The following is a 56,053-nucleotide window of genomic DNA, read 5'->3' on the forward strand; positions in this document are numbered from 1 at the left end:
CGGGCGCCGTCGCGCACCGCCGCCAGCGGGGAGACGAGACCCTCGCCGAGGTCGCGGCCCCGGGCGGCGGCGAGGAGGTCATCCCCGGCGCGATCCCCGGAACGACGCCGACGAGTACACCGCGTTCGCACTGGAGCACGCCGCCACGTCACTCGCCCCGGAACTGTCGCACCTGCGCCATCTCGCGGAGGTGGGGTTGCGACTGCGTCGCGAACCGGTCGACGACCAGTACGTGGTCGTCGTGCGGTGGAGGAGCCGGGCCGCGGACGACGCCTTCGCGCGGACCGCGGGCCGGGCGGCTTCGGCCGCGGGCATGCCGTCGCCGGTGACTCGGCATTCCGACCACGTGGTCCTGGTCGCCGAGGGCAGGCCCCACGACCACGCCTTGTACGAGACGCTCGCCCGGGAGACCGGCACACCTGACGGGACGACTGTGGCAACTAGAAAGGCCCGTCACAGCGGGTCAGCGGCGCACCCGCGGCATGCCCAGGCCGATCCAGGAGATGATCTCCCGCTGGATCTCGTTGTTGCCGCCGCCGAAGGTGAAGACGACGCTGCTGCGGTAGCCGCGCTCCAGTTCGCCGTGGAGGACCGCGCCCGCCGAGCCCTCCTTGAGCGGGCCCGCGGCGCCGACGACCTCCATGAGCCAGGCATAGGCGTCGCGGCGCGCCTCGGAGCCGTAGACCTTGACGGCGGAGGCGTCCTGCGGGGTCAGGGTGTCGCGCTGGAGGGCGTCCACCATCTGCCAGTTGAGCAGCTTCATGGCGTCCAGCCGGGCGTGGGTACGGGCCAGCCGGGCGCGCACCCAGGCCAGGTCGATGACCCGGCGGCCGTCCGGGAGCTTGGTGTCGGCGGCCCACTGCCGGACGCCGCGCAGGGCCCGGATGGCCATGGTGCCGTGGGCGGCGAGGGTGACGCGTTCGTAGTTGAGCTGGGTGGTGATCATCCGCCAGCCCTCGTTCTCGGCGCCGACGCGGCGGGCGGCCGGGACGCGGATGTTCTCGTAGTAGCTGGCGGTGGTGTCGTGGGAGGCGAGGGTGGTGATGACGGTGCAGGAGTAGCCGGGGTCGGTGGTCGGTACGAGCAGGATGCTGATGCCGTGGTGGGGCTTGGCGCCGGGGTCGGTGCGGACGGCGAGCCAGACCCAGTCGGCGGTGTCGCCGTTGGTGGTCCAGGTCTTCTGGCCGTTCACCACGTAGTCGTCGCCGTCGCGCACGGCGCGGGTCCTGAGGGCGGCGAGGTCGGTTCCGGCGTCGGGTTCGCTGTAGCCGATCGCGAAGTCGATCTCGCCGGAGAGGATGCGCGGCAGGAAGTACCGCTTCTGCTCGTCGGTGCCGTAGCGCATGAGCGTGGGCCCGACCGTGTTGAGGGCCATGAGCGGCAGCGGTACGCCCGCCTGGGCGGCCTCGTCGAAGAAGATGAACTGTTCGACCGGGCCCAGCCCCCGCCCGCCGTACTCCCGGGGCCAGCCCACGCCCAGCCAGCCGTCGGCGCCGAGGCGGCGGATGGTCTCGCGGTAGAACCGCTTCTGCCCGGCGGGGTCGGCGTAGCGGGCGTACGCGTCGTCGGGGACCAGCTCGGCGAAGTAGGTGCGCAGCTCGGCTCGTAACTGCCGCTGCTCAGGGGTGTATTCGAGGTCCACGGCCCCTCCTGGAGTCTCGCGCGCGCCACGACGGCGCCTGGGAGCGTCCTGGGATCGAGGGGCACGGTAGAACGCGTTCCAAAAATTCGGAAGGGCCGTGGACCACCCGGCGGCTCAGCCCACCTCGTCCACCCGGGGCGCGCTGTCGTCGCTGCCGCGCCGTACGACCTGAACCGGCCGACCCGGGTGCCAGGTCCGCAGCACCAGATCGGGCCCCTCCACCGAGGTCCGCACGACCTCGGTCACCTCGGCGCGGAAGAGGTGGAAGGGCTCGGGCGGATGGACCTCTGCGGCGAAGCGGGCGAGCGAGTCCGGGTCGGTGACCTCGACGGCCCGGCCGCTGACCCGGACGTCGCCACCGGGGGTGCCGGTGTCGGGGCCCGGGTTGGCCTGGATCGAGAAGCGCTGGTCGCGGCGCAGGTCGACGGCCTTGCGCGAGTCGGGCATCATGCCGAGCCACAGTTCCCCGAAGCGGAAGTTGACCTCCAGGGGTGTCAGCCGCGGGGAGCCGTCCTGGCGCACGGTGGCGAGGACATGGGTGCGGTAGCGCGCGAAGCGCTCCTGCGTGGCCGTGGCGAAGGCGGGCTCCGCCGTCTGGAATCCGGCCCAGCTGGTGATCGGATGCGTCGTCATGGCGCCCATGCTCGCGGGATTACCCGACGCCTTCTGTCCGGATTTCCGTCCGGGCTCCCGGGATTGCAGGGACTCCCCCGCGCCGCGCGGGACGACTTGGCGCGCCTGGTGCGGCGGCAGGTAGGCGCTCCACTCCGTCCCCGGCAGCGGAAACCCGATCCAGGTGCGGGCGTACGACGGCGGCCGGGCGCCGCCGTCGCGCCGGACGAGCAGCGCGGTGGGCTCGTGCGCGGCCCGCCGCAGCAGCCCGGACACGGTGGTGGAGCGGTTGTTCCCGCTGGTCTGGGCGGAGCCGCAGCCCGCGTGGTAGGCGACGGGCAGGGCCCGGTCGCCGGCCACCAGACACGGCGGCCGCAGCCCCAGCCGCTTCAGCCCGTCGGCGGCGGTGCGGTAGCGCCCTGTGGTCTTCTCGGACACCGTCGCGGTGTGCGTGAGGACGGCGAGCTGGCTGCCCAGGTGGAGCAGGACGACGATCCCGAGCGCGGTGGCCATGTGGCGGGGCGAGCGCGCGACGCGTACGGCACGGAAGGCCAGCGCGGCGACGGGCAGGGCGAGCAGCCCGTAGGAGGGCATCAGGAAGCGCGGCGCGGAGTAGTCGATGAGCAGCAGGTAGGGGACGGCGAGGGAGGCCGCGCAGACGATGGGCAGCACGGTGACCGGCACACCGGGGTCCCGCTGTACGTACGGCGACCCGAGCCCGACGCGCACCCGGGTCCGCCGCTCGTGACGGTCCCGCAGGACGACGGTGACGGCGGCGAGGGTCAGCAGCGGCAGCGACAGCCACCACAGGGTCAGTTCCGGATGGCGCAGCGGCACCTCGCACGGGCGGCACAGCTGCGGCCCGTTGAGGCTGCGCAGCGCGGCGCCCACGGCGAAGTGGAGGCCCATGCCGCCCTCGACCTCGCTGGAGACGTCCAGCCGCCCGCCGATGCCGCCGAAGCGGTCGTACGCCTCGCCGATCCACTGCGCGGCGCCGAGCAGGAGCCCGCCCACCAGCGGGAGCAGGGCGGGCCGCCAGGCCCGCAGCCGGAGGGCGACGGCCAGCAGCGGAACGGCCAGCCAGCCGCCGTCGGGGGTGCGGACGAGTGTGACACCGGCGACGAGGGCGGCGAGCCACCAGCGGGCGCCCGGCTCGGCGGGCAGCCGCAGGAACCAGCCGACGGCGGCCACCGCGCCGAGCGCGACCCAGAGGTTGGGCATCACGGCGGGGCCGCTGATCGTGGTGATCCACAGCCCGGCGAAGAGCAGCGCGGCGAGCGCCACGGCGCCGCGTGGCAGCAACCTGTTCCACACGCGGAAGGCGGCGAAGAGCGCGCCCGCGGAAAGCACCGTGAGGAGGACCCGGAGCACCGTGATGGAGGACGTGGCGGCCACCACCGGGGAGACCAGCATGCTGATGCCACGGGAGCGCGGCGCGCTGAAGTACGCGGCCGGGGTGCGCGGGTCCACCTGGGAGACGTACACGGACTCGTCCCAGCCCAGCGCGTGTCCGACGTGCGGGACGACCACCGCGAGCTGGACCACCGCGTAGCCGACGGCGACCACCGCGAGCCACGGCGCGCGGCGCCGGTGGCGCGGCGGCCGGGGTGGTTGCGGGCGCGGGTGCGCGGTGGCGGCCGCCGGTGGGGCAGTGTTCTCCATGCGCGCACCATATGATGCCTATGTACCTTTTTCGTCTTATTAGGCCGTTCGGCTCAGCGCCCCAGGGGTGCCATGACCGCGCCGGATCCGTACGCTGTTGCAGCGGTGCACAGCTCCCACCCGGTGGAGGACGAACGCTCCCATGAAGATGCTCATCAATGTGGCCGAAACCGTGGTCGCCGACGCACTGCGCGGACTGGCCGCCTCCCATCCCGAACTGACGGTGGATGTCGAGAACCGGGTGATCGTCCGGCGGGACGCGCCGGTACCCGACAAGGTGGCCCTGGTCTCCGGCGGCGGCTCCGGCCACGAGCCGCTGCACGGCGGGTTCGTCGGTGCCGGCATGCTCGACGCGGCCTGCCCCGGCGAGGTCTTCACCTCCCCCGTGCCCGATCAGATGGTGCGCGCGGCGGCCGCCGTGGACAGCGGCAAGGGCGTGCTGTTCGTCGTCAAGAACTACACCGGCGACGTGCTCAACTTCGACATGGCGGCCGAACTGGCCGAGGACGAGGGCATCCAGGTCGCCAAGGTGCTCGTCGACGACGACGTGGCGGTGACCGACAGCACCCACACGGCGGGCCGGCGCGGCACCGGCGCGACGCTGTTCGTGGAGAAGATCGCCGGTGCCGCGGCCGAGGAGGGCGCGCCGCTGGAGCGGGTGGAGGCGATCGCCCGCCGGGTCAACGCGTCCTCGCGCAGCTTCGGCGTGGCGCTGGACCCCTGCACGACGCCCGCCAAGGGCGGCCCCACCTTCGATCTGCCCGCCGGGGAGCTGGAGTTGGGCGTGGGCATCCACGGCGAGCCGGGGCGGGAGCGGCGGGCCATGATGACCTCGCGCGAGATCGCCGACTACGCGGTGGACGCGGTGCTGGACGACCTGCGCCCGGACAGTCCGGTGCTCGTCCTGGTCAACGGAATGGGGGCGACCCCACAGCTGGAGCTGTACGGTTTCGCCGCCGAGGTGCACCGGGTGCTCGGCGAGCGCCGCGTGGCGGTGGCACGTACGCTCGTCGGCAACTACGTCACATCACTCGACATGGCGGGCGCCTCGGTCACGCTGTGCCAGGTCGACGAGGACCTGCTGCGGCTGTGGGACGCGCCCGTACGGACCGCCGGGCTGCGCTGGGGCTGCTGACCCGGACCGTTCCGCCCACTGGCCCGATACGTACGCTGTCGCCGTCGGTTACCGTCATGAGGAGGCGTCTGTGTCCAGCAGTGAATCCGCAGTCGAACACGCGCTCGACACCTCTTTCTTCCAACGCTGGCTCACCGCCGCGGCCGAGTCCGTGCACCGCGAGGCGACCCGGCTCACCGAGCTGGACTCCGCGATCGGCGATGCCGACCACGGCACCAACATGCAGCGCGGTTTCGCGGCCGTGACGGAGGCGCTGGAGAAGGAGCCGCCGGGGTCGCCCGGTGCCGCGCTCATCCTGGCCGGGCGCCAGCTGATCTCGAAGGTCGGCGGCGCCTCCGGGCCGCTGTACGGGACGCTGCTGCGGCGCGCGGGCAAGGCGCTGGGGGACGCGGCGGAGGTCACGCCCCAGCAGCTGGCGGACGCCCTGCGGGCCGGGGTGGACGCGGTGGCGCAGCTCGGCGGCGCCGCGCCGGGCGACAAGACCATGCTGGACGCGCTGCTCCCCGCGGTGGAGGCGCTGGGCGGCGACACCGTGTCGTTCACCGCGGCGGGCGAGGCCGCCGACAAGGGCGCGCTGGCCACCGTACCGATGCTCGCGCGCAAGGGCCGGGCGAGCTATCTGGGCGAGCGCAGCGTCGGCCACCAGGACCCCGGCGCCACCTCGTCCTCGCTGATCGTCGCGGCGCTGGCGGAGGCCGTCCGATGAGCGAGGAGAGTGGGGAGAAGCTGGTCGGGGTCGTGGTCGTGTCGCACAGCGGGGAGGTCGCCGAGTCGGTCGCCCGGATGGCCACCGCGCTGGCCGGCGGCGGCACCGCGCCCGTGCGCGCCGCGGGCGGCACCCCGGACGGCGGATTCGGCACCAGCGAGGAGCTGATACGCGACGCGGCGTACGCGGTCGACCAGGGCGCCGGGGTGGCCATACTGGTCGACCTCGGCAGCGCCGTACTGACCGTCAAAGCGCTGCTGGCCGAGGAGGACGAGCTGCCGGAGGGCTCCCGGCTGGTGGACGCGCCGCTCGTGGAGGGCGCGGTGGCGGCCGTGGTCACCGCGTCCACGGGCGCGGACGTGGACACGGTCGCCGGAGCCGCCGCGGAGGCGTACGACTACCGCAAGGTCTGAGCCGACGGCGCGAGCGGGCCCGGGCCCCCGGGCCCGTCCGCATGGGTGCGGCGCCCGCAGCGGGCGGCAGAAGTGTGTAGTCCCCGTACATATCCGAGCTGACATGCGCATTTCTACGGTGTGGCACACGAATCCGTCCCCGCACCCGCTCGGAAGTGGTAACCATGGCTCCTCCGACCAGCCCCGGATCGCTGCGCCGCGTCGTCGCGGCGAGCCTCATCGGCACCACCATCGAGTGGTACGACTTCTTCCTCTACGGGTCGGCCGCCGCGCTCGTCTTCAACAAGCTCTTCTTCCCCGACTCCGACCCGCTCGTCGGCACCCTGCTGTCGTTCCTGACGTACGCCGTCGGCTTCGCCGCCCGGCCGATCGGCGCCCTGGTGTTCGGGCACTACGGCGACCGGCTCGGCCGCAAGAAGCTGCTGATCCTGAGCCTGCTGCTGATGGGCGGGGCGACCTGTGCGATCGGCCTGCTGCCGACGCACGCCACCGTCGGCTCGGCCGCGCCCGTCCTGCTCACCGCGCTGCGGCTGGTGCAGGGCTTCGCGCTCGGCGGCGAATGGGGCGGCGCGGTGCTGCTGGTGTCCGAGCACGGGGACGCGCGACGGCGCGGATTCTGGGCGTCCTGGCCGCAGACCGGCGCCCCCGCCGGGCAGTTGCTGGCCACCGGGGTGCTGTCCGCGCTGACCGGGCTGCTCTCCGAGGCCGACTTCGAGTCCTGGGGGTGGCGGGTGCCGTTCCTGCTCTCCGGTGTGCTGGTGCTGGTCGGCTTGTGGATACGTCTCTCTGTCGATGAATCACCCGTCTTCAAGGCCGCGCTGGCCCAGGCCGAGGAGCGGAAGAACGCGGATGTGGCGGAGAAGATGCCGCTGGTGGCCGTCCTGCGCCACCACTGGCGGGACGTCCTGGTGGCGATGGGCGCCCGGATGGCCGAGAACATCAGCTACTACGTGATCACGGCCTTCGTCCTCGTCTACGCCACCTCCGACCATGTGGGCCTCGGCAAGCAGACCGCGCTGAACGCCGTGCTCATCGCCTCCGCCGTGCACTTCGCGACGATCCCGGCCTGGGGCGCGCTCTCGGACCGCATCGGCCGCCGTCCGGTCTATCTGCTGGGTGCCGTGGGCGTCGGCGCGTGGGCGTTCCCCTTCTTCGCCCTCATCGACACCGAGAGCTTCGGGGCGCTGCTCCTCGCGGTCACGGTCGGGCTGGTCTTCCACGGTGCGATGTACGCGCCCCAGGCGGCCTTCTTCTCGGAGATGTTCGCGACGCGGATGCGGTACTCGGGCGCCTCGATCGGCGCCCAGTTCTCCTCCGTCGCGGCCGGGGCGCCCGCCCCGCTGATCGCCACCGCGCTGCTCGCCGACTACGACAGCGCCACCCCGATCGCCCTGTACGTCATCGCGGCGGCGCTGCTCACGGTGGTGGCGGTGGGCGCGGCGAAGGAGACCCGCGAACGCGACCTGGCCGCCATCCGGCCGGGCGCCGACGACGTGCCGCGGGCGGCGGAGGCTTCCCGCTCGGCCTCGGCGTAAGTGTCTTGTCGATGAGGCCGGCTCAGCGCTCCACGGCCCCCGTCAGCCGGTGCAGCCGCAGCGCCAGCTGTATCTCCAGCGCCCGGGCCGGCGACTGCCAGTCGTCGCCGAGCAGCCGCCCCACCCGCTCCAGCCGCTGCGCCACCGTGTTCACATGCACATGCAGTTCGTCCTTGGTGCGCGCCGGGCTCATGCCGCCGGCGAAGTACGCGTCGAGCGTGCGGACCAGCCCGGTGCCGCGCCGCGCGTCGTACTCCACGACCGCCCCGATGGTGCGTGTGACGAAGTCCCGCACCCGGGTGCCGTCCGGGGCGCCGTCCCGGGTACCGGCCAGCAGCAGGCCGAGGAAGCCGAAGTCCTCGGCGGCGGCCCCCTCGCCGGCCCGGCCCAGCACCCGCAGGGCGGCCAGGCAGCGCCGGGCCTCGGCGTACGAGTCGGCGACCTCGGCGGGGCGGGCGGCGGGCGCGGCCACGGGTGCGGAGGCGCCGACGGTGACGGGCGCGTGCACGGCGGTGCCCAGCTGCCGTGCGGTGCGGCGGGCGACGGCGTCGGCGCTGTCGCCCTCGGCGAGCGGCAGCAGCAGCACCGTGCCGCCGTCGCGCGCCGCGGCCAGACCGTGCCGGGTGGCGGCCAGATGGGACGCGGCGGACCACAGGCGCTGCCGGTCGGCGGCGTCCTCGGCGGCGCCGGAACCGGGCGCCGAGCCCGGCGCGACGGCGGGTTCGGCCGCGGGCTCGGGGCCCGCCGCGACGCGGGGCGCGTCGATGCCCGCGGCGAGGACGACATGGGGCGCGTCCAGGTCCGCCCGGAGCCGCGCGGCACGCTCCCGCAGCAGCCGCGGCTCCCGGTCGGGCGCGTCGAGCAGATCGTCCAGCAGCTCGCCGCGCACCCGCTGTTCGGCCTCGCCCGCCGAGCGGCGGGCGAGCTGGAGCAGTGAGGTGACCATGGCGGCGCGCTCCAGGGTGCGCTGGTCCACGGGGTCGAGCCGAGGGTGGCCGTGCAGGACGAGCGCACCGAGGAGTTCGCCGCCCGCGGAGACGGCCGCGATCCAGTCCTCGCCGTGGCGTACGGCGCGGCCGTCGGCCCGCGACCGGTCGAGGGCGCCGGCGGGCACCTCGGCCGCCTCCAGGAACTCCACCGACCCGCTCAGCACCTCGGCCACGGCGGCGGCGACGTCCTGCACCCCGCCACCGCGCAGCACCAGCTCGTTGAGCCGGTCGTGGATCTCGGAGGCGCGCTCGATGACGCCGCTGCGATCCCGGATGATCTCGTTGGCGGCCTCCAGCTCGGCGAGCGCCGTCCGCGTCTCGGCGAGCAGATTGGCCGTGTCGATCGCGACGGCCGCGTGCGCGGCGAAGGAGGCGAGCAGGGCGATCTGTTCGCGTTCGAAGACGCGGACCCGGCGGTCGGCCGCGAACAGCACCCCGATGACACCGCTGCCGAGCAGCAGCGGCACACCGAGGATGGCGACCAGTCCCTCGTCGCTGACGCCCGCGTCGATGGTCCGGGTGTGCTGGAACCGGGGGTCGTCGAAGTAGCTTTCGGTCACATAGGGGCGCGCGGTCTGGGCGACGAGCCCGCCGAGCCCCTCCCCCATGCCGAGCCGCAGTTGCTGGAAGCGCGCCGAGACCGAACCGTCGGTGACCCTCATATAGGTGTCCCCGGCGGTCGGGTCGTTGAGCGTCAGATACGCGACCTCGGTCCCCAGGAGCGAACGGGCGCGCTGCACGATGGCCTGGAGGACCGCGTCCAGATCGCGCAGCCCCGCGAGGTCGTGGGCGGTCTCGAAGAGCGCGGACAGCTCGGCCTCGCGACGCCTGCGGCCCTCCAGTTCGCCGCGTACCCGCAGGGCGAGCAGCTTGGCGCGCTCCAAGGCGGCCAGCCGCTCGGCCGGGGCCCCCTCGGCACGCGCCCGCAGGCCGGGGCGCTCGTACGCCTCGGCGGGCGCGCCGCGCGCGAGCAGTTCCAGGTACGGGGTCTCCGGCTGATCGTCGGGCATGGGGGTACTCCCGCCGGGCGCGGCGGCACCGCCCGCTGCCCGGCCCCCGGCGCGGCCGGGCAGCGGGCCGTCCGGCCGGTCGTCGAGTGGGCCGTTCCGAGGGCCGTTCAGTGGGCCGTCCATCCGCCGTCCATGGTGAGCGAGGCACCGGTGATGAACGAGGCGTGCGGACCGCACAGATACGCCACGGCCTCCGCCACCTCCTCCGGCTCGACGAGCCGTTTGACCGCCGCGTCCGCGAGCAGCACCTCGGAGACGACGCGCTCCTGGGAGATTCCGTGCGCCGTGGCCTGGTCGGCGATCTGACGCTCGACCAGTGGGGTGCGCACATAACCGGGGTTGACACAGTTGGACGTCACGCCGTGGGGCGCGCCCTCCAGGGCGGCGACCTTGGAGAGCCCCTCCAGCCCGTGTTTGGCGGCCACATACGCGGACTTGTACGCGGAGGCGCGCAGCCCGTGCACGGAGGAGATGTTCACGATCCGCCCCCAGCCCCGCTCGTACATCCCCGGCAGCGCGCCGCGCACCAGCCGGAACGGGGCCTCCAGCATCACCGTGAGCACCCGGGAGAAGACCTCCGGCGGAAAGTCCTCGATCGGGCGGACGAGCTGGAGCCCGGCGTTGTTGACCAGGATGTCGGCGCCCTCGGCGGCCCGCTCGGCCGCGTCGAGGTCGGTCAGGTCCAGGGCGTACGGCTCGACGGTGCCGGGCGCGTGGCGGTGAGTGGCGGAGGCGGCCAGCTCGGCCAGGCCCTCGGCGTCCAGATCGACTGCCCGTACCCGCGCCCCGGCGGCCGCCAGCCGCAGGCTGCACGCCCGCCCGATGCCCCCGGCGGCGCCGGTGACGACTGCGGTACGGCCGGCGAGACCGGCGTCGGCGGGCCGGGGGGCGGAGCCCGGAGTGTGGCCGGGCAGGGGGGACGCGCTCATGAGCGGCAGACTAGGCGGCGGCCCGGGCCGCACCGATGGGGGCGCGGCACACTCTTCACTCCCCCGGGATGGGTTCGAACCACGTCGGCCCCTCGGCGAGCGCCTGCTTGATCCGGATGAGCGAGAAATCCTCCAGCTCCGGCAGCGCGTCGAGCGGGAACCAGCCCACGTCCAGCGACTCGTCGTCGTTCACCCGCGCCTCGCCGCCCACCGCGCGGCAGCGGAAGCAGACGTCCATGAACTGGCACTGGTCGTCGTTGGGGTACGTCACCGGCGCCAGGGTCCGTACGAGCACGATGCGCTCCGGAACGCACCGCACCGCGGTCTCCTCGAACACCTCGCGCACCACCGCCGTGGCGGGCTGCTCGCCCGGTTCGGGGATGCCGCAGATGATCACCCAGCGGCCGTTGTCGGCGCGACGGCCCAGCAGCACTCTGTCCTGTTCGTCGAAGACGACGGCGCTCACGCCCGGCAGATAGAGGAGTTGATGGCCGATGGAGGCCCGCAGGCCGCGGATGAAGTCGGGGGTCGCCATGCGCTGAGCGTATCCGCCGGTCCCGCGCCCGCGCCGGTGGCCCGCACCGGACGCCCGTTCTGCGCGCTCGGTGTGCGTTTCACCACGGACACATCGTTTCTGCGCAACATATACACATACCTCATGCCAAGCGCTACCGTTCCGGGTGCATGGCTCGCGACGCGACTTCCGGTCGCCGCGCGATGCCCGTCACGACGGGGGGTCGACGGGATGACGTCATCAGCGCTGGGATCTGTCGTGCAGGATCACGACCAGAACCACGACAGCGAACACCGGAGCCAGGCCCTGGGCAGTGTGCCCGACATCGCGGGCGTGGCGATTCTCGCTTCCTGCGCCCTCTGGGCGCTCATCTGCGCCATGGGGCGCACCGCGCGCCCCGAGGGGGTGCTGCTCGCCGTATTGGCCGTGGCCGCCGGGTACGCCTGCGGCCGCATCGCCGGGTCGCTCCTGCCGGTCGCGTGCGCGGCCGCCGCCGCGGTCGCGGGGCTCGGTCTGGCCGTGGCCACCCGCCCCGGCCCGACCGGCCACCAGGGGCTGGACGCGGCCCAGTTCACCCTGGCCACCGGCGCGGCCTGCTGCGCCGCGTGGGCCGCCGGGCGGACCGCGCTCCGGCCGGCCCTGTGGCTGCTGGCCGTGACGATCACGCTGACCGCCGTGGTGAGCGGCCCACCGGCGGGCTGGGCCGCGAGCGGAGCGGTCCTGCTGTGCTCCCTGGCCGCCGCCCGGCCGCGGCGGCGGCTCGCGGGACTGGCCGCGCTCGGGCTCGTCGCCGCGGTCGCCGTCGGCGGATGCTGGGCGGTCGCGGCGGGCGCGGTGCCGGGTGGGCTGCCGATATCGCTACGGTCCCACCTCACCGAGCACCGGATCCGCATGTGGCAGGACGCGGCCCACCTCGCCCGGGCGAACCCGGTGCTCGGCGCCGGGCCCGACCTCTTCGCCGAGCTGAGCCCGGCGGCCGCGCAGGCCCCCGCCCCGGAGACCACGCCGCACTCCGCCCCGCTGCAGCAGGCCGCCGGACAGGGACTGCCGGGGGTGGCGCTCCTGGGCACCGCCTTCGTCTGGATGCTGTACGCGCTGTGGCGCTCACCCCGGTCCACACCGGTCGTCCTGACAGCGGCGGCCGCGCTGACGGCCCTGGCCGTCGAGGCGTCGCTGGGCAACGCGCTCAGCTTTCCGCAGGTGACGGCCGGAGCGGGACTCCTGGCGGGCCTGGCCACGGCCCGCCCCCTGGAAGACCCCACGGCCCCGGCCCAAACCGTGCCCTGACACCCCGGGGCGAGCCGCCCCCGGCCCACCCGACCCGAGGCCGGACCACCGCATCCCGCCGTGCCGGACCGGCGCCCACCCGCGGGCGCGAGCCCCGGGGCCGCCCGCCCCGGGGCGCCACGGTCCCCCGCGACCGGGCAACGCCGCAGGGCACGCCACCCCGCCGCCCGGCCCGGGCCACCGGGCCCAGCGGGTGCCGGCCGGCGCAGGCCGCGGCTCGCCGTACCGGACCCGGAACCCACCGGCCTCCGCACGACGCGGCCACCTCAGGCCGCCGGGCGAAGCCCGGCGCGAGCCCAGGAGGGGCGCCCGGCCCACCGCTCCGGTGGTGCGGCCGCACCACCGCGCGGAGCCGCAGCCGGGAGGCGGGGTGCCCCCGGTACGGCAACGAGCGGGCCGGGGAAACCGGGCAGCCGCAGGCCGCCGGGCGAAGCCACGGCGAGAGCCCCCAGGGGGCGGCGTGCCGCCGCATCCGCACGACCGACCGGAGCCACGGCGGTCGGGCGAGCCGCAGCGCGAGCCCAGCGGGGCACCCCGCCCACCGACGCGGCACGTGACGGCACCAACCAGCCCACACCACACCGGGGCCCGGGGTGCCCCCGCTTCGGCAAGGAGCGGGGCCGGGGAGAAAACCACCCCCGACGCGGCACGTGGCCCCACCAACCAGCCCGCCCCACCGGAGCCCGGGGTGCCCCCGGTTCGGCAAGGAGCGGGACCGGGGAGAAAACCACCCCCGACACGGCACACGGCCCCACCAACCAGCCCACCCCCCCCCGGGGCCCGGGGTGCCCCCGGTTCGGGAAGGGGCGGGGCGGGGAGAGAACCCCGCTACACCTGGGACGTCCGCGTCGCGATGAGCCGGAGCCGGTCGCGGATGACCCGGACCGCCGCCTCCGCGTCGTCCACCGTCACCGTGAAGATACGGCCGTCTCCCAGCCGCAGCACCAGCCCCTCACCGCGCCGCACCACCACCGCTGTGCCCTTGTCGGGGCGCCACCGGTAGCCCCAGCCACCCCACTGGCAGGGGGTGACGCGGGGGGCGACGTCGGCGTGGACCACGTCGCTGAGGGGGATGCGGCGGCGAGGCAGACCCATGTGGCCGCAGCGGACCTCCAGGCAGTCCTCGTCGACCCGCACCGCCACATGGACGAAGGCGAGGGTGCCGAAAAGCATCAGCAGTCCGGCGGCGAGGCAGCCGATGACCGACATCAGGAGCGGGGCGATTCCGGTGGTCCAGGGGGAGGCGACGGCGAGGTCGATGCCGAGCGCCACGCACGCGGCGCCCACGGCCGCCAGCAACCACTGCACACGGTTGTGGGCATGACCGGTCCAGACCGCGGGCGCGCCCTGCCCCGGGGTCTGCTTGCCGTGGTGGTCGGGGTCCTCGGCATGGGGCCTCATGACTGGCAGGGTACTCACGTTCCGCTACCACGGCAGCCGACGGCGGCGTTTTGCCCGGTGGGAGCGGTTCGGCGTCAGCCGCGCGCCGGGGTGGCGGGGGCCAGCAGACCGCCCTCGGCGTAGGCGAGCGCCCCTTCCGGAAGCGTGGCCTCGCGGCCGCTGAGGATGACCGTGAGCGTGCCGCGGGCGGACGCGACCGCGGCGGGCGGCAGGAAGGGGTCGGCGCCGATCCGCCGCAGCGCCTGCGCGGCGACGGCACCGGCCGATCCGTGGAGGGCGATGGGCGGCGCACCGGCGGGCTGGACGGCGGCCCGGATGCGTTCGGCGACCAGCTCGTAGTGGGTGCAGCCGAGGACGACGGCCCGGACGTCGTCCGGGGTACGGGCCGCCGCGGCGGCCACCGCGGCGTCGATCGCCGCATCGTCGACGTGCTGGACGGCGTCGGCGAGACCGGGGCACGCCACGGCCGTCACGCCCACGCCGTCCGCGAAGTCGCTGATCAGCGCGCGCTGGTACGGACTGCCGGTGGTGGCGGGCGTGGCCCAGATCGCGATGGGCCCGCCGCCGGCCGCCGCGGGCTTGATCGCGGGCACGGTCCCGATGACCGGCAGACCGGGCTCCAGCTCGGCCCGCAGCGCGGGCAGGGCGTGCACGGAGGCGGTGTTGCAGGCGACGATCAGCGCATCGGGCCGGTGTGCGGCGGCGGCGCGGGCGCAAGCCAGGGCGCGCTCGGTGACGTCCTCGGAAGTGCGCGGCCCCCACGGCATGCCGTCGGGGTCGGAGGAGAGGATGAGATCGGCGTCGGGCCGAAGGCGGTGCATCGCGGCCGCGGTGGGCAGCAGGCCGAATCCGGAGTCCATTAGCGCGATCTTCACCCCGTCACTTTAATGGATCGGCCCCGAGTCCCCGGCACTAGGGCGCCGGTTCGGGCAGACTGCGGCGGGTGAGCGCGCTGACGTGGATCGCCGCCGGGTCCCTGGCCGCATGGCTGTGGCTGCTGCTGGGCCAGGGGTTCTTCTGGCGTACGGACGTCCGACTCCCCTCGACCCCGGCCGGTGAGCCCCCGCCTCCGGCCGGTGAGGAGCCCGGCGACTGGCCCTCGGTGGCCATCGTGGTGCCCGCCCGGGACGAGGCCGCCGTCCTTCCGGCGAGCCTGCCGTCGCTGCTCGCCCAGGACTATCCGGGACCGGCCGAGGTCTTCCTGATCGACGACGGCAGCTCCGACGGCACCGGAAAGCTGGCCCGCGAACTCGCCGACACCCACGGCGGGCTGCCGCTGACCGTCGGGGCGCCGGGCGAACCGGACCCCGGCTGGACGGGGAAGCTGTGGGCGGTGCGGCACGGCATCGCGCTCGCAAGGAGCGCCTACGAGGCCGACTTCCTGCTGCTCACGGACGCCGACATCGCCCATGAACCGGACTCGCTGCGGGAGTTGGTACGGGCCGCCCGGGCCCACGGCCTCGACCTGGTGTCGCAGATGGCGCGGCTGCGGGTGGCGACCGGCTGGGAGCGGCTGATCGTCCCGGCGTTCGTGTACTTCTTCGCCCAGCTGTACCCGTTCCGCTGGGTCAACCGGCGCCGGGGCCGCTGGGCGGCCGCCGCGGGCGGCTGCGTCCTGCTGCGCCGGGAGGCGGCCGAGCGGGCCGGGGTCCCGGAGGCCGTCCGGCAGGCGGTCATCGACGATGTGGCGCTCGCCCGGGCGGTCAAGCGCTCCGGCGGGGCGATCTGGCTCGGCCTCGCCGACCGGGTCGACAGCGTACGGCCGTATCCCGGGCTCGGGGAGCTGTGGCGGATGGTCTCGCGCAGCGCGTACGCCCAGCTGCGGCACAATCCGCTGCTGCTGATGGCGACGGTCGCGGGGCTCGCGGTGGTGTATCTCGCGCCGCCCGTCGCGCTGTGCGCCGGCGTGCTCGCCGGGCGCCCGGCGCCGCTCGCGGCGGGCGCCGCCGCGTGGGCGCTGATGGCCGCCACGTACGTCCCGATGCTGCGCTACTACCGCCAGACCCTCTGGCTGGCTCCGCTGCTGCCGCTGACGGCCCTCCTCTATCTGCTGATGACCGTCGACTCGGCGGTGCGGCACTGGAGGGGGCAGGGCGCGGCCTGGAAGGGGCGCACTTACGCCCGCCCCAGCGCCGCGCCCTGACGCGAGCGTGGCCGACATGGCCGAATTCTCACTTGCGGCCGGGAGTCCAGTTCATGCCCCAGCCGTAGGCGTAGTCGAGGGTGCGCTGCGGGCTGACGCCGCGGTCCGGCACCAGATAGCGGGCCTCGCGCTGGACGACCAGATCACCGCCGTTGTTGGTGATGAGCGCGAGCGCGCAGACCGTGGACGGGACGGTGCACTCGTCGAGGGAGAAGTCGACGGGCGCGCCGAACTGTGGCTGAAGTGTGACGGTGGCGTGCAGGTTCGCGAAGCTGCGTGCACCTTCATAGATGGTGACGAAGACGAGGATGCGGCGGAACGCGTCCTTGTGGTCGAGATTGACGGTCAGGTTTTCGCCAGACGACCGGGCACCGGTCCGGTCGTCGGCGTCGAGGTGGATGAACGGCGGCTGGTGCAGCGAGCCGAACGAGTTGCCGAGCGCCTGCACCACGCCCTTGCTGCCGTCGGCGAGTTCGAAGAGGGCGCCCAGGTCGAGGTCGAGGTCGCCGTGCATGGCCAGGGCCCTGCCGAGCTTCTGGCCCCAGCCCTGGAACTGCTTGTGCACCTGCCAGTTGAGGTTGACCCGCAGGGCGCCGGACGTGCCGCCCTGCTTGGTGAGCGAGACGGCGGGCGCGTCCTTGGTCAGCGTGACCTTGCTGAGGCTCACCGGAGCACCCGCACCCGCGGGCGGGGCGGCCGGTGCCGGGGGCGGCGGGAAAGGCGCGGGGGCCGCCGCGGACGGCGGCGGGAAGGCGGCGGCCGGAGGCCCCGACGGCGGGGCCGGGGGCGCGACGGGCGGCGCGGGAGGCGCGGCCGGGGGCGCGGGGACGGAGGCAGGAGCGGGCGCCTGCTGCGGTTCGTCGACGCTGATGCCGAAGTCCGTGGCGAGGCCCGCGAGCCCGCTGTCGTACCCCTGACCGACGGCGCGGAACTTCCACCCGCCCTGCCTGCGGTACAGCTCGCCGAGGACGAACGCGGTCTCCACGGAGGCGTCTTCGCTGTCGAAGCGGGCGATCTCGGCGCCGCCGGAAGCGTCGAGGACCCGGATGTGCAGACCGGGCACCCGGCCAAACGTTCCGCCATCCGCGGAGGCGGCGAGCACCACGGTCTCGACCTCGGGTTCCACCCGGCCCAGATCGACCGTGAGCGTGTCGGTCACGGTGTCACCGGCGGTCCTCTTGCCCTCGTGCCGTACGGCGCCCGAGGCGTGCACGGCCTGGTTGTAGAACACGAAGTCCGCGTCGGAGCGAACCTTTCCGGACATCAGCAGCAGCGCCGAGGCGTCCACGTCCGGCGCTCCGGGACCGGCGCGCCAGCCGAGTTCGACCCGCACCGCCCCTGCCGTGACCTGGATGTTGCTGCCTTTGCGCATCGCCATGCGTCCCCCTGTCTTTCTGTTCGCTTCATCTTTGGACGGGCATGTGACCCTCTGAAAACGCGCCCTTTACAGGATCTCAACGTACCCTGACGACCGTTTTTCCCGGGTTCGATCCGATTGGGGGTCCACCACCGCTCCGAACACTGAAAACAACCGACCTACCGGGCTCCCCAATCAGCACATGGTGGGCTTAACTTATGGTCTATGACCTCCCCCCGCAGCACCTACGGCGGCGGCTACTACTCCTCGCCGTCCTTCCCGGACACCCCCATCTACGACAACCTCGTCGCCGAGCGGGGAACGCCTCAGATCGCACCCATCCGGGTGCCTTCCGCGTACGACAGCGGAAGTCACCTCCCGGCACTGCCCTCGGCGCTTCCCGCGCTCCCGGCCGCCTCGTCCCACCAGACCCCGCCGCCCGGCTATCAGCAGCAGGCGCCGCAGCAGGGCGGAATGCAGCCCGGTGGGATGCAGCAGGGCGGAATGCAGCCGGCGCCCTCCCCGTACATCCCGCCGCAGGCGGGCCCGCGCGGCTACCCGGGGGCGCAGCAGCCGCGTCCGGCGGCGCCGAGCGGGTACGAGGCGATGCGCCCGGCGATGCCGCGTCCCGCGGCGCCCCGCCCGGCGGCTCCGTCGCCGTCCCCGTACGACGACCCGTACGGCCGGCAGCAGCAGTACCCGGGGCGTCCCCAGCAGCCGGGGGGCGGCTACTGACCCCACCGCACACTCCGTGCACCCTTTCGCAGCACGGCCGGGGCCTGGTGTTCCGAGGCTCGGACCTCCGGGCCTCGGCTCGTGTTCACCCTGTGGCCCTCCGGCCTGTCGGACCCTGCTGGCAGGATGTTCGGCATGGTCAACCCAGAGCTGAGCGCCCTCCACGTCTATCCCGTCAAGTCCGTCGCGGGGTTGGCGCCCGGAGCCGCGGCCGTGGAGCCGTGGGGGCTGGTCGGTGACCGCAGATGGATGGTCGTCGAGCCGGACGGGCGCTATGTGACCCAGCGTCAGCAGCCGAGACTGGCGCTCGCCTCGGCCGAGCTGCTGCCGGACGGTGGTGTCCGGCTCAGCGCCGAGGGGCACAGACCGCTGCGTGTGGCGGCACCCGGGCCGGGGGACCCGTCGGTGCCGTCACCCGCCGTCTTCTCCGTGAAGCTGGCGCGGACGGAGGTCGAGGTGGTGTCGGCGGGAGCCGAGGCCGACGCCTGGTTCAGCGACTTCCTGGGCACCGAGGCGCGGCTGGTCCATCTCGACGATCCCGCGCGGCGGCGGCCCCTGACCCCGGAGTACGCGCACGGCGGGGAGACCGTCAGCCTCGCGGACGAGTTTCCGCTGCTGCTCACCACCACCGCGTCGCTGCACGCGCTCAACTCGCTCATCGCACAGGGTGACCACCCCGATGAGGGCCCCTTGCCGATGAATCGCTTCCGGCCGAACGTCGTCGTCGACGGCACCGCGCCGTGGGCCGAGGACGACTGGCGGCGGATAAGGATCGGCGAGGTCGTCTTCCGGGTGCCCAAGCCGTGCTCCCGCTGTGTCGTCACCACGACCGACCAGGGCACCGGCGAGCGCGGCAAGGAGCCGCTGCGAACCCTCGCGCGGCACCGGCGGGTGGGGGACACCCTGCTCTTCGGGCAGAACCTGGTGCCGGAGGGCACGGGCACGCTGCGGCTGGGCGACCCGGTCGAGATCCTGGAGTAGCCCCACGGCGCCACGACGCGGGCTCCACAGGGCGGTGGCGGGGCGCGCGGCGGCCCATACGGCCCCGGGCCAGGGGCCGTTCGGCCCGCCCCCTCACTGTCCGGTCCCGCGCTCCCTGATCCGTTCGGCGATCACCGCGGCCTGGATCCGCCGTCCGACGCCCAGCTTGGACAGGATCGCGGAGATCCGGTTCTTGACGGTCTTCTCGGCGAGGAACAGCCGCTCGGCGATCTGCCGGTTGGTCAGCCCGTCCCCGATCAGCTCCAGGATCTCCCGTTCGCGCGGGGACAGCCGCTCCAGCTCGTCGGGCGCGCTGGGCTGGGGTCCGCGGAGCCGGGCCATGACGCGGGCGGTCGCGCCCGGGTCGAGCATGGACCGGCCGCCCGCCACGGTGCGTACGGCGGACACCAGGTCGGAGCCGTTGATCTGCTTGAGCACATAGCCCGCGGCCCCCGCCATGATGGCGTCGAAGAGCGCCTCGTCGTCGTCGAAGGACGTGAGCATCAGGCAGGCCAGCCCCGGCAGCCGGGTGCGCAACTCCCGGCAGACCGCGATCCCTTCGTGGTCGGCGCTCTCCCCCGTCCCGCCCAGCCGTACGTCGAGCACCGCCACGCGGGGCCGTACGGCGGGGGCGCGGGCGATGGCCTCGCGGGCGCTCGCCGCCTCGCCGACGACCGTGAGATCGGGCTCCGCGTCGAGCAGGTCGCGCAGGCCCCGTCGCACCACCTCGTGGTCGTCGAGCAGGAAGACCCCGATGGGCTCGACGGGCGGGTCGACTCCCCCGGCATCGGCGGTGTCGGCTGTCTCGGGCACTGCCCTCTCCTCCGTAGCGCGCGGGGCGCCGGTCGTGATCCGGCTGCCCACTCTTACGTCCTGCCGCGGGAAGGGGTAAGGGGCCATTCGGCCCTCCGGCGCGCCTCTCCGCGATCAGCGGTGTGGACGACGACCCTACGCAGTCCGGCCCCGCCCGGCGGCGTCAGCGCGCGGTTCCCGGCCCGGTCGGGGGCCCGGTCAGGGGGACATGCCACCCGCGTACGGCCCGTACAGGTCCAGCAGCCGGGTGCGGGCGGCCTGGAGCCGGCGCCCGATCACCTGTGCGCAGGCCAGCGCGAGCGCGTAGCCCAGCGCCGGGTCCTCGTCGCACAGCCGGCGCACCGCCTCCGCGTCGAACTCGTACGCGCGCACCGGGCTGAGCGCCTCCGCCCCCAGGTGCCAGGTGTCCGGCGGGAACAGCCACGACCAGCCGATCAGCTCGCCGGGGCCCAGGGTCTCGATCACCGCGGCCCGGCGGCCCGGGACCCGCAGGTCGAGGGTGATCGCGCCGGTACGGATGATCCAGAAGCGGTCGGCCTTCCAGCCCTCCTCGAAGATGCGGCCGCCCGAGGGGAAGGACACATCGTGGGCGAGCGCCATCAGCCGCTCGCGGTGCTCGGTGTTCAGTGCGCCCAGGAGTCCCTTCATGGCCTCACTCTGCCGTCTCCTCCCCCGCCTCGCCCCTCGGCGGTGACCGTGCGTGCGATCGACCGCCGATCCGAAGCGATACGCCGATGAGCGCGTATCGACACTCCTTTAGTCATTTCCTATCGAGTTACCCAAATGACACGTCATTTATGGTCACGCCTCCCGATGGCACCCCACACCCCATACCCTCGGCTCCTTCATCGACCCTGATGTCGCCCGCCCTCGTCACCCGGGAGGCCCTGGTGCCAGCCGACTCTCTCCGTCGGTCCGCCAACCGAGCCGGAGCACACCTGGAACATCTTCTGCACCGCCGCTTCACCGCCGGGGAGCTGCCCCGGCTGCGCGTGCTCGTCGAGGAGTACGCCGCCTGGGCCGGGCTCAGCGAGACCCGCCGCGGTGACTTCGTCCTCGCCGTCGACGAGATCGCCAGCAACGCGATCGAACACGCGGGCGGGAAGGGCTCCCTGCTGCTGCGGCGGGTGGGCGACGAGCTGGAGTGCCGGATCAGCGACTCCGGACCCGGCTTCTCCGAGGACGTCATCCCGCAGATCCTGCCGGGGCTGGACGGCGCGACCAGCGGCCGCGGGCTGTGGCTGACCCGCCTGGTGACCGACCGGCTGGCGGTCAGCGCCGGGGCCATGGGCGCCGTCGTGACGCTCGCCATGCGGCTGCGCTAGGCCGTATGCGGCGGGCACGCCCCGATACCGCGTCATGACCACCGCTTCGGCGGGACAATGAGCGGGAACACAGCCAGGTGCCGACAGGAGAGGCGGTGGGCACGGTGGAGCTTCCCGTGGTCGTCGGGGTCGACGGTTCGGACGCCGCCTCCGACGCACTGGACTGGGCCGCGGCCATGGCGGCCCGGCGGCGGCTTCCCCTGCGCATCGTGCATGCCTCCCTGTGGGAGCGGTACGAGGGCTACGTCCCCGCCACGGCCGCCGACCGCCCCACCGAGCGCCTGCACAGCGAGACCGTGCTGGCCACCGCGGCCGAGCGGGCCGGGCGGCGCGCACCGGCGCTGAAGGTGATGACCGATCTGGCGGCCGACGACGCGGTGACCGCCCTGCTGCGCGCCGGGCAGAGCGCGGAGGCGGTGGTCGTCGGGTCGCGGGGGCGCGGCGAATTCGCGTCCCTGCTGCTGGGCTCGGTCGGGCTGGGCATCGCGGCCCGCGCGTCCTGCCCGGTGATCGTCGTCCGCGGCCGCCCGGAGGGCCTGCACGGCCGGATGGGGCGCGTCGCGGTGGGCATCGCCGAGCGTGAGCGCCCGGGCGAGCACGACCGCACCCCGCCCTCCCCCGCCGTCGCCTTCGCGCTCCGGGAGGCCCGGCTGCGCGGCTGCGAGCTGGCGGCGGTGCACGCCTGGCGCTGCGCGGGAGCGGACGACCACGGGCCGCACGAAGAGCGGGGCTGCGCGAAGCGCATCGGGCAGGGGTGGTGGTCGGGCTGGCGGGCGGGACACGCCCGGCACGCCGCCGAGCTGCTGGACGAGGCGCTGGGCGGGGTGACGGAGATGGCGCGGCCGCCCGTGCCGGTGGCCTACCACGCGGTCGAGGGCCCGGCCCGCAAGGCGCTGCTGGACGCCTCGGACCGGGCCGACCTGCTGGTGGTGGGCGCCCGGCGGCGGCAGGGGCACTTCGGGATGCAGCTGGGGCTGGTCAACCACGCCGTACTGCACCACGCCCGCTGCCCGGTGGCGGTGATCCCGCAGCCCTGACTGTCCGTCCCCCTCGATACGCTGTGTATCGCGGCGGCAACAAGGGGGGAACCACGTGTCGGGCACTGCGGATCAAGGGAGTCATCCCGCGCTGCCTCAACTCCGGCTGGATCAGCTTCTCGACGAGCTGCAGGCGCGGCTGGATGCCGCCCGGGCCACCCAGGGGCGGATGCACAGCCTGCTGGAGGCCGTGCTCAGCGTGGGCCGCGAGCTGGATCTGGAGCAGGTGCTGCGGCGGATCGTGGAGGCGGCGGTGGTGCTGGCCGACGCGCAGTACGGGGCGCTGGGCGTGGTCGACCGGAACCGGCTGTCGCAGTTCCTTCCGGTGGGCATATCGGAGGATCTCGCCCACCGGATCGGCCCGCTGCCGAGCGGCCACGGCCTGCTGGGCGAGCTGATCCGCCATCCGCAGCCGCTGCGGCTGACCGATCTGTCCGAGCATCCGGCGAGCCACGGTTTCCCGGAGCACCATCCGCCGATGCGCTCCTTCCTGGGGGTGCCGATCCGGGTGCGGGATCAGGTGTTCGGCAATCTGTACCTCACGGAGAAGCGCGGCGGCGCGCAGTTCGACCCCGAAGACGAGGCGGTGCTGACCACCCTGTCGGTCGCCGCGGGGGTGGCCATCGACAACGCCCGGCTGTACCACGAGAGCCGCCGCCGCGAGCAGTGGCTGGAGGCCCTGGGGGTGATCACCCGCACGCTGCTGGCGGGCACTCCGGCGGCCGAGGTGCTGAGCCTGATCGCCCGGCTGGCACTCCAGGTCTCGCTGGCCGATTCGGCGGCCATCCTGCTGCCCGCTCACGGCACGGACAGTCTGATGGTGGAGGTCGCGGAGGGGCACGACGCGGAGCGCATCGGCGGTCTGGTGGTGCCCGCCGACGGCTCGCTGGCCGGTCTCGCGGTGCGCACCGGGCGGCCCGCGGTGGCGAGCGACGTACGGACGGACGCCCGGGCGCGGTCCTGGCCGCTGCCGGATCAGGAGAGCGAGTTCGGCCCGCTGGTGGCCGTACCGCTGGTCGCGCATGAGCGGTCCTCCGGGGCGCTGCGGCTGTGCCGGCTGGCGGGGCGGCCGCCGTTCGACGACCACGAGGTGGAGCTGCTGTCGGGCTTCGCCGCGCAGGCGGCGCTCGCGCTCGAACTGGCCCGGCACCGTGCCGAGTCCGAGCATCTGGCGTTACTCCACGACCGCGATCGGATCGCTCGTGACCTGCACGATCTGGCGATCCAGCGGCTGTTCGCGACGGGGCTGACGCTGCAGAGCGCGAGCCGGCTGATCGAGCATCCGGAGGCGGGTGAGCGGGTCGGCCGGGCGGTGGACGACCTGGACGAGACGATAAAGATCATCCGCTCGACGATTTTCGCGCTGCGGACGGTCGGGAACGAGGACGGCGAGCCGGCCGGCTTGCGCCGGCGCCTGGTGAAGGTCGTACGGTCGGCATCGGACACCCTGGGGTTCACGCCGTCGCTGCTGATGGACGGGCCGGTCGACACCGACGTGCCGGACGAGACGGGTGATCAGGCGCTGGCGGTGCTCGCCGAGGCGCTCAGCAACACCGTCCGGCACGCACGGGCCCAGCGGGTGGACGTGCGGTTCACGGTCGGGGCCGATGTCGTTCTCACGGTGACCGACAACGGGGTGGGCATCGGTGCCGCCGCTCCCGTCGGCGGGCTGGTCAACATGCGGTCGCGGGCCGAGCTGCTGGGCGGCACGCTGAGCATCGAGGCCCCCGAGGCGGGCGGCACACGGGTGGTGTGGCGCGTCCCACGGACTCTGGGCGGCCCCGCGCGCGACGCGAAAGGGCTCAGCCCGTGATATGGCTCTCTCTTCACCGAATTCGCGCATATCCGGCCTGCCATGCGGTATCCACGAACGGGGAAGGGGGTTGTCGGAAGACGTGCGGATGATGCGAATGATCAGGGGCTTGTGGCGTTGGCGGCGGAACCCGCTGCGCCGTAGGACCGACGTGGCCGAGGCGTATGCGGCGCTTGTCGCCGCCGTGTTGATCGTGCTCGCGACCCCGGCCGTGGGCTGGGCAGCGGGTTCTCTGGCGCATGGGGCGCTGGTGAGAACCGGGCAGGAGCAGCGCGCGGAGCGCCATGTCGTGGCGGCCACCGTGGTCGAGGTGCTGCCACAGCCGCCCATGGATTCCGACCCGGAGACCGCCACGGCGCGCGATGCCCACCGCCGGGTCCACGCCCGCTGGACGGGCCCGGACGGCAGCAGGCACGACGGCACGATCGCCGCCCACCCGGGTGCCGACCCGGGCGAGACGTTCGGCATCTGGACGGACGACCGGGGCCGGCTGCGGACTCCTCCCCTGGACTCGGCCACCGCGACCACCCACGCGGCGCTGGCGGGGATCGGCGCGGGCGTGGCGACGGCGGGTCTGATCGACGGCGCCCGGCGGCTGGTCGTATGGCGGCTGGTGCGCCGGCGTTACGCCCAGTGGGACATCGCGTGGCAGCGGGCCGGTCAGGACTGGGGCCGAGCCGACGCGGACAGCTGACGCGAACAGTAACGTAGAGCCGGGCACCGCCCCGGCTCGCGCCTCGTCACCGGGACACCCTGTGCGCCGTGCCTTCCGGGCAGGTCAACTCGGCGTGCCGCGCGCACGCTACGGTGGGTCCCTCACGTGAACAGCGGCACAGTCGCGCACATCCGGCATTCGCACGAGGTGGGGGCACAGCAGCACCATGGCACAGGGCTCGGTCGTCCAGGTGACGCACAGCGGAACGTCGCGGTGGCGGCGCCGCACCGGAGAGTACGCCTCCCTCGCCGCGGCCCTGGAGGCCGCCGGGGACGGCGATGTGCTCTCCATCTCGCCCGGCACCTACCGCGAGAATCTGGTGGTGGGGCGGGCCGTCACGCTGCGCGGCCCCGAGGGCTCCTCGCGCGGCTCGGTGCGGATCGCTCCCGCCGACGGCGTCGCGCTGACGATACGGGCGTCCGCGGTGGTCCAGGATCTGCATGTCGAGGGCATGGACTCGGCGTCGCCCGCGCTGCTCGTCGAGGAGGGCACCCCGGAGCTGACGGACGTACGGGTCGCGACGCGGTCCGCCGTCGGCATCGAGGTACGCGGCGGTGCCCGGCCGACCGTGCGGCGCTGCACCGTGGACAACCCGGCGGGCGTGGGCCTGAGCGTGCTGGACGGCGCGGGCGGGGTGTTCGAGGACTGCGAGGTCGTGGCGGCCGGGCAGTCCGGGGTCGCGGTGCGCGGCGGCGCCCGCCCGCGCCTGGAGCGGTGCCGCATCCACCACTCGTCGGGGGCCGGGGTGGCGCTGACCGGTGAGGGCAGCTCGCTGGAGGCCGTCGGCTGCGAGGTGTACGAGATCCGGGGCGCGGGGGTGACGGTCTCCCAGCGGGCGACCGGGCATCTGACCGACTGCCGGGTGCACCGCACGTCGGGCGACGGCGTCAACCTGGACACCGACGCCGTGCTGACGCTCGCGGACTGCGAGATCCATGACGTCCCGGAGAACGCGGTCGACCTGCGGTCCCGTTCGGTGCTGACGCTGACCCGCTCGACGGTGCGCCGGTTCGGGCGCAACGGCCTGTCGGTGTGGGATCCGGGCACCCGGGTGGACGCCAACCAGTGCGAGCTGCACGAGAGTACGGGCGACTATCCGGCGGTGTGGGTGAGCGACGGTGCCACGGCCGTGCTCGACTCGTGCCGGGTGCGCGACGTGCCCGACGCGCTGTTCGTCCTGGACCGCGGCTCACGCGTGGACGTCGTCGACAGCGATCTGTCGCAGGTGCGCAACACGGCGGTGTCGGTGAGCGACGGGGCGACCGCGCAGCTGGACGACTGCCGCATCCGGGAGGCGGCCACCGGCGCCTGGTTCCGCGATCACGGCAGCGGCGGCACCCTCGCCAACTGCACCATCGACGGCGCCGCGACCGGAGTGATCGTCACCAAGGGCGCCGATCCGACGGTCGAGCGCACCACGGTCTCCTCGCCGACGGAGGCCGGGTTCTATGTGTCCGCCGAGGGCCGCGGGACCTTCACCGGCTGCCGGGTGACGGGCAGCAGCGGCTACGGCTTCCACATCATCGACGGCTGCCGTACCACCCTGACCCGGTGCCGCACCGAGCGGTGTGCGCGCGGGGGTTACGAGTTCTCCGAGGCGGGTCCGGCCGTCGAGGACTGCACGAGCGACGAGAGCGCCACCAGCGCCGTCACCACCCCGGCGACCACCCCCGCCCTCCCCCCGACAGCCGCCGTGGAGACCGCCGCCTCGACGGGCGGGCTGCTGGGCGGCATCCCGGCGCAGCGCGCCACCCAGCCCCCTGCCCTGGCGGCCGCGCCCGGCGCTCCCGCCGCCGAACCGGTGTCCGTCCGGCCGTCCACCACGGTGCTGGGCGAACTGGACGCGCTGGTCGGGCTGGACAGCGTCAAGCGCGAGGTGCGCGCCCTCACCGACATGATCGAGGTCGGCCGGCGGCGTCAGGAGGCCGGGCTGAAGGCCGCCTCCGTCCGCCGCCATCTGGTCTTCACCGGCTCCCCCGGCACCGGCAAGACGACGGTCGCCCGGCTCTACGGCGAGATCCTGGCCTCCCTGGGGGTGCTGGAGCGCGGTCATCTGGTGGAGGTCTCCCGGGTGGATCTGGTCGGCGAGCACATCGGCTCGACGGCGATCCGCACCCAGGAGGCGTTCGACCGGGCGCGCGGCGGGGTGCTGTTCATCGACGAGGCGTACGCGCTCTCGCCCGAGGACTCCGGCCGGGACTTCGGGCGCGAGGCGATCGACACCCTGGTGAAGCTGATGGAGGACCACCGGGACTCGGTGGTGGTCATCGTCGCCGGGTACACCGCGGAGATGGAGCGCTTCCTGTCCGTCAACCCCGGTGTGGCGTCCCGCTTCTCACGCACCATCACCTTCGGCGACTACGCGCCCGAGGAGCTGCTGCGGATCGTGGAGCAGCAGGCCGACGACCAGGAGTACCGGATCGGCGAGGGCGCGTCGGAAGCGCTGCTGAAGTACTTCACGGCGCTCCCGAAGGGCCCGGCGTTCGGCAACGGCCGCACCGCCCGGCAGACCTTCGAGGCGATGGTGGAGCGGCACGCGGGCCGGGTCGCCCAGCACAGCGACCCGACCACCGACGACCTCACCCTGCTCTACCCGGAGGACCTGCCCGAACTGCCCTGAGCGGCTTCCGCGTTGCTCTGCGCCGGTTCGGGATCGCTCGGCGCCGGTTTCGGTACGGTCGCGCAGCCGGATGTTCGCTCGGGGAGCCGGGCCAGCAGTGCGGCCCGCTCCCGGTCGAAGGCCGGGTCCGCCTGGTACTCGGAGTGCCCCAGGATCGGTGCGGGCAGCGGGTGTTCGGCGGTGCGGCCGTACGCGAGCGGGTCCTTGAAGGCGTCGCAGTCCACCTCGGGCCCGGTTCCGTCGGGCAGCCGGATCGGGCCGCCGATGGGGTCGGTGTAGCGCCACAGGTTGCGCCAGCACCGCACCTCGCTGTGGAGCGAGCCCAGTTGCGCGGGGCCGAAGTAGGCGGGGAACCAGCGCCCGTACAGCCGCTCCAGCGGCGAGCCGTAGGTGAGCAGCGCGACCTGGGCGCGGGTGCGCAGGTCGACCTGCCAGACCGCGGCGGCGGCGAGCACGCTGCCCTGGGAGTGCCCGGAGATGACGAGGCGGCCGCCGTAGGTGCGGGTCCAGGTCTCCATCCGCCAGGTCAGGTCGGGGACGGCGCGCTCGGCGTAGCAGGGCGGGGCGAAGGGGTGCGCGGCGCGCGGCCAGAAGGTGCCGACGTCCCACAGGATGCCGATGGTGCGCCGGGCCGACGGGCTGCGGTAGGCGCGGCGGGCCCAGGTGACCAGCATCAGGACCGCGAAGCCCATCATCCACGAGCCCAGCGCCTGTGCCGTCTGCGTGGCGGCGTCCACGATGCCCGGGGTGTCGTCGGCGGCTCGCCCCGGCACCTCGTGGGTGGCCAGGGCCCCGGCGACCGCGAGCCCCCCGAGCAGCAGGATGAACAGGGCGACGGGGCCGACGAGCCAGGGGGTGGAGTCGGTGAGCCCGGCGCGGGCGATCGTGGAGGCGATCCGGCGGCTGCGCACCGCGTCGGCCGGCTCGCCCGGATAGCCGTCCAGGACGTCGGGGATGAGCCGTTCCCGTACCCGCCAGGCGCGCAGGGCGAAGACGGCGGCCAGCAGCAGGATCATCAGCAGCAGGACCGGTATGGCCGTGGCCCACCAGGACAGCAGGATGGGGGGCGTGATGGCGCCGCCCTCGCCCGGGGTGGCGCCGCCGTCCAGCCAGTCGGCGATGCGCTGGGCGAGGCCGCCTGCGAGCACCGAGCCGAGTCCGCAGGCGAGCATGGCGACGGCGGGGCCGGACAGCCCGCGCAGCGGGGTGCGCGCGGTGGGCGCCTCCCGGTACAGGGCCAGGGCGCACGCCGCGATGGCCACGATGAGCGCGCCCTGCACGATCGCGATCACGGAGAAGGTCTGGTCTCCGGACAGCCTCCCCCGGGAGGCCCAGCCGGGGCGGGACCAGCCCGCGTACAGCACGGCGAGCACGAGCACGCCGAGCGCGGCGCCGGGCAGCGCGGTGATGGTGAGGCGGTCCAGTTCGCTGTCGGCCCTGGTCTCGCTGCGCCCGCGGCGGCACACCACGACCACCACGGCGCACCCGCCGGCCACCACCAGGGTCAGCAGCGTCCAGCCCACGGCGTCCAGCAGGGCGCTGCCGCCCGTTTCGCGGTCGTACCCGACGGTGGCCGCGGTGACGGCCGCGGCGATCAGCAGAAAGCCGGCGGCGGTATGGGCGGCGCGCAGCCGGGCGACGATCCGGCGGCCGTACCAGAAGCCCGGCAGGCACAGGGCGGGCTGGTTGCCCGCCTCGGCGCAGGTCTCGTCCACCGGCAGCCCCGGCGGGGCCTGCGACTCGTACGCGCTCCAGGTGCGGTTGGACAGGTACCACAGCAGGCCGACCAGGAGCGCCGGTACGACGGCGGTCAGCGCGAGCCGGCGGCCGGGCTGGCTCCACCAGCCGTCGTCCCCGGCGGACAAGAAACCGAGCCAGGTGCCGTCGGCGCATTCGGCGGTGCCCGCGCACTGCCAGGCGACCAGGTCGAGGGCCACCTCGCAGGCCCCGGCGACCAGCAGCACGGTCAGGCTGAGCGCGACCAGGCGCACCAGCACGCCGTAGGTGCGCACGGTGCGCTCCCGCCGGTCGGCGGCGGGGCGCATCCAGTGGGCCAGGTTGACGATCATGAAGGGCAGCAGGAGCAGCCACAGGGCGCGGGCGCCGTTGCCGGAGGTGAGGTTGCACCAGACGTACGCCTCGCGGACCGGGCCGTCCCGGTAGTCCTCCGGCCGCGACTCGGCGTCCATGTCGTCGAGGCGCCGGTAGACCGCCGCGGTCTCGTCGCCGGTGACCGGGGCGGTGCGCGAATCGGTCAGCATCTCCTGGGGGGTGGTGCCGCCGACGCCGTGGACCAGGAGTTCCAGATCGGGGGGCGGTGCCCCGTTCGGGGGCGGCGGTGATGCCCCCAGCGCCCGGTCCGCCCCCGTTGCCGATGCGCCCGTACCCGTGGTCGATGCCACCGTGTCCCCCGATCCCGGTGTCGTGCGGTCGTTCCGTCCCGGTGCTCGCTCCAGGATTGTGCCCAACGGGGTGGGACACGGACCATGACGGGCCGGACGTGGCGAAATCGTGACCCCCGAGCGCTCCGGGGACCGGTTGTCCGCCCCACGTGCGAAGATGTCCGCGCGGGCGACGTGCGCCGACCGGAAGGGAACGGGCAGGGTGAGCGACAACCAGAATCTCCTCGCCGAGCAGCGGCGCGCCCTGATTCTCGACGAGGTCAGGCGGCGCGGTGGAGTGCGGGTCAACGAGCTGACGCGCAAGCTCAATGTGTCCGACATGACGGTCCGTCGCGATCTGGACGCGCTGGCCCGGCTGGGCGTGCTGGAGAAGGTCCACGGCGGCGCGGTGCCGGTCGCCGAGGCGAGCACGTACGAGCCGGGGTTCGAGGCCAAGTCCGGTCTGGAGCTGACCGCGAAGGAGGACATCGCGAAGGCCGCCGCCGCGATGGTCACCCCGGGCACGGCGATCGGGCTGGCCGGGGGCACGACGGCGTTCGCGCTGGCCCAGCAGCTGCTGGAGGTGCCGGATCTTACCGTGGTGACCAACTCGGTCCGGGTGGCGGACGTGTTCTACAACGCGCAGCGGTCGGCGGCGCTCGGCGGGGCGGCGCCGCGCCCCGGGGCGGCCACCGTGGTGCTCACGGGCGGGGTGCGCACCCCGTCGGACACGCTGGTGGGGCCGGTCGCGGACGCCGCGGTGCGCTCGCTCCACTTCGACGTGCTCTTCCTCGGGGTGCACGGCATATCGGCCGAGGCCGGGCTGTCCACGCCGAACCTGGCGGAGGCGGAGACCAATCGCCACTTCGTGCGGTCCGCGCGGCGGGTGGTGGTGGTCGCCGACCACACCAAGTGGGGCACGGTGGGCCTGAGTTCCTTCGCCTCGCTGGAGCAGGTGGACGCGCTGGTGACGGACCCCGGGCTGCCGGTCGGGGCGCGCGCCGAGATCGCCGAGTATCTGCCGGAGCTGGTGGTGGCGGGCGAGCCGGTCGGGACCGTGTCGCACACCTGACGGGGCGACAGTTGTGCGGCTATCGTTGGGGAATGACGTACCGGCTGCGTTCCGTAGGACTGGATTACATCGATACCGCCCCGGTGCGGCTCGCGTTCGTCGCCGAGGCGTCGGCGGGCCCCGAGGCCGTGTTCGGGGCGCTGGCCGACGTCGAGGGCTGGTCCCACTGGTTCCGCCAGGTGTCGGAGGCCCGTGCGACGGACGACGGGACGGGGCGCCTGATCCGCCTCGTGGGCGGCGGCCGTTTCCGCGAGACGGTGATGGCTTCCGATCCGGGCGAGCGCTACGCGTACCGGGTCGACGAGGCGAACGTACCGGGGCTGCGGGCCCTGTTGGAGGAATGGCGACTGGTGCCGTGGCACTCCGGTACGGTGGTGCGCTACACGTTCGCGCTGGACGGCACGGTGGTGACCCGGGCCTCGGCGCGGCTCTTCCGCCCGGTGCTGCGGCGGGCTTTCCACGACGCCGTCAGGTGCCTGGACCGGCGCCTGACGACGGTCTGAGGCCGACGGACGGCAGCTGCGGCCGGGGGTGTCCTGCCCCTTAGTCCGGCCAGTGTCCGGTCGTCAGGAAGGTCTCGATCGCCTTCGCGTGCGGCTCGATGTCCAGCCCCTGCTCCTCCAGCCAGGCGTCCGAGTAGTACTTGTCCAGATACCGGTCACCCGGGTCGCACAGCAACGTGACCACGCTCCCCGTGCGCCCCTGCGCCACCATCTCGGCGACGATCTTCAGCGCGCTCCACAGCCCGGTGCCCGTGGACCCGCCCGCCTTGCGCCCGATCACCCGTTCCAGCGCCCTTACGGCCGCGACGCTCGCCGCGTCCGGGACCTTCATCATCCGGTCGATCGCGCCGGGCACGAAGCTGGGTTCCATCCGGGGGCGGCCGATGCCCTCGATACGCGAACCGGACTCGCTGCACGCGTGGGCGTCGTGGTGTACCCAGCCGTCGAAGAAGCACGAGTTCTGCGGGTCGGCGACGCACACCCGGGTGTCGTACTGCATGTAGTGCACATAGCGCGCGATGGTCGCGGAGGTGCCGCCGGTGCCCGCGGTGGCGATCACCCAGGCCGGTTCGGGGTAGCGCTCCAGCCGGAGCTGCTGGTAGATCGACTCGGCGATGTTGTTGTTGCCTCGCCAGTCGGTCGCCCTCTCGGCGTAGGTGAACTGGTCCATGTAATGGCCCCCGGATTGCGTCGCGAGCGCGATGGCCTCCTCGTACATCTTCCGCGGGTCGTCCACGAAATGGCACTGGCCGCCATGGAATTCGATCAGGCGGCACTTTTCCCGCTCGTCGTGCGCGGCATCACCGCGATGAAGGGGACGCCGATCAGCTTCGCGAAGTACGCCTCGGATACGGCGGTGGAGCCGCTGGACGCCTCGATGACGGGTTTGCCGGGGCGGATCCAGCCGTTGCACAACCCGTAGAGGAACAGCGAGCGAGCGAGCCGGTGCTTGAGGCTCCCTGTGGGATGGGTGGACTCGTCCTTGAGGTAGAGGTCGATCCCCCACCGCTCCGGGAGCGGGAAGCTCAGCAGGTGCGTATCGGCGGAACGCTGGGCATCGGCCTGCACTTTCCGGACGGCCTCCTTGAGCCAGTTCCGGTAGTCGTGATCGCTGCGGTCCACGTCAACCGTGTCGACGACCGCCCGCGTCGTACTGTCCACGCCGCTCCTCGTGCTTGTGCCCCGTGCCCGGTCCGAGTGGCATACTCGGTCCGTTTCGATCCTAAATGGCCCCCGGTGCGCCCTGGTGCCCCGGGCCGGTCACGGGCACACTGCGCAGCAGGGAGAATAAGTCAGTAGCGCGCTTGCCAGTCGGAAGCCACCGGGGAGGCGGTCGTGATGGCCGATACCGAGTTCAACGCCAGGGGTGTACGGATCGAGCGATTCCTGCGCTCGGTCACCCGCGCCGGACAGGTCTCGATCAAGGACGGCAGGCTGCAGTTGCTGACCAGCTACGGGCGCGAGATCGACAGCGCACCCGTGCAGTCGGTCCGGGCGAGCAAGCCGTGGTTCGTGGACGGCGACCAGGCCATGGCCACCGTCAACGGCACCCGCTATCGCCTCACCCTCGGCCAGCCCGACGCGGCCAAGCCCGCCGGGTCCGGTACCGTCAGCCGCTTCCTCGACGCCGTCCGATCCGCCCGGGGGCACGCCCACAAGGGGTGAAGGCGGCCGAGTTGCGCATGCGCGCGGGGGGACCGACCCTTGGACGAGCATCAGTATCACTGAGAGTCAACAAGCGGTGACGCTGAGAACCGGCCCACCGGTCGCGCACGGCAGCCACCACTGCCGCACGCGTTCGTCGCCCGCATCTGCATCAGGCTAGCCCCAACTTCTTCAGGGAGTCGCAGCCGTGATCAGTCGTCCTAGCAGGCATTGCACGGTGGAGCTGCAAGCCCTGCCGTCGCGGATCGGTCAGGTCCGCAGAATCGTGTCGGCGCAGTTGCGCTACTGGCATCTGGATCCGCTCATCGACCCGGCGGCGCTCGGTGTCACCGAGCTGCTCACCAATGTGCACCGGCATGCCGAGCCGGACAAGCAGTGCACGGTGGAGATCGCCCTCATGCTCGACCGGCTGACGGTATCGGTCCGCGACCAGGATCCGCGATTGCCCCGGGTCCGCGAGTGCGACCCCGTATCCACGCACGGCCGGGGGCTCGCGCTGGTCGCGGCGGTCAGCCAGACCTGGGGAATGCACGTACGGGACGACGGCAGCGGCAAGGTCGTCTGGTTCACCCTGGCCGTGCCACAGCCCGCAGCCGCGACCGGCTCGCCCTGGGCGGCGTACGGAGCGGGCCGCACCGCGCCGCCGCCGCACCGCGCGACCGTCTCCCGCCCGGCGACGGCCCCCGCCCCGGCCTCCGCACCGGCCCCGGTGTCCCCGGTGACTCCGGCGTCCCCCGTGTCCCCCGTGTCCCCGGTGTCCCCGGTGACTCCGGTGTCCGCGCCGGCGCCCGTGGCGGCACCCGCCCCCGCAGCGGCGGCGGCATCCGCACCGCCCGTACGGGAGCGGGCACCGGCCGCCCGATCGGCCGTATCCCATTGAACGGATCAGCACCGGCCGTGGGGGCCGTCCCGGACCCATGACGGACGGGACGGCCCGAACGGCTCTACGGCGCGCCCTTGGCATGACGGCCGAACTGCTCGTCCAGGACGGACAGTCGGCGCCAGTACTCGTCCTCGTCGATCTCACCGGCCGCGAAGCGCCGCCCGAGGACCACGATCGGCGACTGCTCGCCGAGCGCCGGGCGGCCCTGCTGCCAGGGGGCGCGCCCGCGCCCCACCACCCGCCGCAGCAGGAAGATCCCTCCGCCGACGACCAGCGCCCACATCAGGGGGAAGAAGAGAATCCACGGACCGGGTCCGGGTCCGTCGGCCAAGCCGTGCGCCAGGTTGGTCATGGTGATCGCGCTCCTCGGTGGTTTCCGCAGGGTCGCTTCCGAGCGTCCCGCCCGGCGGCGCCCGGGTCGTCGTACGGCCGAGGGCAGTTCGTATAGTCCCCGGGGAGTACGCGGGGACCCACGCGGTGCCCGACCTCACGCCCGCACTGCGACCTCCCCGGTAAGGGAGTTCCGGAGAAGGAAAGAGCCCGCTCATGCATGCGATGCAGTACCGGATCACGCTGCCCGCCGACTACGACATGAAGATCATCCGGCACCGGGTGGAGTCGAAGGGGCCGCTCCTGGACGACTTCCCGGGGCTCGGCCTCAAGGCGTACGCCATCCGCGAGCGCGGGGTCGACGGCTCACCGGTCAACGCTTACGCGCCGTTCTACCTCTGGTCCGCCCCGGAGGCCATGAACCGCTTCCTGTGGGGCCCCGGATTCCGGGGCATCGTCCGGGACTTCGGCCGCCCCGTCGTCGAGCACTGGCAGGGGCTGGCCTTCCACCGCGGCCCGGCCGCCGACACCGTACCGCGCACCGCCGTCCGCCACACCGAACCGGTCCCGGCCGCCGCCGACCCCGCGACCGCCGTCGACGGCGCGCTGGAGGAGCTGCGGCGACTGGCGGCCGCGGACGGCGTGCACGCGGCGGCCCTCGGCATCGACCCGCGCGGCTGGGAGCTGGTGCGCTTCACGCTCTGGGCCGACTCCGCACCGTCCGACGAGCCCGGCGACCGTTACCAGGTGCTCCACGTGTCGGCCCCCGGCCTGGCCGCCCTGCCCGAGGGGCGGCAGTGGTGAGGTAGCGGGTATGCCTACGCCGCGCCCAGCGCCTCCAGCGGGTCGTCCAGCACCGGCTGCCACGCCAGCTCCGCCGCGCCCACCAGGCTGCCGTGGTCCAGCGTGCACGCCAGGATCGGCACGCCCCCGCTCCGCCCCCACAGGCTGCGCTCGGCGACGACCGCCCGCAGCCGCTCCGGGTCGGCCTCCAGCAGATCGCGGTGGAGTCCGCCGAGGAGGATGCGGTCGGGGTTGAGGATGTTGACGAGCCCGGCGAGCCCGAGGCCCAGGCGGTCGATGAGCTGCTCGGCGGCGGTGCTCACGGACGGATCGGCGCAGTCGTCGCGCATCAGGTCGTGGGCCTGCTGGAGCAGGGACACCTCGGGACCGGGGTCGCGCCCGGCGGCGTTGAGGAAGGCGAGCGGATCGGTCTCGATGTCCAGGCAGCCGCGGCTGCCGCAGTGGCAGGGCGGGCCCTCGGGGTTGACGGTCAGATGGCCGACCTCCAGGGCGAGCCCCGCGCTGCCGGTGTGCAGCCGCCCGTCGAGGACGAGCGCGCCGCCGACGCCGCGGTGTCCGGTGGCGACGCACAGCAGATGCTGGGCGCCGCCGCCGGCGCCGTGCCGGTGCTCGGCGAGGGCGGCGAGGTTGACATCGTTGCCCGCGTGGCCGGTGAGGGGTTCCCCGTCCGCGCCGCGGATTCCCGCCTCCGCCAGGCTCCGGGTGAACAGCTCGCGCACCGGGGCGCCCGCGGGCCAGGCGATGTGCAGCGGGTTCAGGGCGGTGCCCTCCGGTTCGGCGACCGCGGACGGCACCGCCAGCCCGGCGCCCACACAGCGGCGGCCGGTCTCGCGCAGCAGCTGGGCTCCGGCCTCGACGACCGCGTCGAGGACATGCACCGGGTCCGCGGGCACCGTCATGCAGCCGGGGGCAGTGGCGACGATGTTGCCGCCGAGCCCGACGAGCGCCGCCCGGAAGCCGTCGGCGTGGACCTGGGCGGCGAGCGCGACGGGTCCGCGCGGGGCGATCGCCAGCCGGTGCGACGGGCGGCCCTGCGCCCCGGCGGAGCCGAGCGGGCGCGCGTCCACCTCGATCAGGCCGAGCGCCTCCAGCTCGGCGGCGACGGCCCCCGCGGTCGCACGGGTCACTCCGAGTTCGGTCGTGAGCACCGCGCGAGTGGGAGCGCGGCCGGTGTGTACGAGCGCCAGGGCCGGGCCAAGAGCGCCCCGGCCCCGCTCGAGCCTTGTCCGTGTCTGGGTCACGCCTCTATTCTCACTTTGTGCCGACACCAAACAAAACATGGACGGCCATTCCGGGGAAACGCGGGGCCGCCGCCCCAGAGCGCGCCCTCTCCCAACTCCGCGCCGCCCTCACCGTGTTCTTCGCCCTCGACGGCTTCGTCTTCGCCGGGTGGGTCGCCCGTATCCCGGCGATCAAGGACCAGACGGGTGCCTCCGCGGGCGCCCTGGGACTCGCCCTGCTGTGCGTCTCGGTGGGCGCCACCGCCACCATGATGACCACCGGGTGGCTCTGCCGCCGCTTCGGCAGCCACGCCACGACGGTCGCCCTCGCCGTGCTGCTCTCGCTCAGCGTCACGCTGCCGCCGCTGACTCATTCCGCGCTCGCCCTCGGGCTGGTGCTGCTGGTCTTCGGCACCGGCTTCGGCGGGCTCAACGTCGCCATGAACAGCGCGGCCGTCGATCTCATCGCCGCGCTGCGCAGGCCGGTCATGCCCAGCTTCCACGCGGCGTTCAGCCTGGGCGGCATGGCCGGGGCGGGGCTCGGCGGGCTGATCGCGGACCATCTCTCCCCCACCCGTCATCTGGCGCTGCTGGCCGCCGTCGGGCTGGTGCTCGCGGCGGCCGCGGGCCGGACACTGCTCTCCGTTCCGCCGCCGTCGCCGCCCGAAACCGGTACGAGCCCGGCGGCCGAGGCATCCACCGGGGCACGACGGGGCGCCGCGCGCTGGCTGGTGGCCGTGTTCGGCCTGATCGCGCTGTGCACGGCGTACGGCGAGGGCGCGATGGCGGACTGGGCCGCGCTCCATCTGCACCAGGACCTCGACGCGTCCGCCGGGGTCGCCGCCGCCGGTTACTCCGTCTTCGCGCTGACGATGGCCATCGGGCGGCTGTCCGGCACGGCTCTGCTCGAACGGCTCGGCCAGACCACGACGTTGACCGCGGGCGGCGCCACGGCAGCGGCCGGGATGTTGCTGGGCGCGCTCGCGCCGACGGTCTGGCTCACGCTGCTCGGCTTCGCGGTCACCGGCCTCGGCCTGGCCAACCTCTTCCCCGTGGCCATCGCCCGCGCGGGCGCGCTGACCGGCCCCAGCGGGGTCGCCGCGGCCTCCACCCTCGGCTACGGCGGCATGCTGCTGGGCCCGCCAATGATCGGCTTCCTCGCGGACGGGTTCTCGCTGCCCGCCGCGCTCACCACGGTGGCGGCGCTGGCGGCGGTCGCGGCCGTCGTCGCGTACGCCACGCGCAACGCCGCACGCCGCGGGGTTGGTTGAATTCAGCCAGGTCACCCCGCTTGTCGGTGGTGACTGGCAGAATTCCGCCATGGAGATTGCCGAGCTGATCGACGTCCTGGACCGCGAGGGACACCTGCTGGCCGACGCCGCGGCCAAGGCGGGTACGGACGCCCGGGTGCCCACCTGCCCCGGGTGGCAGGTCCGGGACCTGCTGTCGCACATCGGGCGGGTGCACCGGTGGGCGGCCCGCTACGTCACCGAGGGGCTGACGGAGCCGTTCAAGCCGGGCGGTGGCGAACCCGAGCCGGAGAGCGCCGACCTGGTCGCGTGGTACCGGGAGAGGCATCGTGCGCTGGTCAAGGCGCTGGCCGACGCCGATCCGGCCCTGGAGTGCTTCACCTTCCTGCCCGCCCCCTCGCCGCTGGCGTTCTGGGCCCGGCGGCAGGCCCATGAGACGGCGATCCACCGGGTCGACGCCGAGTCGGCGCTGGGCGCGGACCACTCACCGTTCGATCCGGCCTTCGCGGCGGACGGGATCGATGAGCTGCTGAGCGGCTTCCACACACTGGAGCGCAGCCGGGTGCGGATCGACACCCCGCGCACCCTGCGGCTGCGGGCCACGGACACCACCGACGTGTGGACGGTGCGGCTCTCCGAGGACATCCCGCACACCACGCGCGGCACCGAGGGGGACGCGGACTGCGAACTGAACGGTCCGGTCGGCGAGCTGTATCTCGTGATGTGGAACCGGCTGCCGTACAGCGCGCTGAGCGGCAAGGGCGATCTGTCGCTGGCGCAGGTGTGGCGGGAGCTCTCGGGATTCTGAGCCCTGCCCACCACGACCGACCAGACACCGCACACCCGAGGACTGATGCCGGATGACCGGACCCCGTGACCAGGCCGACCGGGACGCGCTCACTGTGGAGATCGTGTTCGCCGTCGTCACGGGCGCGCTGCTGGCGGCCGTCCTGTTCGTCGCCGTCGCGAGCCCCGCGCTCTACGGCGAGCTGGGGCGGGCCCAGGAGACCGCGTGGCGGACGGCGGCCGCCGCCGTGGCCACCGCCGGGTTCGCCTACCGCGTCGTGCGGGTGCTGTGGTGGCTGCCCCGGCAGAGGCGCGAATGACCGGGGACGGGTGGTGGCGGTGTGCGGGGCTGCGCTGGTCTCCCGGCTCCGGTCCGGCGCTCGTCTGGCACCACCCGGCCCGCGGTGAGCGGACGTCCGCGCTGACGCGGGGCCGTCCGCTGGCCTTCACCACGGGGCCCGGGCGCCACTGCGTCGGGGTGCGCCGGGGCGCCCGGCACACGCCGTGCCCGGACGCCGCCGAGGTGACGGCGTCCGCGGTCTCGGCCCAGTGCGCGGACTGCGCCCGGCTCGACCGTTCGTACTCGGTCGCCGCCGACACCCGCACCGACGACCCCCGCCCGTACGACGTCTATCTCGCCTGGTTCGGGCCGGGGTTGGTCAAGGTCGGCATCACGGCGGCCGAGCGGCAGGGCGGACGACTGTTGGAGCAGGCCGCCCTGTCGTACGCGCTGCTCGGCCGCGGCCCGCTGATGGCCGCGCGCCGCGCCGAGGCCGTGCTGGGCGCCGCGCTCGGCGTCCCGGACCGCTTTCCGTACGCCGCCAAGCGCGCCGCGCGGGAGGCGCCGCCGCCCCGGGAGCACCGCGCCGCCGAGCTCGGGGCGCTGCACGCGCGGGCGAGCGGGCTCGGCGGTCTGCCCGAGTCGCTGGCCCTCACCGCGTTCGCGCCGGTCCACCACGACGAGGCGTTCCACCTGGAGCGGCTGGGTCCGGTGCAGGGGGTGGTGCGGCTCGTCGCCGATCGCACGGTGGCGGGACGCGTCGAGGGCGTGGCGGGCCCGGACATCCATCTGACCGCGTCGGACGGCCGTGCCCTGCTGCTGGACGGCCGTCTCCTGGCGGGCCGACCTCTCGGCGCGGCCGCGGCGGGCGCGGAGACGACGGCCCCGGTGGAGGCTCCGGTGCGCGAGCCCGTCCGTCCCGAGGCGCTGTTCTGAGGGGCGTGGGGCCCCTGGCTCGACGCGGCGCCATCAGCCCAGCCATCCCGGGCGCACCAGCCCCGACTCATAGGCGAGGACGACGAGTTGGGCGCGGTCGCGCGCACCCAGCTTGACCATCGTGCGGCTCACATGGGTCTTGGCGGTGAGCGGGCTGACGACCAGGCGCCGCGCGATCTCCTCGTTCGACAGGCCGATCCCGACCAGGGCCATCACTTCCCGCTCCCGCTCGGTCAGTTCGGCGAGGACCGAGGCGGGCGCGGGCTCCTTCGAGCGGGCGGCGAACTCGGCGATGAGACGGCGGGTGACCCCGGGCGACAGCAGCGCGTCGCCGTCGACCACGGCCCGCACGGCGCGCAGCAGTTCTTCCGGCTCGGTGTCCTTGACCAGAAAGCCGGAGGCGCCGCCGCGGAGGGCCTCGAAGACGTATTCGTCCAGCTCGAAGGTGGTCAGCATGACCACCTTCACGTCCGCGAGGGCGGGGTCCTCGGTGATCCGGCGGGTCGCGGCGAGACCGTCGAGGAGGGGCATGCGGATGTCCATGAGCACGACATCGGGGCGGCGCTCCCGCACCTCCTTCAGGGCCTGCTCCCCGTCGGCGGCCTCGGCGACCACGTCGATGTCCGGCTGGGCGGCCAGCAGCGCCCGGAAGCCCGCGCGGACCAGGATCTGGTCGTCGGCGAGCAGGACGCGGATCACTCGGCTCACGGTGTCTCCTCGGTCGCATCGGGCGCGGCAGTGGCATCGGGCGCGGCGGACGTGTCGGCAGGGGCAGTCGTCGCGCCGAGCGGGATGCGGGCGTGCACGCGGAAGCCGCCGTCGGGGCGCGGACCGGCGTCCACCGTGCCGCCGAGGGCGGCGGCACGCTCGCGCATGCCGACCAGGCCGTTGCCGCCGCCCGCCGCGCCGTCCCAGGTCGCCGGGCCGTCGTCGTCCACCCGCAGCTCCAGCTCGGCCGGAGCGTACGACAACCGGACGCGTGCACTCCGGGCGCCGGAGTGGCGGACGATGTTGGTCAGCGCCTCCTGGACGATGCGGAACGCGGCCAGGTCCGTGCCCGGCGGCAGGGCGGCCCGTAGGCCCTCCGTCTCCACCTCCACCGTCAGCCCCGCGCCCGCGGCCTGTTCGGTCAGCTCCGGCAGCCGGTCGAGACCGGGGGCGGGCTGGCGCGGCGCGGCGCCGGAGGCGCGCAGGGTGTCCAGGACCTGGCGCACCTCGCCCAGCGCCTCCTTGCTGGCCGCCTTGATGGTGGTCAGCGCGGTGCGGGCCTGCTCGGGGTCCTGGTCGAGGAGGGCGAGGCCGACCCCCGCCTGCACGTTGATGACCGAGATGCTGTGGGCGAGGACGTCGTGCAGCTCGCGGGCGATCCGCAGCCGCTCCTCGTCCGCCCGGCACCGTACCGCCGCCGCCCGTTCCGCCCGCTCGCGGGCCCACCGCTCGCGCCGTACACGGACGAGTTCGGCCGCGGCGAGCAGCGCCGCCGCCCAGGCCGCGACCGCCACCTCCGGTCCCCATCCGGCGGGCCGGTCGCCCGGGGGCGGCAGCCAGCGGTAGAGCCAGTGCGCGATGAGCAGCCGCCCCGCCCACAGCGCGCCGACCGCGCACCAGGCCGCCACCCGCTGCCCGGCGGCGATGGCGGCGACGCAGGCGACGACGACGCTGAGGAAGACCGGGCCGTTGGGGCCGCCCGCGGCGAGGTAGCCCAGGGTCGCCGCCGAGACGCCGAGGACGGTGAGCCGGGGGTGGCGGTGGCGCAGGAGCAGCAGCGCGGGACCGGCCAGGAGCAGCGCGTAGACACCGGGGCCGAGGGCCGCCCGGTCCGGCTGCCGGTGGGCGGCGAACCCCGTGCCCATCAGCTGGATGACGGCGACGGCGAGCGAGGAGCGCCAGGGCACGGACGTGCCCGGCGGGCCGAACGGCCCTCCCTGCCACGGCTCTGCGCGCCACCACCAGCCGGGCCCGCGCCCCGGAACGCGCCCCGGACCGGGCCCCGACCCCCGCTCCCCCGTGAATGCGTGCATGCCGGTAACGCTAGACCGCCCGCCCGCGAACGGCGTCCCCCGCGCGCGGTGGCCGCCCGTACTCCCGCCGGAGTAGGCCGCGGGGCAGGCGTCGCTACCCCAGGCCCACGTGCCGCCCCAGGGTGGCGGCGGTGTACGCGAAGAACTCGTCCCGCGCCTCCACCCCGCCCTCGAACTGGCCGAACAGCTCGAAGCTGATCAGCCCGAACAGCTGCGCCCACGCCGCGACGAGCGCCGCGAGCGCCGGGGCGGGCAGCTCGACGCCGATGATGCCGGCCAGCGTCGTCATGTCCGCCCGCACCTCCTCCGGCAGCTCCGCCCCCTCCGGTACGCGCAGGGCGCCCGCGGCGTGGGCGTCGCGGACGATGGCGATGAGGACGAGGGCGGCGCGGGCGGCGGGGGCGACGGTGGCCTGGGGCGCGGAGTAGCCCGGCACCGGGGAGCCGTAGATCAGCGCGTACTCATGCGGGTGGGCGAGCGCCCAGGCGCGGGCCGCCCGGCAGACCGCGGTCCAGCGGGCCACGGGCTCGTCGTCGGCGCGCGTCGCGGCGAGCGCGTCCTCGGCGGCGGCACCGATCGCGTCGTACGCGTCCACGATGAGCGCGGTCAGCAGCTCGTCGCGGCTCGGGTAGTAGCGGTAGAGGGCGGAGGAGACCATGCCCAGCTCGCGGGCGACGGACCGGAGCGACAGCTTGGCCGCGCCCTGATCGGCCAGCTGGCGGCGCGCCTCTTCCTTGATGGCGGCGGTCACATCGGCGCGGGCCCGTTCCCTGGCCCCTCGGATCGCGGTCATGCGGTCCAGTCTGCCACGCGTTCGGAGCGGCGACCCAATACGAGAGCACTGCTCTTGCCAGGACGCGAACGGGAGGTGCACACTGCTCTAGAGCGAGAGCACTGCTCTCGTGATGGATCACCACAACAGACGGAGGACGTCATGACGCAGCACTACATCCAGCCCCGCCGCTTCGAGATGCCCATCCACCGCGCAGTGGCCTGGCTGTCGCGCCACGGGCTCGGCCTCTTCGGCTCGGCGGAGCTGTCCGTGCCCGGCCGGTCCAGCGGGGCGTTGCGGCGCGTCCCGGTCAATCCGCTGAGCCTGGACGGCGGGAGCTATCTCGTCTCGGCGCGCGGCAACGCCCAATGGGTGCGCAACCTGCGGGCGGCCGGGGGCGGTCAGCTGCGCAAGGGCCGTAGAACGCGGCCGTTCACCGCCGCCGAACTGCCCGAGGGCGAGGAGAAGGCGGCGGTGCTGCGGGCCTACCTGGGGCGGTGGGGGTGGGAGGTCGGCGCCTTCTTCGACGGCGTGACCGCCACCTCCCCCGACGCCGAACTCGCCCGCATCGCCGCCATGCACCCGGTCTTCCGCATCACCACCACGTAAGGCGTAGGCGCTAGGCGTAAGCGCTGCGCGTGAGGGCCCGCTACCCCTTGTCCATCGCCGCCAGGGCCCGCCGCGCCGCCGGGTGGGTACGGACGAGGTCGGCCAGCGTCGTCGTGCCCCGCGTGATCTTCGTGAACGCGCGCCACGCCGGGCGGAAGCCGGTCATCGCCGCGTGGAACATCCCGGGACGGCGGGCGAACGCGGCGTACATCCGGCGGCCGACACCCATCTCCACACCGAGGCCGGCCTTGATCGCGAAGGCGTAGTTGAGGGCCTGGCGCCGGGCGTCCACCGCGTCGTGCGCCTCGGCGATCCGGACCGCCCACTCCCCCGCGAGACGGCCCGAGCGCAGCGCGAAGGAGATCCCCTCCCGCGTCCACGGCTCCAGCAGCCCGGCCGCGTCCCCGCACACCAGCACCCGGCCGCGGGAGAGCGGCGAGTCGTCGCTGCGGCAGCGGGTCAGATGGCCGGAGGAGATGCTCGGCTCGAATCCGGCGAGGCCCAGCCGGGCGATGAAGTCCTCGAGGTAGCGCTTGGTGCCGGCGCCCTCGCCACGCGCCGAGATGACGCCGACGGTCAGCGTGTCGCCCTTGGGGAAGACCCACCCGTAACTCCCGGGCATCGGGCCCCAGTCGATGAGCACCCGGCCCGCCCAGTCCTCCGCGACCGTCTCCGGAACCGGGATCTCCGCCTCCAGGCCGAGGTCGACCTGGTCGAGCTTGACCCCGACGTGCGCGCCTATCCGGCTCGCGCTGCCGTCCGCGCCGACCACGGCCCGCGCCAGCACCGTCTCGCCGTCCGCGAGCACGACGGCCACGGTGCGGCGGTCCGGCACGGACGGGCCGTGCTGCTCGACGCGGGAGACGGCCACACCGGTACGCACCTCGGCGCCCGCGTCCTTGGCCGCCTCGACCAGACCGGCGTCGAACTCCGGCCGGTTGATGAGCCCGAACAGCACATGCTTGGAGCGGCGGGTACGGGACAGCTTGCCGTTCATCGAGAAGGTCACCGCATGCACGCGCTCACGCAGCGGCAGTTCGAAACCGGGCGGCAGCGCCTCGCGCGACGGGCCGATGATGCCACCGCCGCACGTCTTGTAGCGCGGCAGTTCGGCCTTCTCCAGCAGCAGCACCCGGCGGCCGGCGCACGCCGCGGCGTAGGCCGCGGAGGCACCCGCGGGCCCCCCGCCGACCACGACGACATCCCATACCGTCTCTTTGTCCGGGGTTGCGTTGTCGCTGCTCACGTGTGCTTCCGCTCCCAATCGCCCGTCCTGCATGCGCCTACCGGGCATCCTACGGCTCACCAGTGCGCGAACCTGCTGTGGGATGATCGGGCCACCGCGCAACCCGCACATCACCACCCAACGCCGCGCACCCCAGGAGCGTTCCCCCATGGAGCAGGATCTCGCCGCCACCGTCGCCGCACTGCAGCCCCGCGCCCTGGCCGAGCTGGCCGAGCTGGTGGCCTTCCCGTCGGTGGCGGACCCGGCGCAGTTCCCGCGCAGCGCGTGCGAGGCCGCGGCGGAATGGGTGGCGGCCGCGCTGCGCGCCGAGGATTTCCAGGACGTGGCGCTGCTGGACACCCCCGACGGCACCCAGTCCGTCTACGGCTTCCTGCCCGGCCCGGCCGGCGCCCCGACGGTGCTGCTCTACGCGCACTACGACGTGCAGCCGCCGCTGGACGAGGACGCCTGGCTCAGCCCGCCCTTCGAGCTGACCGAGCGGCAGGGCCGCTGGTACGGGCGCGGCGCGGCGGACTGCAAGGGCGGCCTGATCATGCATCTCACGGCGCTGCGCGCGCTCAAGGAGCACGGCGGCGTCCCGGTCAGCGTCAAGGTGATCGTGGAGGGTTCGGAGGAGCAGGGCACGGGCGGCCTGGCACGGTACGCCGAGGCGCATCCGGAACTGCTGGCCGCCGACGCGATCGTGATCGGCGACGCGGGCAACTTCCGGGTGGGCCTGCCGACCGTCACCGCGACGCTGCGCGGGATGACGCTGCTGCGCGTCTCGGTGGACACCCTCGAAGGGAATCTGCACTCCGGCCAGTTCGGCGGCGCCGCCCCGGACGCGCTCGCCGCGCTCATCCGGATGCTGGACTCGCTGCGCGCGGAGGACGGCTCGACCACGGTCGACGGCCTCGCCCCCGACACCGCCTGGGACGGCCTCCAGTACCCGGAGGAGGATTTCCGGAAGGACGCCAGGGTGCTGGACGGGGTCGAACTGATCGGCTCGGGCACGGTCGCCGACCGCATCTGGGCCCGCCCCTCGGTCACGGTGCTGGGCATCGACTGCCCGCCGGTCATCGGCGCCACCCCCTCCGTCCACGCGAGCGCACGGGCACTGATCAGCCTGCGGGTGCCGCCGGGCGTGGACGCGGCCGAGGCGAACCGGCTGCTGGTCACCCATCTGGAGGCGGCGGCGCCGTGGGGTGCCAAGGTCGCGACGGAGCAGGTCGGCCAGGGCCAGCCGTTCCGCGCGGACACCGGGAGCCCGGCGTACGAGGCGATGCGCGAGGCGATGCGGGTGGCGTACGACGGCCAGATGATGGCGACCGCGGGCCAGGGCGGTTCGATCCCGCTGTGCAACACGCTCGCCTCGCTGTACCCGGAGGCGGAGATTCTGCTGATCGGCCTGAGCGAGCCGGAGGCGCAGATCCACGCGGTCAACGAGAGCGTTTCCCCGGAGGAGTTGGAAAAGCTCGCCCTCACCGAGGCGCTGTTCCTGGGCGCGTACGCAACCAGCAAGAAGAGCTGACCGAGCCGCCCGGGCTCTGACCGGGCCCCTGGACCCGGGCCCGGCCGGGCGCCCTCGGCGGCAGGGCCGCCGTCCGGTCGTGGGCGGTCGGCGGCCCTCGCGCCGTGGTGTTCTCGGGGCCGCCCCTCCCCCCGGCCGGACACCGCATCCGTGCATGCCGGTACGGCCGTGCCGGCGGCGGTGGGCAGGCTCGCGTACCCGCGTCGTCCGCCGGGGCACGCGCTGCCACCGACGATCGGCGCCCGCAACACGTACCGCCCGTCGTACGGGACGGGCCGAGGCCGCGGTCAGGCCACGGGGACACCGGCCTCCAGGTACAGCGGGCGGCCCTGTTCGCGGGCGCGCAGCGCCCAGCGGAGGCGGCTGAGGCGGACCGGGGGCAGCAGGTCGGCGGCCTCGGTCTCGGTGACGAAGCGCCAGCCGCGCAGTTCGGCGCCGGGCAGCAGCACCTCCTGGGCCTCCCCGGTGGTGAGCCGGCCGCCGTCGAACAGCAGCCGCAGACCCCCGTAGCCGGGCGGCTGGGGGCGTTCCCAGTCGGCGACCAGCAGCCGCAGCGGCTCGTGGAGCCGTACGCCCAGCTCCTCGGCCACCTCGCGCCGCCCGGCGCACATCGGCGGCTCGCCGCGCTCGACGACACCGCCGGGGAATTCCCAGCCGGGCTTGTAGGTGGGATCGACGAGCAGCACCCGGTCGGCCTCGTCGAAGAGCAGGACCCCGGCCGCCAGGGTTTCGGCCGTCGGTTCCGGCGTCTGCACGATGTCGCAGCTCCCGGCGCCCTCGCGGACGGCGTCGGCGATGTGCTCGGCGGTCTGGCGCGGCGTGAGCCCGGTGGTGTCGACCACATGGGCGTCGGTGGTCAGCCAGCTCAGGGCCGCGCGGTACGGCGCGAGGTGCTCCAGGCACCAGCGGCGCACGGACTCGCTGGCGTCCGCGTCGCCCGGTATCTCCTCGCGCTCGGCTATGCGCCGGCGAAGGATCGTTTCATCGGTGTGCAGCAGGACATGCCGCACGGGGATCCGCCGGGCGGCGAAGCCGCCGAAGATCTCGTCGCGGTACTCCTGTCTGAGGACCGTCATCGGGACCACGAGCGGGCCGCCGACCTCCGCGATCAGCGCCGCTCCGGTGTCCACGACCAGCCTCCGCCACGACGGCAGGTCCTGGTAGTCGGAGACCTGCTCCAGACGCTTGCGCGGCAGCATCATGCGCAGACCGTTGCCGACCAGTTCCGGGTCGTAGAACGTGCTGCCGGGCATGAAGTCCACCAACTCACGGGCCGCGGTGGTCTTCCCCGCGCCGAACGCACCGTTCAGCCAGACGATCACATTTCCCCCTAATCCATCGCCTCCTGACAGTTGCCCGCATCACCATGCCACGGAAACGCCCGAATACGACTGAGTGACGGATCGCCCCGATCACAATGGCACCTTCCGTCACACCAGCCCCTCCCCCATCACCCCTTGTTGGCGCCGAGCGTGAGCCCCGCGATGAAGTGGCGCTGCAGCAGCAGGAAGACGAGCACCGTGGGCAGCGCCACCAGCACCGAGCCCGCCGCCAGCAGGTTGTAGTCGGTGAAGAACTGCCCGCGCAGATTGTTGAGCGCGGAGGTGACGGGCAGCTTGTCGCCGTCGGAGATGAAGACGAGCGCCCACAGGAAGTCGTTGTACATCCAGGTGAATTGCAGCGTGGCGAGCGCGGCGAGGGCCGGCCGGCACAGCGGCAGCGTGATGCGCCAGTACCGCGTCCAGACTCCCGCGCCGTCCACCACCGCCGCCTCGATGATCTCGATCGGCAGGGTGCGCATGAAATTCGCGAGAACGAAGACGCAGAAGCCGACCTGGAAGGCGACCTGAACGGCGATCACGGCCCAGTAGGAGTCGTACATCGTCATCGAGTCCGACATCCAGTAGGGCAGTTCTATCTTGGTGAACAGGACATAGAGCGGAGTGACGATGACCTGCTGCGGCAGCAGGTTCCCCGCCGTGAACACCATCAGCAGAACGAGCCCGCCGCGCATTTTCAGCCGGGTGACGGAGAACGCCACGAAGGACGCGAGGAACAGCGTCAGCAGCACTCCGGGAACCGCGATGAGGATCGAATTGAGGAAGTACTTGCCCATCCCGGAGTCGTTGAACGCTTGGCTGTAGTAGTCGAACGACAGATGGCGCGGCAGCGAGAAATAGCCGTATTCGGCGGTCTCCTCGTACGGCCGCAGCGAGGCGTAGACGGCGAGCAGCAGCGGGGCGAGAAACGCCAGCGACACGGTCATCAGGAACGCGTGCAGACCGAGCCGTCCGGGGCGGGCCCGGCGCCGCCGCGGTCCGGTCACCGGGGCGGCCGCCGGTACGGGGGCCGGGCGGATATCGGTGATCATCCCTTCTTCTCCCCTCGCAGTTCCTGGACCAGATACGTCACGATGAATCCCACCGAAACGGTGAGCAGGACGACGGCGATGGCGGAGCCGAATCCGATCCGGCTGGCCTCACCGATGATGTTGTCGGTGACCAGCACGGAGAGCAGTTCCAGCCCGTTACGGCCGTGGTTGATGGCGTAGACGATGTCGAACGCGCGCAGCGCCTCGATGACCGTGATGACGCCGACGATCACATTGACCGGCCGCAGCGTGGGCAGGACGACCCGGAAGAAGGTCTGGGTCTCGCTCGCGCCGTCGATCGCGGCGGCCTCCTTGAGCGAGGGGTCGACCGATTTGAGCCCCGCCAGATAGAGGATCATCACGTACCCGGTATGGCGCCAGGCGGCCGCGAGCAGCACCATCCAGATATTGAGGTCGGGGTCGCCGATCCAGTCCACCGGATGGCTCTTGTCGCCGAGAATCGCGTTCAGCGCGCCCTGGTCGCGGGAGAAGATCAGCTGCGCGATGAAGCCGACGATGGCGAGCGAGAGGACCACCGGCATGTAGAGGGTGGACTGGTAGAAGCGGCTGAACCGGACGCCCTTGTCGAGCAGCACGGCCAGCAGCAGTCCGAAGGGCGTGGCGACGAGGCCGAGAAAGGCCACCCAGAGCAGATTGTTGCGTACGGCGGGCCAGAACGGCGGATAGTCGGTGAACAGGTTCCGGTAGTTGTCGAAGCCGACCCAGTGGAGGTCGCCGATCCCGTCCCAGCTGGTGAAGGACAGTCCGATGGAGGCGAGGGTCGGGCCCCAGACCAGGGCCAGGTCGAGCAGGACGGGTATGCCCAGCAGCACGCCGATGACGGCGAGGTCGCGGGAGGTGAACCTCCGCGGTCCCCGCCGTTTGGCACGCCGCGCGGTAGTGAGCGGCACGGCGCGATTCTCCTAGCTGTCGGCGAATATGGTCTTCTTCTGGGACTCGATGTCCTTGGTCAGGGTGTCGATGTCGTTCGGCTTGTTGATGAACTGCTGGATGGCCCGGATCATCACCTGCGACGCGAAGTCGGGGCGGGTGTCGCGGTCCATGAACTGCGATATCTGCTTGGCGCCGGAGACGAGTGCGACGGCCTTCTTCTGCAGCGCGTTGTACGAGGAGGTAGCCGCTTTGTCGTTGCACGCGATGTTGTTGGGATCCCGCTTCAGATAGATCTCCTCGGCGGCGGGGGTGGCGAGATACTTCAGCAGTTCCTTGCCCTCCTTCTGCCGCTTGGACTTCTTCGCCAGCAGGAATCCGTCGATCGGCGCCTCGACCGCGTCCTGGCCGTAGGCGGAGTCGATTTCGGGGAACGGGAAGAAGTCCAGGTCCTCCCGGTCGGCGGCGGGGAACTGCTGCCCGGGGTGGGGCAGCCCGAAGACCGCCATGCCGGACTTCTTCTGCGCCAGGCTCTGCGCGGCCTCCTGCCAGGTGCGCCCGTTGGCGCCCTGCTGGTGGTACGGCATGAGGCCGCGCCACAGGTCGAAGACGTGCTTGACCCGGGGATCGGTCCAGGACTCCTTGCCGCCCATCAGCGAGACATGGAAGTCGTAGCCGTTGGCCCGCATATTGAGATAGTCGAAGGTCCCCATGGCGGGCCAGCCGTCCTTGTCGCCGAAGGCGATGGCGTCGAGGCCGTCCTTGTCCATCCGCTTGGCGAGCGCCCGGAAATCGTCGAACGTCCTGGGGATCTCGTAGCCGTGCTGCTGGAAGACGCTCTTCCGGTAGAAGACCGCCCACGGGTAGTAGTAGTACGGCACGAAGTACTGTTTGCCGTCCTTGCCGGTGGACTGCTTCTTGAGCGCGTCGGAGAAGCCGCTGAAGCCCTTCCAGAGGTCGCCGATCTCGGCGAGCTGCCCCTGCTCGGCGAAGAACTGCATGCGGTAGCCGGCGAACCACATGAAGACGTCGTCGGGGGTGCCCTTCAGATACCGGTTGATGCCTTCCTGGAAGGCCTCATGGTTGACAGTGTTGACCTTGACCTTCTTGTCCGACTTCTTCTGGTACGCCGCGAACACCTCGGCGAATGCCTTGCGGGGCACGGCATCCGAGGCGTTGGAGCCGATCTTCACCTCGTTGCCCGGGCCGCCACAGGCGGTGAGGAGCGCCGGGAGGGTGACCGCCCCGGCTCCGACCGCGCTGCCCCGGAGCAACGTCCGACGGGAGATCCGATGTCCTGACGATGACTGTGCCATGGGCCCTCCACACGAGGATCAATCAAACACAACCGAACGCGAGTGGCTGGATCACATCGGGCAAGAGGCGGCATAGTCAAGGGTTTGGACGAGATATCGAACAACTGTTATCGCATCTCTTCCAACAGACTCCAACACGGTCTACCGTAAACGCTCGCACGTGACGCACCCGCAACGCTGCGTCACCCCGTTGAGAACGGAGGACCCGCATCATGCGCCACCGCTCTTTACGTACCGCGAGACACCGAGTCATCGGAGGACTGGCCGCCGCACTGCTCGGCACGGCCGGCCTCACCCTCCCCGCCGCCCAGGCATCCGCGGCCGCGCCCACCCGCTCCGGAGAGACCGCCCGGAGCGAGACCGCCGCGCCCGGGGACGGGCTCGCGCTCACACCGCCGATGGGCTTCAACAACTGGAACTCCACCCACTGCCGCGCGGAGTTCAACGAGGCGATGGTCAAGGGCATCGCCGACATCTTCGTGAACAAGGGGCTCAAGGACGCCGGATACCGCTACGTCAACCTCGACGACTGCTGGGCGCTCCAGCAGCGCGACGCGAACGGCAAGCTCGTCCCGGACCCGGCGCGCTTCCCGAACGGCATCAAGGCCGTCGCCGACTACGTCCACTCCAAGGGCCTCAAGATCGGCATCTACACCAGCGCGGGCACCAAGACCTGTAACACCGCCGGCTTCCCCGGGGCGCTGGGCCATGAAAGGTCGGACGCCCAGCAGTTCGCCGACTGGGGAATCGACTACCTCAAGTACGACAACTGCAATAACCAGGGCGTAGACGCCAAGCAGCGCTACCGCGCCATGCGGGACGCGCTGAAGGCCGCCTCCGAGACCACCGGGCGCCCGATCGTCTACAGCATCTGCGAATGGGGGCAGAACAAGCCGTGGGAATGGGCGGCGGATGTCGGCCAACTCTGGCGCACCACCGGTGACATCAGTGACAGCTGGGGCAGCATGCTGTCGATCGCCAAGAAGAACCTGCCGCTCGCCCCGTACGCCGGGCCCGGCCACTGGAACGACCCCGACATGCTGGAGGTCGGCAACGGCGGCATGACGGACACCGAGTACCGCAGCCACTTCTCGCTGTGGTCGGTCATGGCCGCGCCGCTGCTGATCGGCACCGATCTGCGCAAGGCCGACGCCAAGGCGTTCGAAATCCTCGGCAACCGCGATGTCATCGCCGTCGACCAGGACCCGCTGGGCAAGCAGGGCACCGTGCTCTCCTCCGAGGGCGGACGGTGGGTGATCTCCAAGGAAATGGCCGACGGCAGCCGCGCCGTCGCCCTGTTCAACGAGACCGAGCAGCCGCAGCGCATCGCCACCACCGCGGCCCGCCTCGGCCTGCCGCAGGCGGACGGATACCGGCTGCGCGATCTGTGGCGGCACCAGGACAGCAACACCTCGGGCTCCGTGGCGGCCACCGTCCCGGCCCATGGCACGGTGCTCTACCGGGTCTCCGCCGACCGGCGCTGGGCCTCCTACCCGCCCGCCGCCGAACTCGGCGTCGGCGCCGCCCCGTTCACCGAGTCCGGCGCCACAGCGCCGGTCGAAACGGCGCTCCGCAACCTCGGCGGCACCCCGGCCCACCAGGCCACGGTCCGGCTCACCGGCCCCGACGGCTGGCGCGTCAGGACCACCTGGCCGACCCGGGCCGCCACCCTGCCCACCGGCAGCAGCCTCACCACCCGCTGGCAGGTCACCGCTCCGAAGGACGCCGAGCCCGGCGCGTACGACCTGACCGCACGTGCCTCCTATCGCTCGGCCCGCGGCGACGAGGTCAGCACCGAACTGCCGGTACCGGTCCATGTGGTGGTCGCGCCACCCTCCGGCGCCACGTACGCGAGCGATCTGCCGTGGCTGAGCGCGACCAACGGCTGGGGCCCGGTCGAGAAGGACACCAGCGTCGGCGAGAACGCGGCGGGCGACGGTCATCCGATCACCCTCGACGGCACCGTCCACGCCAAGGGCCTGGGCGTGCACGCGCCCAGTGAGATCACGTACTACACCGGTGGCCACTGCACCGCGTTCACGGCGAAGGCCGGCGTGGACGACGAGGAGGGCACCGCCGGAACGGTCGCCTTCGAGGTGTGGGCTGACGGCACCAAGGTGGTGTCGACCGGGACGCTGACCAACGCCGACCCGGCCAAGGACATCACCGCCGCCATCGACGGCGCGACGACGGTCCGGCTCGTCGTGACCGACGGCGGGGACGAGGTCACCAGCGACCACGGGGACTGGGCGGACGCGAAGTTCAGCTGCTGACACCCGGCTACGGCGACCGGCCCGCTCCCCCTGACAGCCGTCTCAGCAGACCGGCAGCCCGGGGAGGGGCCGGTCGTTGTCGCCGCCCCGGACGTACACATCGCTGACGTAGACGTCCTTGTTGCCGTTGTCGTCGTCCGTCTTCGCCCACCAGGTGTTCGTCCACTTGCCGTACCGCTCCGGGCGGTTCAGGTTCTCCTGGCAGTAGAAGTAGTTGACGCCATGCTTGAGGGTGCCGGCCGGTTCGCCGCCGTGGGTGTAGGAGGTGGCGTCGCGCCACAGCACGCAGTTGTACTTGCCGCCCCCGATGTCACTGCAGGCCGGGGCGGCGGCGCCGCTGGACGGGGAGGCCCTGCCGCCGTCCTTCCCTGTCTCGCCCTTGCCGGCGCCCTCGCCGCCCTTGCCGTCCGGGGAGCCGCCCGGCGTGCGCGGGGCCGGTGGGGACGCCTCCCCGCTCACCCGCGCGCTGCTCGTGCCCGCCTTCCCCGTCGCCTCGCGGTCCCCTCCCCCTCCGCCGGACGCCGGCGATCCGGATCGCGCCGGCTCCGGCGAACCGCCCGCCGTCGTCCGGTCGCTCTCGCCGCCGAGCAGCGCGTACGTCACCCCGCCCCCGACGAGCACCACACCGGCGACCGCCGCCGCCACCAGCGCGCGCGTACGGCCACGCCCCTGGCCCGGCGCACCGCCCGCCCCAGGACCGGCGCCCACCTGCGGCTGCGCGGCCGCGACATCCGGCGCGGTCGGGGTACGCGTGACCCGCGGAGCCTGTGGAGCCGGCGGAGGGGACGGCCGAAGCACCGGCGGGCCGGGCTCCGGTACGGCCCCGGCGGCGACGGCCTCCAGCAGCTGCCGCGCCTCGGCCGCCGTGGGACGCCCTTCCGGGTCCTTGTCCATCAGCTCGCGCAGGACGGGCGTCAGCGGACCGGCCAGCCGGGGTTCCGGCAGCGGCTCGGTGACGATCGCGGTCAGCGTCGACCACACGGAGGTGCGGCGGAACGGGGCCGAACCCTCCACCGCCGCGTACAGCGTCATGCCCAGCGCCCACACGTCCGACGCCGGGCCCGGCTCCTGGCCCTGGGCGCGCTCCGGCGCCAGGTAGTCCAGCGAGCCGATCAGCTCACCACTGCGGGTCAGCTTGGTGGTCGCGCCGTCGTCGGGCGCCTCCATGCTCGCGATGCCGAAGTCGGTGAGGACCACCCGGCCCCCGCGGTCGATCAGCACGTTGCCCGGCTTCACATCGCGGTGCAGGACCCCGGCGTCATGACCCGCGGCGAGCGCGTCGGCCACCTTCGCACCGATCCGCGCGGCCTCCAGGGGGTCGACGACGCCGTGCTCGTCGATCAGGTCGTCGAGTGACGGGCCGTCGATCAGCTCCATCACGATGACCGGCAGCCCGCCCTCGTCCGCCACATCGTGCACCGTGATCACACCCGAATGGCGGATCCGGGCCGCGGCGCGCGCCTCCCGCTGCATCCGGGTGCGCAGATCGGCCAGCTCCGCGCCGGACGCGTCGGTGTAGGCGCGCAGCACCTTGACCGCGACCTCCCGGCCCAGCAGCTCGTCCATCGCTCTGCAGACCACGCCCATGCCGCCGCGGCCGAGCTGCCCCGTCACCCGGTAGCGACCGCCCAGCAGTCTGCCGAACAGATCACCGCCCATGTCCCCCGGTGCCACCATCGGCTCCCTCGTATCGCAAGCAGTGAGCGAACAGCTTAGGGGCAGCCGGTGACAGTGCGGCTCAACTCGTGCCGCGAGGCGCGCCCACCGGGCCGAAACCCTCCAGCCGCTGCTCCTGGGCCGCCGCGGCGGCCGCGCCGACCAGCCCCGCGTCGGTGCCCATCTGCGCCGGCAGGACCTCCAGCCCCCGCACATACGACAGGGTCGCGTAGTCGCGCAGGGCGCGCCGAAGGGGCGCGAAGAGCACGTCCCCGGCGCCCGCCACCCCGCCGCCGATCACCGCCACCTCGATCTCGACAAGTGCGGCGGTCGCGGCGATCCCGGCGGCCAGGGCCTGCGCCGCGCGGTCGAAGGAGGCACGCGCCACCGGGTCACCGGTGCGCGCGGCGGCGGCGACGGCCGCGGCGCTGGTGTCGCCGTCCGGGCCCGGCCGCCAGCCGCCGGACAGCGCCCGGCCGGCGATGTTGGGGCCGCTGGCGATGCGCTCGACGCAGCCGCGCCCGCCGCACGGGCACAGATCGCCGTCGAGGTCGACGCTGATGTGGCCGATGTGCCCGGCGTTGCCCGTGGGGCCGGGGTGGAGCCGCCCGTTCAGCACCAGACCGCCGCCGACGCCGGTGGACACCACCATGCACAGCGCGCTCGCGCGCCCGCGCGCCGCGCCCTGCCAGTGCTCGGCGGCCGTCATCGCCGGTCCGTCGCCGACCAGGGTGACCGGCAGTTCGCCGGTGGTCTCCCGGACCCCGGCGACCAGCGGGAAGTCGCGCCAGCCGGGGATGTTGACCGGGTTGACGGTGCCCACGGAGGCGTCCACGGGGCCCGCGCTGCCGATCCCGACGGCGGCCACCCGGGACCAGTGCGCGGTGGCGGCGAGTTCGCCGAGCACCGCGGAGACCTCGCGCATCACCGTCGGCCCGTCGGCCTGCGCGGGGGTCGCGCGCCGGGCCCGTACGACCAGCTTGCCGCCGCCGTCCACCAGGGCGCCCGCGATCTTGGTACCGCCGATGTCCAGCGCGGCGATGAGGTCACGTGCCATTGCTGTCGACTCTCCTGGTGGGCGTCGGTGTCTTCAGTCGGTGTCATCAATGTGGGGCCACAGTCTTCCCTGCCGCTGACAACGTTGTCCAGAGGCTATGCTCGACACCCCTCCGCCACGCCGACCAGCGACGGGACGAGCACACCGTGACCGACACCGCCCGGGACATCGCCGACCGCACCCCGCCCCACCGCTACGGCTCCCGGCCCACGATGAAGGACGTCGCCGCCCGGGCCGGAGTCGGCCTCAAGACGGTCTCGCGCGTGGTCAACGGCGAGCCGGGCGTCACCCCCGACACCGAGCACCGCGTCCAGGAGGCGATCACCGCGCTCGGCTTCCGCCGCAACGACAGCGCCCGCATCCTCCGCAAGGGCCGCACCGCGAGCATCGGCCTCGTCCTGGAAGACCTCGCCGACCCGTTCTACGGCCCGCTCAGCCGCGCCGTCGAAGAGGTGGCACGCGCTCATGGCGCGCTGCTGATCAACGGCTCCAGCGCCGAGGACCCGGTCCGCGAGCAGGAGTTGGTACTGGCCCTGTGCGCGCGCCGGGTGGACGGCCTCGTCGTCATCCCGGCGGGCGACGACCACCGCTATCTGGCCCCGGAGATGGCGGCCGGTGTCGCCACCGTCTTCGTCGACCGCCCGGCGGGCCGCGTCGACGCCGACGCGGTGCTCTCCGACAGCTTCGGCGGCGCACGGGACGCGGTCGCCCATCTGATCGCCCATGGCCACCGCCGGATCGGCTTCCTCGGCGACCAGCCGGGCATCCACACCGCCGCCGAGCGGCTGCGCGGCTACCACGCCGCGATGGCCGCGGCCGGGCTGCCGGTCCACGACGGCTGGCTCTC

General features: G+C 73.4%; 49 protein-coding genes and 1 pseudogene (1 of these 50 only partly in view). 26 read left to right on the forward strand and 24 right to left on the reverse strand.

The window, feature by feature from the left end; all coding sequences use genetic code 11:
* Positions 1–463: 463 nt before the first annotated feature.
* On the reverse strand, positions 464–1,642 hold the full coding sequence (locus ACH4SI_RS35525; protein WP_398303199.1) for an acyl-CoA dehydrogenase family protein: 1,179 nt from the start codon (positions 1,640–1,642) through the stop codon (positions 464–466).
* A gap of 114 nt (positions 1,643–1,756) precedes the next feature.
* Positions 1,757–3,916, reverse strand: coding sequence for a pyridoxamine 5'-phosphate oxidase family protein (locus ACH4SI_RS35530; RefSeq protein ID WP_398303201.1), 2,160 nt, complete (start codon positions 3,914–3,916; stop codon positions 1,757–1,759).
* A gap of 142 nt (positions 3,917–4,058) precedes the next feature.
* Between ACH4SI_RS35530 and dhaK the strand changes: the two genes are divergently transcribed.
* From dhaK to ACH4SI_RS35550, 4 genes are all read left to right on the forward strand, one after another.
* Positions 4,059–5,051 carry a dihydroxyacetone kinase subunit DhaK gene (gene dhaK, locus ACH4SI_RS35535; RefSeq protein ID WP_398303203.1) on the forward strand — a complete coding sequence of 331 codons (993 nt, stop codon included), beginning with the start codon at positions 4,059–4,061 and terminating at the stop codon, positions 5,049–5,051.
* 70 nt (positions 5,052–5,121) lie between these two features.
* A complete protein-coding gene (gene dhaL, locus ACH4SI_RS35540; protein ID WP_398303205.1) occupies positions 5,122–5,757 on the forward strand; it encodes a dihydroxyacetone kinase subunit DhaL in 636 nt (211 codons plus the stop codon).
* Positions 5,754–6,170 carry a PTS-dependent dihydroxyacetone kinase phosphotransferase subunit DhaM gene (locus ACH4SI_RS35545; RefSeq protein WP_398303207.1) on the forward strand — a complete coding sequence of 139 codons (417 nt, stop codon included), beginning with the start codon at positions 5,754–5,756 and terminating at the stop codon, positions 6,168–6,170. Before dhaL ends, ACH4SI_RS35545 begins: the two co-directional genes overlap by 4 nt.
* Before the next feature lie 164 nt (positions 6,171–6,334).
* Complete coding sequence (locus ACH4SI_RS35550) at positions 6,335–7,705, forward strand: MFS transporter (RefSeq protein WP_398303209.1); 1,371 nt, start codon at positions 6,335–6,337, stop codon at positions 7,703–7,705.
* Between the two features lie 22 nt (positions 7,706–7,727).
* On the opposite strand, the gene ACH4SI_RS35555 is transcribed toward ACH4SI_RS35550, so the two are convergent.
* From ACH4SI_RS35555 to ACH4SI_RS35565, 3 genes are all read right to left on the reverse strand, one after another.
* Positions 7,728–9,704: a helix-turn-helix domain-containing protein gene (locus ACH4SI_RS35555; protein WP_398303211.1), complete on the reverse strand. Its 1,977-nt coding sequence runs from the start codon at positions 9,702–9,704 to the stop codon at positions 7,728–7,730.
* 107 nt (positions 9,705–9,811) lie between these two features.
* On the reverse strand, positions 9,812–10,633 hold the full coding sequence (locus ACH4SI_RS35560; protein ID WP_398303213.1) for a 3-hydroxybutyrate dehydrogenase: 822 nt from the start codon (positions 10,631–10,633) through the stop codon (positions 9,812–9,814).
* Positions 10,634–10,688: 55 nt separating this feature from the next.
* Positions 10,689–11,168 (reverse strand): NUDIX hydrolase, encoded by a 480-nt coding sequence (locus tag ACH4SI_RS35565; RefSeq protein ID WP_398303215.1) that lies wholly within the window; start codon positions 11,166–11,168, stop codon positions 10,689–10,691.
* A gap of 237 nt (positions 11,169–11,405) precedes the next feature.
* On the opposite strand from ACH4SI_RS35565, the gene ACH4SI_RS35570 reads away from it, so the two are divergent.
* On the forward strand, positions 11,406–12,434 hold the full coding sequence (locus ACH4SI_RS35570) for an O-antigen ligase family protein (RefSeq protein WP_398303217.1): 1,029 nt from the start codon (positions 11,406–11,408) through the stop codon (positions 12,432–12,434).
* Between the two features lie 828 nt (positions 12,435–13,262).
* On the opposite strand, the gene ACH4SI_RS35575 is transcribed toward ACH4SI_RS35570, so the two are convergent.
* On the reverse strand, positions 13,263–13,835 hold the full coding sequence (locus ACH4SI_RS35575) for a hypothetical protein (protein WP_398303219.1): 573 nt from the start codon (positions 13,833–13,835) through the stop codon (positions 13,263–13,265).
* Positions 13,836–13,909: 74 nt separating this feature from the next.
* The gene (locus ACH4SI_RS35580; protein ID WP_398303221.1) at positions 13,910–14,710 is read right to left on the reverse strand and encodes a glutamate racemase; all 801 of its coding nucleotides are present in this window, start codon (positions 14,708–14,710) and stop codon (positions 13,910–13,912) included.
* A 68-nt stretch (positions 14,711–14,778) separates the two neighbouring features.
* Here ACH4SI_RS35580 and ACH4SI_RS35585 point away from each other — a divergent pair, with 68 nt between their 5' ends.
* Complete coding sequence (locus ACH4SI_RS35585) at positions 14,779–15,978, forward strand: glycosyltransferase (RefSeq protein WP_398303223.1); 1,200 nt, start codon at positions 14,779–14,781, stop codon at positions 15,976–15,978.
* Between the two features lie 28 nt (positions 15,979–16,006).
* Here ACH4SI_RS35585 and ACH4SI_RS35590 read toward each other — a convergent pair whose 3' ends face one another.
* Positions 16,007–17,350 (reverse strand): TerD family protein, encoded by a 1,344-nt coding sequence (locus ACH4SI_RS35590; RefSeq protein WP_398303307.1) that lies wholly within the window; start codon positions 17,348–17,350, stop codon positions 16,007–16,009.
* 210 nt (positions 17,351–17,560) lie between these two features.
* On the opposite strand from ACH4SI_RS35590, the gene ACH4SI_RS35595 reads away from it, so the two are divergent.
* Together ACH4SI_RS35595 and ACH4SI_RS35600 are read left to right on the forward strand one after the other, a co-directional pair.
* Positions 17,561–18,070 carry a DUF6643 family protein gene (locus ACH4SI_RS35595; RefSeq protein ID WP_398303225.1) on the forward strand — a complete coding sequence of 170 codons (510 nt, stop codon included), beginning with the start codon at positions 17,561–17,563 and terminating at the stop codon, positions 18,068–18,070.
* A 135-nt stretch (positions 18,071–18,205) separates the two neighbouring features.
* Positions 18,206–19,051, forward strand: coding sequence for an MOSC domain-containing protein (locus ACH4SI_RS35600; protein WP_398303227.1), 846 nt, complete (start codon positions 18,206–18,208; stop codon positions 19,049–19,051).
* A gap of 93 nt (positions 19,052–19,144) precedes the next feature.
* On the opposite strand, the gene ACH4SI_RS35605 is transcribed toward ACH4SI_RS35600, so the two are convergent.
* Both ACH4SI_RS35605 and ACH4SI_RS35610 read right to left on the reverse strand, forming a co-directional pair.
* Positions 19,145–19,864: a response regulator gene (locus ACH4SI_RS35605; protein ID WP_398303229.1), complete on the reverse strand. Its 720-nt coding sequence runs from the start codon at positions 19,862–19,864 to the stop codon at positions 19,145–19,147.
* 198 nt (positions 19,865–20,062) lie between these two features.
* The gene (locus tag ACH4SI_RS35610) at positions 20,063–20,512 is read right to left on the reverse strand and encodes a cyclic nucleotide-binding domain-containing protein (RefSeq protein ID WP_398303231.1); all 450 of its coding nucleotides are present in this window, start codon (positions 20,510–20,512) and stop codon (positions 20,063–20,065) included.
* Between the two features lie 209 nt (positions 20,513–20,721).
* On the opposite strand from ACH4SI_RS35610, the gene ACH4SI_RS35615 reads away from it, so the two are divergent.
* The 5 genes from ACH4SI_RS35615 (at position 20,722) to ACH4SI_RS35635 (ending at position 27,374) form a co-directional block, all read left to right on the forward strand.
* The gene (locus ACH4SI_RS35615) at positions 20,722–21,189 is read left to right on the forward strand and encodes an ATP-binding protein (protein ID WP_398303233.1); all 468 of its coding nucleotides are present in this window, start codon (positions 20,722–20,724) and stop codon (positions 21,187–21,189) included.
* Positions 21,190–21,284: 95 nt separating this feature from the next.
* On the forward strand, positions 21,285–22,226 hold the full coding sequence (locus ACH4SI_RS35620; RefSeq protein ID WP_398303235.1) for a universal stress protein: 942 nt from the start codon (positions 21,285–21,287) through the stop codon (positions 22,224–22,226).
* Between the two features lie 55 nt (positions 22,227–22,281).
* Positions 22,282–24,039 carry a GAF domain-containing protein gene (locus ACH4SI_RS35625; RefSeq protein ID WP_398303237.1) on the forward strand — a complete coding sequence of 586 codons (1,758 nt, stop codon included), beginning with the start codon at positions 22,282–22,284 and terminating at the stop codon, positions 24,037–24,039.
* A 91-nt stretch (positions 24,040–24,130) separates the two neighbouring features.
* A complete protein-coding gene (locus tag ACH4SI_RS35630) occupies positions 24,131–24,733 on the forward strand; it encodes a hypothetical protein (protein ID WP_398303309.1) in 603 nt (200 codons plus the stop codon).
* A gap of 187 nt (positions 24,734–24,920) precedes the next feature.
* Positions 24,921–27,374: a right-handed parallel beta-helix repeat-containing protein gene (locus ACH4SI_RS35635; protein ID WP_398303239.1), complete on the forward strand. Its 2,454-nt coding sequence runs from the start codon at positions 24,921–24,923 to the stop codon at positions 27,372–27,374.
* Here ACH4SI_RS35635 and ACH4SI_RS35640 read toward each other — a convergent pair.
* Positions 27,344–29,443, reverse strand: coding sequence for a hypothetical protein (locus ACH4SI_RS35640; protein WP_398303311.1), 2,100 nt, complete (start codon positions 29,441–29,443; stop codon positions 27,344–27,346). The two genes, ACH4SI_RS35635 and ACH4SI_RS35640, sit on opposite strands and share 31 nt — an antisense overlap.
* Before the next feature lie 535 nt (positions 29,444–29,978).
* Between ACH4SI_RS35640 and ACH4SI_RS35645 the strand changes: the two genes are divergently transcribed.
* Together ACH4SI_RS35645 and ACH4SI_RS35650 are read left to right on the forward strand one after the other, a co-directional pair.
* Positions 29,979–30,827: a DeoR/GlpR family DNA-binding transcription regulator gene (locus ACH4SI_RS35645; RefSeq protein ID WP_398303241.1), complete on the forward strand. Its 849-nt coding sequence runs from the start codon at positions 29,979–29,981 to the stop codon at positions 30,825–30,827.
* Positions 30,828–30,859: 32 nt separating this feature from the next.
* On the forward strand, positions 30,860–31,330 hold the full coding sequence (locus ACH4SI_RS35650) for an SRPBCC family protein (protein WP_398303243.1): 471 nt from the start codon (positions 30,860–30,862) through the stop codon (positions 31,328–31,330).
* 40 nt (positions 31,331–31,370) lie between these two features.
* Here the strand turns inward: ACH4SI_RS35650 and ACH4SI_RS35655 are convergent.
* Positions 31,371–32,491: pseudogene (locus tag ACH4SI_RS35655) on the reverse strand (PLP-dependent cysteine synthase family protein).
* 177 nt (positions 32,492–32,668) lie between these two features.
* Here ACH4SI_RS35655 and ACH4SI_RS35660 point away from each other — a divergent pair.
* Positions 32,669–32,995 (forward strand): hypothetical protein, encoded by a 327-nt coding sequence (locus tag ACH4SI_RS35660; RefSeq protein ID WP_398303244.1) that lies wholly within the window; start codon positions 32,669–32,671, stop codon positions 32,993–32,995.
* Between the two features lie 187 nt (positions 32,996–33,182).
* The gene (locus ACH4SI_RS35665) at positions 33,183–33,875 is read left to right on the forward strand and encodes an ATP-binding protein (RefSeq protein WP_398303246.1); all 693 of its coding nucleotides are present in this window, start codon (positions 33,183–33,185) and stop codon (positions 33,873–33,875) included.
* Positions 33,876–33,939: 64 nt separating this feature from the next.
* Here ACH4SI_RS35665 and ACH4SI_RS35670 read toward each other — a convergent pair whose 3' ends face one another.
* Positions 33,940–34,230 carry an SHOCT domain-containing protein gene (locus ACH4SI_RS35670; protein ID WP_398303248.1) on the reverse strand — a complete coding sequence of 97 codons (291 nt, stop codon included), beginning with the start codon at positions 34,228–34,230 and terminating at the stop codon, positions 33,940–33,942.
* 194 nt (positions 34,231–34,424) lie between these two features.
* On the opposite strand from ACH4SI_RS35670, the gene ACH4SI_RS35675 reads away from it, so the two are divergent.
* Positions 34,425–35,012, forward strand: coding sequence for a DUF4865 family protein (locus ACH4SI_RS35675; RefSeq protein ID WP_398303250.1), 588 nt, complete (start codon positions 34,425–34,427; stop codon positions 35,010–35,012).
* Positions 35,013–35,026: 14 nt separating this feature from the next.
* Here ACH4SI_RS35675 and ACH4SI_RS35680 read toward each other — a convergent pair whose 3' ends face one another.
* Positions 35,027–36,292 carry an ROK family protein gene (locus ACH4SI_RS35680; RefSeq protein ID WP_398303253.1) on the reverse strand — a complete coding sequence of 422 codons (1,266 nt, stop codon included), beginning with the start codon at positions 36,290–36,292 and terminating at the stop codon, positions 35,027–35,029.
* Here ACH4SI_RS35680 and ACH4SI_RS35685 point away from each other — a divergent pair.
* From ACH4SI_RS35685 to ACH4SI_RS35700, 4 genes are read left to right on the forward strand one after another with little or no spacing between them, the layout of a single operon-like run.
* Entirely contained in the window at positions 36,271–37,503 is a 1,233-nt protein-coding gene (locus ACH4SI_RS35685) for an MFS transporter (protein ID WP_398303255.1), read from the forward strand. The two genes, ACH4SI_RS35680 and ACH4SI_RS35685, sit on opposite strands and share 22 nt — an antisense overlap.
* Positions 37,504–37,552: 49 nt before the next feature.
* On the forward strand, positions 37,553–38,290 hold the full coding sequence (locus tag ACH4SI_RS35690) for a maleylpyruvate isomerase family mycothiol-dependent enzyme (RefSeq protein WP_398303257.1): 738 nt from the start codon (positions 37,553–37,555) through the stop codon (positions 38,288–38,290).
* 52 nt (positions 38,291–38,342) lie between these two features.
* Positions 38,343–38,588: a DUF6332 family protein gene (locus ACH4SI_RS35695; RefSeq protein WP_398303259.1), complete on the forward strand. Its 246-nt coding sequence runs from the start codon at positions 38,343–38,345 to the stop codon at positions 38,586–38,588.
* Entirely contained in the window at positions 38,585–39,484 is a 900-nt protein-coding gene (locus ACH4SI_RS35700) for a DUF2797 domain-containing protein (protein ID WP_398303261.1), read from the forward strand. Before ACH4SI_RS35695 ends, ACH4SI_RS35700 begins: the two co-directional genes overlap by 4 nt.
* Before the next feature lie 33 nt (positions 39,485–39,517).
* On the opposite strand, the gene ACH4SI_RS35705 is transcribed toward ACH4SI_RS35700, so the two are convergent.
* From ACH4SI_RS35705 to ACH4SI_RS35715, 3 genes are all read right to left on the reverse strand, one after another.
* Positions 39,518–40,183 carry a response regulator gene (locus ACH4SI_RS35705; RefSeq protein ID WP_398303313.1) on the reverse strand — a complete coding sequence of 222 codons (666 nt, stop codon included), beginning with the start codon at positions 40,181–40,183 and terminating at the stop codon, positions 39,518–39,520.
* A 5-nt stretch (positions 40,184–40,188) separates the two neighbouring features.
* The gene (locus tag ACH4SI_RS35710) at positions 40,189–41,505 is read right to left on the reverse strand and encodes a sensor histidine kinase (protein ID WP_398303263.1); all 1,317 of its coding nucleotides are present in this window, start codon (positions 41,503–41,505) and stop codon (positions 40,189–40,191) included.
* A gap of 94 nt (positions 41,506–41,599) precedes the next feature.
* Complete coding sequence (locus tag ACH4SI_RS35715) at positions 41,600–42,298, reverse strand: TetR/AcrR family transcriptional regulator (RefSeq protein ID WP_398303265.1); 699 nt, start codon at positions 42,296–42,298, stop codon at positions 41,600–41,602.
* 141 nt (positions 42,299–42,439) lie between these two features.
* Between ACH4SI_RS35715 and ACH4SI_RS35720 the strand changes: the two genes are divergently transcribed.
* Positions 42,440–42,886, forward strand: a complete 447-nt coding sequence (locus ACH4SI_RS35720) for a nitroreductase family deazaflavin-dependent oxidoreductase (protein WP_398303267.1) — start codon at positions 42,440–42,442, stop codon at positions 42,884–42,886.
* Between the two features lie 40 nt (positions 42,887–42,926).
* Here the strand turns inward: ACH4SI_RS35720 and ACH4SI_RS35725 are convergent, their stop codons facing one another.
* Positions 42,927–44,132: a geranylgeranyl reductase family protein gene (locus tag ACH4SI_RS35725; RefSeq protein ID WP_398303270.1), complete on the reverse strand. Its 1,206-nt coding sequence runs from the start codon at positions 44,130–44,132 to the stop codon at positions 42,927–42,929.
* 148 nt (positions 44,133–44,280) lie between these two features.
* Between ACH4SI_RS35725 and ACH4SI_RS35730 the strand changes: the two genes are divergently transcribed.
* Complete coding sequence (locus ACH4SI_RS35730) at positions 44,281–45,642, forward strand: dipeptidase (RefSeq protein WP_398303272.1); 1,362 nt, start codon at positions 44,281–44,283, stop codon at positions 45,640–45,642.
* A gap of 287 nt (positions 45,643–45,929) precedes the next feature.
* Here ACH4SI_RS35730 and ACH4SI_RS35735 read toward each other — a convergent pair whose 3' ends face one another.
* The 4 genes from ACH4SI_RS35735 to ACH4SI_RS35750 all read right to left on the reverse strand — a co-directional run bounded on the left by ACH4SI_RS35735 (position 45,930) and on the right by ACH4SI_RS35750 (position 50,220).
* Positions 45,930–46,964: an NUDIX domain-containing protein gene (locus tag ACH4SI_RS35735; RefSeq protein WP_398303274.1), complete on the reverse strand. Its 1,035-nt coding sequence runs from the start codon at positions 46,962–46,964 to the stop codon at positions 45,930–45,932.
* A 128-nt stretch (positions 46,965–47,092) separates the two neighbouring features.
* Positions 47,093–48,013, reverse strand: a complete 921-nt coding sequence (locus ACH4SI_RS35740; protein WP_398303276.1) for a carbohydrate ABC transporter permease — start codon at positions 48,011–48,013, stop codon at positions 47,093–47,095.
* Entirely contained in the window at positions 48,010–48,924 is a 915-nt protein-coding gene (locus tag ACH4SI_RS35745; RefSeq protein WP_398303278.1) for a carbohydrate ABC transporter permease, read from the reverse strand. The genes ACH4SI_RS35740 and ACH4SI_RS35745 overlap by 4 nt, the downstream gene beginning before the upstream one ends.
* A gap of 12 nt (positions 48,925–48,936) precedes the next feature.
* Positions 48,937–50,220, reverse strand: a complete 1,284-nt coding sequence (locus ACH4SI_RS35750) for an ABC transporter substrate-binding protein (protein WP_398303280.1) — start codon at positions 50,218–50,220, stop codon at positions 48,937–48,939.
* A gap of 212 nt (positions 50,221–50,432) precedes the next feature.
* On the opposite strand from ACH4SI_RS35750, the gene ACH4SI_RS35755 reads away from it, so the two are divergent.
* Positions 50,433–52,493 carry an NPCBM/NEW2 domain-containing protein gene (locus ACH4SI_RS35755; protein ID WP_398303282.1) on the forward strand — a complete coding sequence of 687 codons (2,061 nt, stop codon included), beginning with the start codon at positions 50,433–50,435 and terminating at the stop codon, positions 52,491–52,493.
* Positions 52,494–52,535: 42 nt separating this feature from the next.
* On the opposite strand, the gene ACH4SI_RS35760 is transcribed toward ACH4SI_RS35755, so the two are convergent.
* Both ACH4SI_RS35760 and ACH4SI_RS35765 read right to left on the reverse strand, forming a co-directional pair.
* Positions 52,536–54,170 (reverse strand): serine/threonine-protein kinase, encoded by a 1,635-nt coding sequence (locus ACH4SI_RS35760; RefSeq protein ID WP_398303284.1) that lies wholly within the window; start codon positions 54,168–54,170, stop codon positions 52,536–52,538.
* Positions 54,171–54,231: 61 nt separating this feature from the next.
* Positions 54,232–55,206 carry an ROK family protein gene (locus ACH4SI_RS35765; protein WP_398303286.1) on the reverse strand — a complete coding sequence of 325 codons (975 nt, stop codon included), beginning with the start codon at positions 55,204–55,206 and terminating at the stop codon, positions 54,232–54,234.
* 146 nt (positions 55,207–55,352) lie between these two features.
* On the opposite strand from ACH4SI_RS35765, the gene ACH4SI_RS35770 reads away from it, so the two are divergent.
* Positions 55,353–56,053: the 5' portion of a LacI family DNA-binding transcriptional regulator gene (locus ACH4SI_RS35770; protein ID WP_398303287.1), read on the forward strand. Its footprint extends 364 nt past the window's final position; 701 of the gene's 1,065 nt are visible here — the first part of the coding sequence; its start codon is at positions 55,353–55,355; its stop codon lies off the right edge, out of view.

The organism is Streptomyces sp. NPDC021212 (assembly GCF_044332925.1).
Lineage (GTDB): Bacteria > Actinomycetota > Actinomycetes > Streptomycetales > Streptomycetaceae > Streptomyces.

What these genes read in the sequence shown, in the direction of transcription:
- ACH4SI_RS35530 (WP_398303201.1), bottom strand. Translation starts at nt 3,916, where the DNA reads ATGGAGAACACTGCCCCACCGGCGGCCGCCACCGCGCACCCGCGCCCG.
- dhaK (WP_398303203.1), top strand. Translation starts at nt 4,059, where the DNA reads ATGAAGATGCTCATCAATGTGGCCGAAACCGTGGTCGCCGACGCACTG.
- ACH4SI_RS35545 (WP_398303207.1), top strand. Translation starts at nt 5,754, where the DNA reads ATGAGCGAGGAGAGTGGGGAGAAGCTGGTCGGGGTCGTGGTCGTGTCG.
- ACH4SI_RS35550 (WP_398303209.1), top strand. Translation starts at nt 6,335, where the DNA reads ATGGCTCCTCCGACCAGCCCCGGATCGCTGCGCCGCGTCGTCGCGGCG.
- ACH4SI_RS35555 (WP_398303211.1), bottom strand. Translation starts at nt 9,704, where the DNA reads ATGCCCGACGATCAGCCGGAGACCCCGTACCTGGAACTGCTCGCGCGC.
- ACH4SI_RS35560 (WP_398303213.1), bottom strand. Translation starts at nt 10,633, where the DNA reads ATGAGCGCGTCCCCCCTGCCCGGCCACACTCCGGGCTCCGCCCCCCGG.
- ACH4SI_RS35565 (WP_398303215.1), bottom strand. Translation starts at nt 11,168, where the DNA reads ATGGCGACCCCCGACTTCATCCGCGGCCTGCGGGCCTCCATCGGCCAT.
- ACH4SI_RS35575 (WP_398303219.1), bottom strand. Translation starts at nt 13,835, where the DNA reads ATGAGGCCCCATGCCGAGGACCCCGACCACCACGGCAAGCAGACCCCG.
- ACH4SI_RS35590 (WP_398303307.1), bottom strand. Translation starts at nt 17,350, where the DNA reads ATGCGCAAAGGCAGCAACATCCAGGTCACGGCAGGGGCGGTGCGGGTC.
- ACH4SI_RS35595 (WP_398303225.1), top strand. Translation starts at nt 17,561, where the DNA reads ATGACCTCCCCCCGCAGCACCTACGGCGGCGGCTACTACTCCTCGCCG.
- ACH4SI_RS35600 (WP_398303227.1), top strand. Translation starts at nt 18,206, where the DNA reads ATGGTCAACCCAGAGCTGAGCGCCCTCCACGTCTATCCCGTCAAGTCC.
- ACH4SI_RS35610 (WP_398303231.1), bottom strand. Translation starts at nt 20,512, where the DNA reads ATGAAGGGACTCCTGGGCGCACTGAACACCGAGCACCGCGAGCGGCTG.
- ACH4SI_RS35615 (WP_398303233.1), top strand. Translation starts at nt 20,722, where the DNA reads ATGTCGCCCGCCCTCGTCACCCGGGAGGCCCTGGTGCCAGCCGACTCT.
- ACH4SI_RS35630 (WP_398303309.1), top strand. Translation starts at nt 24,131, where the DNA reads ATGCGAATGATCAGGGGCTTGTGGCGTTGGCGGCGGAACCCGCTGCGC.
- ACH4SI_RS35635 (WP_398303239.1), top strand. Translation starts at nt 24,921, where the DNA reads ATGGCACAGGGCTCGGTCGTCCAGGTGACGCACAGCGGAACGTCGCGG.
- ACH4SI_RS35640 (WP_398303311.1), bottom strand. Translation starts at nt 29,443, where the DNA reads ATGATCGTCAACCTGGCCCACTGGATGCGCCCCGCCGCCGACCGGCGG.
- ACH4SI_RS35650 (WP_398303243.1), top strand. Translation starts at nt 30,860, where the DNA reads ATGACGTACCGGCTGCGTTCCGTAGGACTGGATTACATCGATACCGCC.
- ACH4SI_RS35660 (WP_398303244.1), top strand. Translation starts at nt 32,669, where the DNA reads ATGGCCGATACCGAGTTCAACGCCAGGGGTGTACGGATCGAGCGATTC.
- ACH4SI_RS35670 (WP_398303248.1), bottom strand. Translation starts at nt 34,230, where the DNA reads ATGACCAACCTGGCGCACGGCTTGGCCGACGGACCCGGACCCGGTCCG.
- ACH4SI_RS35675 (WP_398303250.1), top strand. Translation starts at nt 34,425, where the DNA reads ATGCATGCGATGCAGTACCGGATCACGCTGCCCGCCGACTACGACATG.
- ACH4SI_RS35680 (WP_398303253.1), bottom strand. Translation starts at nt 36,292, where the DNA reads ATGTTTTGTTTGGTGTCGGCACAAAGTGAGAATAGAGGCGTGACCCAG.
- ACH4SI_RS35690 (WP_398303257.1), top strand. Translation starts at nt 37,553, where the DNA reads ATGGAGATTGCCGAGCTGATCGACGTCCTGGACCGCGAGGGACACCTG.
- ACH4SI_RS35695 (WP_398303259.1), top strand. Translation starts at nt 38,343, where the DNA reads ATGACCGGACCCCGTGACCAGGCCGACCGGGACGCGCTCACTGTGGAG.
- ACH4SI_RS35700 (WP_398303261.1), top strand. Translation starts at nt 38,585, where the DNA reads ATGACCGGGGACGGGTGGTGGCGGTGTGCGGGGCTGCGCTGGTCTCCC.
- ACH4SI_RS35710 (WP_398303263.1), bottom strand. Translation starts at nt 41,505, where the DNA reads ATGCACGCATTCACGGGGGAGCGGGGGTCGGGGCCCGGTCCGGGGCGC.
- ACH4SI_RS35715 (WP_398303265.1), bottom strand. Translation starts at nt 42,298, where the DNA reads ATGACCGCGATCCGAGGGGCCAGGGAACGGGCCCGCGCCGATGTGACC.
- ACH4SI_RS35720 (WP_398303267.1), top strand. Translation starts at nt 42,440, where the DNA reads ATGACGCAGCACTACATCCAGCCCCGCCGCTTCGAGATGCCCATCCAC.
- ACH4SI_RS35730 (WP_398303272.1), top strand. Translation starts at nt 44,281, where the DNA reads ATGGAGCAGGATCTCGCCGCCACCGTCGCCGCACTGCAGCCCCGCGCC.
- ACH4SI_RS35740 (WP_398303276.1), bottom strand. Translation starts at nt 48,013, where the DNA reads ATGATCACCGATATCCGCCCGGCCCCCGTACCGGCGGCCGCCCCGGTG.
- ACH4SI_RS35750 (WP_398303280.1), bottom strand. Translation starts at nt 50,220, where the DNA reads ATGGCACAGTCATCGTCAGGACATCGGATCTCCCGTCGGACGTTGCTC.
- ACH4SI_RS35755 (WP_398303282.1), top strand. Translation starts at nt 50,433, where the DNA reads ATGCGCCACCGCTCTTTACGTACCGCGAGACACCGAGTCATCGGAGGA.
- ACH4SI_RS35760 (WP_398303284.1), bottom strand. Translation starts at nt 54,170, where the DNA reads ATGGTGGCACCGGGGGACATGGGCGGTGATCTGTTCGGCAGACTGCTG.
- ACH4SI_RS35765 (WP_398303286.1), bottom strand. Translation starts at nt 55,206, where the DNA reads ATGGCACGTGACCTCATCGCCGCGCTGGACATCGGCGGTACCAAGATC.